General features: G+C 54.0%; 53 protein-coding genes, 4 tRNA genes and 1 other annotated feature (1 of these 58 only partly in view). Of the genes, 14 read left to right on the forward strand and 43 right to left on the reverse strand.

Features of this window, described 5'->3' with window-relative positions; genetic code table 11:
- Positions 1–266 precede the first annotated feature (266 nt).
- The 3 genes from clpB to rluD all read right to left on the reverse strand — a co-directional run bounded on the left by clpB (position 267) and on the right by rluD (position 4,674).
- The gene (gene clpB / locus ACETPC_RS18075; RefSeq protein WP_380183760.1) at positions 267–2,843 is read right to left on the reverse strand and encodes an ATP-dependent chaperone ClpB; all 2,577 of its coding nucleotides are present in this window, start codon (positions 2,841–2,843) and stop codon (positions 267–269) included.
- Positions 2,844–2,968: 125 nt separating this feature from the next.
- Positions 2,969–3,697 carry a purine nucleoside phosphorylase YfiH gene (yfiH, locus tag ACETPC_RS18080; protein WP_380183762.1) on the reverse strand — a complete coding sequence of 243 codons (729 nt, stop codon included), beginning with the start codon at positions 3,695–3,697 and terminating at the stop codon, positions 2,969–2,971.
- On the reverse strand, positions 3,697–4,674 hold the full coding sequence (rluD, locus tag ACETPC_RS18085; RefSeq protein ID WP_380183764.1) for a 23S rRNA pseudouridine(1911/1915/1917) synthase RluD: 978 nt from the start codon (positions 4,672–4,674) through the stop codon (positions 3,697–3,699). The genes yfiH and rluD overlap by 1 nt, the downstream gene beginning before the upstream one ends.
- Before the next feature lie 130 nt (positions 4,675–4,804).
- Here rluD and bamD point away from each other — a divergent pair, with 130 nt between their 5' ends.
- On the forward strand, positions 4,805–5,536 hold the full coding sequence (gene bamD / locus ACETPC_RS18090; RefSeq protein ID WP_380183766.1) for an outer membrane protein assembly factor BamD: 732 nt from the start codon (positions 4,805–4,807) through the stop codon (positions 5,534–5,536).
- 249 nt (positions 5,537–5,785) lie between these two features.
- Positions 5,786–6,118 carry a ribosome-associated translation inhibitor RaiA gene (raiA, locus tag ACETPC_RS18095; RefSeq protein ID WP_380183768.1) on the forward strand — a complete coding sequence of 111 codons (333 nt, stop codon included), beginning with the start codon at positions 5,786–5,788 and terminating at the stop codon, positions 6,116–6,118.
- 56 nt (positions 6,119–6,174) lie between these two features.
- Here raiA and ACETPC_RS18100 read toward each other — a convergent pair whose 3' ends face one another.
- Together ACETPC_RS18100 and ACETPC_RS18105 are read right to left on the reverse strand one after the other, a co-directional pair.
- Positions 6,175–6,330 carry a hypothetical protein gene (locus tag ACETPC_RS18100; RefSeq protein WP_380183769.1) on the reverse strand — a complete coding sequence of 52 codons (156 nt, stop codon included), beginning with the start codon at positions 6,328–6,330 and terminating at the stop codon, positions 6,175–6,177.
- The gene (locus tag ACETPC_RS18105) at positions 6,327–7,367 is read right to left on the reverse strand and encodes a glycosyltransferase family 9 protein (RefSeq protein WP_380183771.1); all 1,041 of its coding nucleotides are present in this window, start codon (positions 7,365–7,367) and stop codon (positions 6,327–6,329) included. The genes ACETPC_RS18100 and ACETPC_RS18105 overlap by 4 nt, the downstream gene beginning before the upstream one ends.
- Positions 7,368–7,810: 443 nt before the next feature.
- Positions 7,811–7,935, forward strand: a sequence feature (Phe leader region).
- Between ACETPC_RS18105 and pheL the strand changes: the two genes are divergently transcribed.
- The 4 genes from pheL (at position 7,812) to ACETPC_RS18125 (ending at position 10,999) form a co-directional block, all read left to right on the forward strand.
- Positions 7,812–7,859, forward strand: a complete 48-nt coding sequence (pheL, locus tag ACETPC_RS18110; RefSeq protein ID WP_125294913.1) for a pheA operon leader peptide PheL — start codon at positions 7,812–7,814, stop codon at positions 7,857–7,859. It overlaps the preceding feature by 48 nt.
- Positions 7,936–7,958: 23 nt before the next feature.
- On the forward strand, positions 7,959–9,119 hold the full coding sequence (pheA, locus tag ACETPC_RS18115; protein ID WP_380183772.1) for a bifunctional chorismate mutase/prephenate dehydratase: 1,161 nt from the start codon (positions 7,959–7,961) through the stop codon (positions 9,117–9,119).
- 132 nt (positions 9,120–9,251) lie between these two features.
- A complete protein-coding gene (locus ACETPC_RS18120; RefSeq protein ID WP_380183774.1) occupies positions 9,252–10,298 on the forward strand; it encodes an ABC transporter substrate-binding protein in 1,047 nt (348 codons plus the stop codon).
- Positions 10,298–10,999 carry a substrate-binding domain-containing protein gene (locus ACETPC_RS18125; protein ID WP_380183776.1) on the forward strand — a complete coding sequence of 234 codons (702 nt, stop codon included), beginning with the start codon at positions 10,298–10,300 and terminating at the stop codon, positions 10,997–10,999. The genes ACETPC_RS18120 and ACETPC_RS18125 overlap by 1 nt, the downstream gene beginning before the upstream one ends.
- A 45-nt stretch (positions 11,000–11,044) precedes the next feature.
- Here ACETPC_RS18125 and tyrA read toward each other — a convergent pair whose 3' ends face one another.
- Positions 11,045–12,166 carry a bifunctional chorismate mutase/prephenate dehydrogenase gene (gene tyrA / locus ACETPC_RS18130; RefSeq protein WP_380183778.1) on the reverse strand — a complete coding sequence of 374 codons (1,122 nt, stop codon included), beginning with the start codon at positions 12,164–12,166 and terminating at the stop codon, positions 11,045–11,047.
- An 11-nt stretch (positions 12,167–12,177) separates the two neighbouring features.
- Positions 12,178–13,248, reverse strand: coding sequence for a 3-deoxy-7-phosphoheptulonate synthase (locus ACETPC_RS18135; RefSeq protein ID WP_380183780.1), 1,071 nt, complete (start codon positions 13,246–13,248; stop codon positions 12,178–12,180).
- 510 nt (positions 13,249–13,758) lie between these two features.
- On the opposite strand from ACETPC_RS18135, the gene ACETPC_RS18140 reads away from it, so the two are divergent.
- From ACETPC_RS18140 to ACETPC_RS18150, 3 genes are all read left to right on the forward strand, one after another.
- Complete coding sequence (locus tag ACETPC_RS18140; protein ID WP_380183782.1) at positions 13,759–14,271, forward strand: GNAT family N-acetyltransferase; 513 nt, start codon at positions 13,759–13,761, stop codon at positions 14,269–14,271.
- 406 nt (positions 14,272–14,677) lie between these two features.
- On the forward strand, positions 14,678–18,037 hold the full coding sequence (locus ACETPC_RS18145) for a M66 family metalloprotease (protein WP_380183784.1): 3,360 nt from the start codon (positions 14,678–14,680) through the stop codon (positions 18,035–18,037).
- 187 nt (positions 18,038–18,224) lie between these two features.
- Positions 18,225–18,821 (forward strand): glutathione S-transferase family protein, encoded by a 597-nt coding sequence (locus ACETPC_RS18150; protein ID WP_380183786.1) that lies wholly within the window; start codon positions 18,225–18,227, stop codon positions 18,819–18,821.
- A 58-nt stretch (positions 18,822–18,879) separates the two neighbouring features.
- On the opposite strand, the gene rplS is transcribed toward ACETPC_RS18150, so the two are convergent.
- The 5 genes from rplS to ffh all read right to left on the reverse strand — a co-directional run bounded on the left by rplS (position 18,880) and on the right by ffh (position 22,407).
- The gene (rplS, locus tag ACETPC_RS18155; RefSeq protein WP_024965502.1) at positions 18,880–19,242 is read right to left on the reverse strand and encodes a 50S ribosomal protein L19; all 363 of its coding nucleotides are present in this window, start codon (positions 19,240–19,242) and stop codon (positions 18,880–18,882) included.
- 45 nt (positions 19,243–19,287) lie between these two features.
- On the reverse strand, positions 19,288–20,097 hold the full coding sequence (gene trmD / locus ACETPC_RS18160) for a tRNA (guanosine(37)-N1)-methyltransferase TrmD (protein WP_380183788.1): 810 nt from the start codon (positions 20,095–20,097) through the stop codon (positions 19,288–19,290).
- The gene (gene rimM, locus ACETPC_RS18165; RefSeq protein WP_380183789.1) at positions 20,094–20,642 is read right to left on the reverse strand and encodes a ribosome maturation factor RimM; all 549 of its coding nucleotides are present in this window, start codon (positions 20,640–20,642) and stop codon (positions 20,094–20,096) included. Before rimM ends, trmD begins: the two co-directional genes overlap by 4 nt.
- Positions 20,643–20,660: 18 nt before the next feature.
- Positions 20,661–20,909, reverse strand: coding sequence for a 30S ribosomal protein S16 (gene rpsP / locus ACETPC_RS18170; RefSeq protein WP_380183791.1), 249 nt, complete (start codon positions 20,907–20,909; stop codon positions 20,661–20,663).
- A gap of 136 nt (positions 20,910–21,045) precedes the next feature.
- Positions 21,046–22,407: a signal recognition particle protein gene (ffh, locus tag ACETPC_RS18175; protein ID WP_380183793.1), complete on the reverse strand. Its 1,362-nt coding sequence runs from the start codon at positions 22,405–22,407 to the stop codon at positions 21,046–21,048.
- 164 nt (positions 22,408–22,571) lie between these two features.
- Here ffh and ACETPC_RS18180 point away from each other — a divergent pair, with 164 nt between their 5' ends.
- Both ACETPC_RS18180 and ACETPC_RS18185 read left to right on the forward strand, forming a co-directional pair.
- Positions 22,572–23,360, forward strand: a complete 789-nt coding sequence (locus tag ACETPC_RS18180) for an inner membrane protein YpjD (RefSeq protein WP_380183795.1) — start codon at positions 22,572–22,574, stop codon at positions 23,358–23,360.
- A 25-nt stretch (positions 23,361–23,385) separates the two neighbouring features.
- A complete protein-coding gene (locus ACETPC_RS18185) occupies positions 23,386–24,672 on the forward strand; it encodes an HlyC/CorC family transporter (protein ID WP_380183797.1) in 1,287 nt (428 codons plus the stop codon).
- Between the two features lie 41 nt (positions 24,673–24,713).
- Here the strand turns inward: ACETPC_RS18185 and luxS are convergent, their stop codons facing one another.
- The 14 genes from luxS to mltB all read right to left on the reverse strand — a co-directional run bounded on the left by luxS (position 24,714) and on the right by mltB (position 36,256).
- The gene (gene luxS / locus ACETPC_RS18190) at positions 24,714–25,229 is read right to left on the reverse strand and encodes an S-ribosylhomocysteine lyase (RefSeq protein WP_380183799.1); all 516 of its coding nucleotides are present in this window, start codon (positions 25,227–25,229) and stop codon (positions 24,714–24,716) included.
- Positions 25,230–25,383: 154 nt separating this feature from the next.
- Positions 25,384–26,985, reverse strand: coding sequence for a glutamate--cysteine ligase (gene gshA, locus ACETPC_RS18195; protein WP_380183801.1), 1,602 nt, complete (start codon positions 26,983–26,985; stop codon positions 25,384–25,386).
- 31 nt (positions 26,986–27,016) lie between these two features.
- A complete protein-coding gene (locus ACETPC_RS18200; protein WP_380183803.1) occupies positions 27,017–27,442 on the reverse strand; it encodes a YqaA family protein in 426 nt (141 codons plus the stop codon).
- Entirely contained in the window at positions 27,439–28,005 is a 567-nt protein-coding gene (gene yqaB, locus ACETPC_RS18205; protein WP_380183805.1) for a fructose-1-phosphate/6-phosphogluconate phosphatase, read from the reverse strand. Before yqaB ends, ACETPC_RS18200 begins: the two co-directional genes overlap by 4 nt.
- A 436-nt stretch (positions 28,006–28,441) precedes the next feature.
- Positions 28,442–28,518, reverse strand: a tRNA-Arg gene (locus tag ACETPC_RS18210).
- A 172-nt stretch (positions 28,519–28,690) separates the two neighbouring features.
- Positions 28,691–28,767: transfer RNA gene (locus ACETPC_RS18215), tRNA-Arg, on the reverse strand.
- A 113-nt stretch (positions 28,768–28,880) separates the two neighbouring features.
- A tRNA-Arg gene (locus ACETPC_RS18220) sits at positions 28,881–28,957 on the reverse strand.
- 3 nt (positions 28,958–28,960) lie between these two features.
- Positions 28,961–29,053, reverse strand: a tRNA-Ser gene (locus ACETPC_RS18225).
- Between the two features lie 306 nt (positions 29,054–29,359).
- The gene (gene csrA, locus ACETPC_RS18230) at positions 29,360–29,545 is read right to left on the reverse strand and encodes a carbon storage regulator CsrA (protein WP_004155916.1); all 186 of its coding nucleotides are present in this window, start codon (positions 29,543–29,545) and stop codon (positions 29,360–29,362) included.
- A 248-nt stretch (positions 29,546–29,793) separates the two neighbouring features.
- Positions 29,794–32,421, reverse strand: a complete 2,628-nt coding sequence (alaS, locus tag ACETPC_RS18235; protein WP_380183807.1) for an alanine--tRNA ligase — start codon at positions 32,419–32,421, stop codon at positions 29,794–29,796.
- Between the two features lie 128 nt (positions 32,422–32,549).
- Positions 32,550–33,065, reverse strand: a complete 516-nt coding sequence (locus ACETPC_RS18240; RefSeq protein ID WP_380183809.1) for a regulatory protein RecX — start codon at positions 33,063–33,065, stop codon at positions 32,550–32,552.
- Between the two features lie 290 nt (positions 33,066–33,355).
- On the reverse strand, positions 33,356–34,423 hold the full coding sequence (gene recA, locus ACETPC_RS18245) for a recombinase RecA (RefSeq protein WP_380183811.1): 1,068 nt from the start codon (positions 34,421–34,423) through the stop codon (positions 33,356–33,358).
- A 98-nt stretch (positions 34,424–34,521) separates the two neighbouring features.
- Positions 34,522–35,016, reverse strand: coding sequence for a nicotinamide-nucleotide amidase (pncC, locus tag ACETPC_RS18250; RefSeq protein WP_380183813.1), 495 nt, complete (start codon positions 35,014–35,016; stop codon positions 34,522–34,524).
- A gap of 163 nt (positions 35,017–35,179) precedes the next feature.
- Positions 35,180–36,256: a lytic murein transglycosylase B gene (gene mltB / locus ACETPC_RS18255; RefSeq protein WP_380183815.1), complete on the reverse strand. Its 1,077-nt coding sequence runs from the start codon at positions 36,254–36,256 to the stop codon at positions 35,180–35,182.
- 202 nt (positions 36,257–36,458) lie between these two features.
- On the opposite strand from mltB, the gene ACETPC_RS18260 reads away from it, so the two are divergent.
- Positions 36,459–37,046 carry a DJ-1/PfpI family protein gene (locus ACETPC_RS18260; RefSeq protein WP_380183817.1) on the forward strand — a complete coding sequence of 196 codons (588 nt, stop codon included), beginning with the start codon at positions 36,459–36,461 and terminating at the stop codon, positions 37,044–37,046.
- Positions 37,047–37,084: 38 nt separating this feature from the next.
- Here ACETPC_RS18260 and lldD read toward each other — a convergent pair whose 3' ends face one another.
- The 6 genes from lldD to ACETPC_RS18290 all read right to left on the reverse strand — a co-directional run bounded on the left by lldD (position 37,085) and on the right by ACETPC_RS18290 (position 46,530).
- Complete coding sequence (gene lldD, locus ACETPC_RS18265) at positions 37,085–38,218, reverse strand: FMN-dependent L-lactate dehydrogenase LldD (RefSeq protein ID WP_380183819.1); 1,134 nt, start codon at positions 38,216–38,218, stop codon at positions 37,085–37,087.
- Between the two features lie 173 nt (positions 38,219–38,391).
- Complete coding sequence (gene narI / locus ACETPC_RS18270; RefSeq protein ID WP_380183821.1) at positions 38,392–39,069, reverse strand: respiratory nitrate reductase subunit gamma; 678 nt, start codon at positions 39,067–39,069, stop codon at positions 38,392–38,394.
- The gene (gene narJ / locus ACETPC_RS18275; protein ID WP_380183822.1) at positions 39,066–39,791 is read right to left on the reverse strand and encodes a nitrate reductase molybdenum cofactor assembly chaperone; all 726 of its coding nucleotides are present in this window, start codon (positions 39,789–39,791) and stop codon (positions 39,066–39,068) included. Before narJ ends, narI begins: the two co-directional genes overlap by 4 nt.
- Positions 39,788–41,326: a nitrate reductase subunit beta gene (gene narH, locus ACETPC_RS18280; RefSeq protein ID WP_380183823.1), complete on the reverse strand. Its 1,539-nt coding sequence runs from the start codon at positions 41,324–41,326 to the stop codon at positions 39,788–39,790. Before narH ends, narJ begins: the two co-directional genes overlap by 4 nt.
- The gene (locus ACETPC_RS18285; RefSeq protein WP_380183824.1) at positions 41,323–45,072 is read right to left on the reverse strand and encodes a nitrate reductase subunit alpha; all 3,750 of its coding nucleotides are present in this window, start codon (positions 45,070–45,072) and stop codon (positions 41,323–41,325) included. Before ACETPC_RS18285 ends, narH begins: the two co-directional genes overlap by 4 nt.
- Positions 45,073–45,135: 63 nt before the next feature.
- Positions 45,136–46,530: a NarK family nitrate/nitrite MFS transporter gene (locus ACETPC_RS18290; protein ID WP_380183826.1), complete on the reverse strand. Its 1,395-nt coding sequence runs from the start codon at positions 46,528–46,530 to the stop codon at positions 45,136–45,138.
- 311 nt (positions 46,531–46,841) lie between these two features.
- Here ACETPC_RS18290 and narL point away from each other — a divergent pair, with 311 nt between their 5' ends.
- Together narL and gspS are read left to right on the forward strand one after the other, a co-directional pair.
- Entirely contained in the window at positions 46,842–47,489 is a 648-nt protein-coding gene (narL, locus tag ACETPC_RS18295) for a two-component system response regulator NarL (RefSeq protein WP_380183828.1), read from the forward strand.
- Between the two features lie 292 nt (positions 47,490–47,781).
- The gene (gspS, locus tag ACETPC_RS18300) at positions 47,782–48,159 is read left to right on the forward strand and encodes a type II secretion system pilot lipoprotein GspS (RefSeq protein WP_380183830.1); all 378 of its coding nucleotides are present in this window, start codon (positions 47,782–47,784) and stop codon (positions 48,157–48,159) included.
- A 9-nt stretch (positions 48,160–48,168) separates the two neighbouring features.
- On the opposite strand, the gene ACETPC_RS18305 is transcribed toward gspS, so the two are convergent.
- The 11 genes in view from ACETPC_RS18305 to gspD are tightly spaced (at most 13 nt apart) and all read right to left on the reverse strand, a layout consistent with a single transcriptional unit that may run on beyond the window.
- On the reverse strand, positions 48,169–48,987 hold the full coding sequence (locus ACETPC_RS18305) for a prepilin peptidase (RefSeq protein WP_380183832.1): 819 nt from the start codon (positions 48,985–48,987) through the stop codon (positions 48,169–48,171).
- Complete coding sequence (gspM, locus tag ACETPC_RS18310; protein WP_380183834.1) at positions 48,980–49,447, reverse strand: type II secretion system protein GspM; 468 nt, start codon at positions 49,445–49,447, stop codon at positions 48,980–48,982. The genes ACETPC_RS18305 and gspM overlap by 8 nt, the downstream gene beginning before the upstream one ends.
- On the reverse strand, positions 49,434–50,597 hold the full coding sequence (gene gspL / locus ACETPC_RS18315; protein WP_380183836.1) for a type II secretion system protein GspL: 1,164 nt from the start codon (positions 50,595–50,597) through the stop codon (positions 49,434–49,436). Before gspL ends, gspM begins: the two co-directional genes overlap by 14 nt.
- A gap of 13 nt (positions 50,598–50,610) precedes the next feature.
- The gene (gene gspK / locus ACETPC_RS18320) at positions 50,611–51,567 is read right to left on the reverse strand and encodes a type II secretion system minor pseudopilin GspK (RefSeq protein WP_380183838.1); all 957 of its coding nucleotides are present in this window, start codon (positions 51,565–51,567) and stop codon (positions 50,611–50,613) included.
- Entirely contained in the window at positions 51,564–52,160 is a 597-nt protein-coding gene (gene gspJ, locus ACETPC_RS18325; RefSeq protein WP_380183840.1) for a type II secretion system minor pseudopilin GspJ, read from the reverse strand. Before gspJ ends, gspK begins: the two co-directional genes overlap by 4 nt.
- On the reverse strand, positions 52,157–52,519 hold the full coding sequence (gspI, locus tag ACETPC_RS18330; RefSeq protein ID WP_380183842.1) for a type II secretion system minor pseudopilin GspI: 363 nt from the start codon (positions 52,517–52,519) through the stop codon (positions 52,157–52,159). The genes gspJ and gspI overlap by 4 nt, the downstream gene beginning before the upstream one ends.
- The gene (locus tag ACETPC_RS18335) at positions 52,509–53,042 is read right to left on the reverse strand and encodes a type II secretion system protein (RefSeq protein ID WP_380183844.1); all 534 of its coding nucleotides are present in this window, start codon (positions 53,040–53,042) and stop codon (positions 52,509–52,511) included. Before ACETPC_RS18335 ends, gspI begins: the two co-directional genes overlap by 11 nt.
- Positions 53,035–53,460 carry a type II secretion system major pseudopilin GspG gene (gspG, locus tag ACETPC_RS18340; protein WP_380183846.1) on the reverse strand — a complete coding sequence of 142 codons (426 nt, stop codon included), beginning with the start codon at positions 53,458–53,460 and terminating at the stop codon, positions 53,035–53,037. The genes ACETPC_RS18335 and gspG overlap by 8 nt, the downstream gene beginning before the upstream one ends.
- A 12-nt stretch (positions 53,461–53,472) precedes the next feature.
- Positions 53,473–54,678: a type II secretion system inner membrane protein GspF gene (gene gspF, locus ACETPC_RS18345; protein WP_380183848.1), complete on the reverse strand. Its 1,206-nt coding sequence runs from the start codon at positions 54,676–54,678 to the stop codon at positions 53,473–53,475.
- 2 nt (positions 54,679–54,680) lie between these two features.
- The gene (gene gspE / locus ACETPC_RS18350; RefSeq protein WP_380183850.1) at positions 54,681–56,138 is read right to left on the reverse strand and encodes a type II secretion system ATPase GspE; all 1,458 of its coding nucleotides are present in this window, start codon (positions 56,136–56,138) and stop codon (positions 54,681–54,683) included.
- On the reverse strand, positions 56,135–56,814 hold the final stretch of the coding sequence (gene gspD / locus ACETPC_RS18355; RefSeq protein WP_380183852.1) for a type II secretion system secretin GspD. The gene runs 1,267 nt beyond the window's last position; only the last 680 of its 1,947 coding nucleotides appear in the window; its start codon lies off the right edge, out of view; its stop codon occupies positions 56,135–56,137. Before gspD ends, gspE begins: the two co-directional genes overlap by 4 nt.

Raw genomic sequence — 56,814 nt, forward strand, 5'->3', positions numbered from 1 at the left:
AATACGCTTTCCTCCTTCAGAGTCAACTTCTTTTTCAGAAGTTTTTCTCCGGCGGTTCAGCTTCCTGAACCTCCTGAGCCGCTGGCCGTAAGCCGTTGTGCCGTCTCAGTGGTTGCGCATTATAGGGAGTTCTCGCGCCCTGACAACCCCTAATTGCAAAAAAAGGTTCGACCGTTCAAAAAACCACCCCAAACGGTTAAAAAGCACTATTAACGTTTAGTAAATAAGCAAAAACGGGCGCGAAGGCCCGTTTTTATTCATAACTACTATTGCTGGCTGGCCACGATAGCGCCGTCCTGCACATCCATTTCTATTTTTTTCCCTGGAACCAGCTGACCGGAAAGTATCTGCTGCGCCAGCGGGTTTTCGATTTGCTGCTGAATAGCGCGTTTTAACGGTCTTGCGCCATAGACAGGATCGTAACCGTTCTCGCCCAGCAGCTGTAGAGCTGCATCAGAGATATGCAGTTCATAGCCGCGATCGGTCAGACGATCGTACAGGCGTTGCAGCTGAATCTTCGCAATTGAAGCGATATGTTTTTCGCCCAGCGGATGGAAGACCACCAGCTCATCGATACGGTTAATGAATTCCGGACGGAAATGCTGGCCGACCACCGTCATTACTACGTCTTTCATTTCCCCATAGCTCAACGCACCGAAGCGTTCCTGAATTAGATCGGAACCCAGGTTAGAGGTCATGATGACGACCGTATTGCGGAAGTCTACTGTTCTGCCCTGCCCGTCCGTCAAACGGCCATCGTCCAGCACCTGCAATAAGATGTTGAAAACGTCAGGATGCGCTTTTTCAATTTCATCCAGCAGGATAACCGAGTAAGGGCGACGCCGTACTGCTTCAGTTAAATAGCCGCCTTCTTCATAGCCGACATACCCCGGAGGCGCGCCCACCAGCCGCGATACCGCATGCTTTTCCATAAACTCCGACATATCCAGACGCACCATCGCATCGTCGCTGTCGAACATAAAGTTGGCCAGCGCTTTGCAAAGCTCGGTTTTACCTACGCCAGTTGGGCCCAGGAACAGGAATGAGCCGATCGGACGGTTTGGATCCGCCAGGCCTGCCCGGCTACGGCGAATAGCGTTGGAAACCGCTTCGACCGCTTCGTTCTGGCCAATCACCCGCTGATGCAGCTCCTGCTCCATACGCAGCAGCTTGTCGCGCTCGCCTTCCATCATGCGATCCACTGGAATACCCGTCCAGCGAGCCAGCACGTCCGCAATCTCTACGTCGGTAACGCGGTTACGCAGCAGCCGCATGGTTTTGCCTTCTGCCTGCGTGGCGGCTGCCAGCTGTTTTTCCAGCTCCGGAATTCTTCCGTACTGCAGCTCAGACATCTGCGCCAGATCGCCAGTACGGCGTGCCTGCTCCAACGACAGTTTGGCCTGCTCAAGCTCCGCTTTAATAGTCTGGGTGCCCGAGAGCGAGGCTTTCTCCGCTTTCCACTCTTCTTCCAGTTCTGAATAGTCGCGTTCTTTCTGGCTCAGCTCCTCTTCAAGCATATCCAGACGTTTGATGCTGGCATCGTCTGATTCTTTTTTCAGCGCCTGCTGCTCCAGCTTGAGCTGGATAATACGGCGCTCCAGGCGATCCAGCGCTTCTGGCTTGGAATCAATCTGCATACGAATGCTGGAGGCCGCTTCGTCTATCAAGTCGATAGCTTTATCCGGCAGCTGACGATCCGCAATATAACGATGCGATAGCGTAGCCGCAGCCACAATAGCCGGATCGGTGATTTGCACATGGTGATGCAGCTCATAGCGCTCTTTCAGTCCGCGCAGAATAGCGATGGTGTCTTCCACGCTCGGTTCCGCTACGAAGACTTTCTGGAAACGACGCTCAAGCGCCGCATCCTTCTCTATATATTGACGATACTCATCCAGGGTAGTAGCCCCAACGCAGTGCAGTTCGCCACGAGCCAGCGCAGGCTTCAGCATATTGCCGGCATCCATCGCGCCATCGGCTTTCCCGGCGCCAACCATGGTATGCAGTTCGTCGATAAAGAGGATAACGTTGCCTTCCTGTTTGGACAGGTCGTTCAGCACGCCTTTCAAACGCTCTTCAAACTCACCGCGATATTTCGCCCCCGCCACCAGCGCGCCCATATCCAGCGCCAGTACCCGACGGCCTTTTAAGCCTTCCGGTACTTCGCCATTAATGATGCGCTGCGCCAGCCCTTCCACGATAGCGGTTTTACCTACGCCAGGTTCGCCGATCAGCACCGGGTTGTTTTTAGTACGGCGCTGCAAAACCTGAATGGTGCGGCGGATTTCTTCATCACGGCCAATAACCGGATCCAGTTTGCCTTTTTCCGCACGTTCGGTCAGGTCTATGGTGTATTTGTTAAGGGCCTGGCGCTGGTCTTCAGCTCCCTGGTCGTTCACGGTTTCGCCTCCACGCAGCTGGTCAATGGCGCGCTGAAGTTTTTCGCTGGTTGCGCCGGCGGATTTTAGTAAATCGGCCAGCGATCCCCGCGAATCAAGCGCGGCAAGCACAAAGAGTTCAGATGAGATAAAGTTGTCGGCGCGTTTTTGCGCCAGTTTGTCACAGAGGTTCAGCACGCGAACCAGGTCAGCGGAAGGCTGGACATCGCCATCGGCGCCTTCGACCTGCGGCAAACGGCTGATAGCCTGCTCGACGCCGCTGCGTAACGCGGCGACATCCACGCCGGCGGAAGTCAGTAAAGGTGAAACGGAGCCGCCTTCCTGCTTGAGCAGAGCGCTCATCAGATGCAGCGGTTCGATAAATTGATTGTCGCGCCCTAGCGCTAAAGACTGGGCGTCAGCGAGAGCAAGCTGGAATTTATTAGTAAGACGATCCAGACGCATAATTCCCCCATTCAGGTCAAATTGCTACTGGAGATTAAATGAGGTCTTCCCTCAAATTTTCAAGTTAAGTGACCGGAATATTTTGGTGAAAAATAACACAGTCCGGATCGTCTTATGGCGACAGGTTAGCTCAGCCAGATCAAACTTGCCATACGGCCGGTGACGCCGTCGCGTCGGAAGGAGAAAAATTGTTCAGGCTGCGAAAGGGTACAAAGGCCGCCACCTGAGACGGAGCGCACTCCACAGCGCGCCAGGCGCAGACGAGCAAGCTGCCAGATATCGGCAAAATATTTTTCGCCCGCTGGTCTGAAAGCGACAGCATCTTCCGGATTTAACGCTAAAAAGGCCGCTTTTACTTCCGCGCCGACTTCAAAAGCCTGCGGCCCAATCGCCGGGCCAAGCCAGGCGATAATCTCCTGCGGCGGCGAAAGAAAAGCGGCCAGCGTCGCTTCCAGCACGCCTGAACAAAGCCCGCGCCAGCCAGCATGCGCGGCAGCTACCTCTTTACCATCCAGCGAGCTGAACAGTACCGGCAGGCAATCTGCCGTCATCGCCGCGCATACCACGCCGCGCTGGCGTGTATAGGCCGCATCGGCCCGCAGCGAAGCGGACTGTTCGCCAGTGAGATTAAGCACCTCAACGCCGTGCACCTGCTCAAGCCAGACAGGGCTGGAAGGCATAGCCGCAAGCGAAACAAGCTGCTCGCGGTTGCGGTTTACCGTTGCAGCATCGTCGCCAACATGCGCGCCTAAGTTCAGCGAGTGCCAAGGAGCCTGGCTAAAACCGCCCGCGCGCGTTGTGCTACAGGCCCGCACGTTAGCGGGCGCAGGCCATTCCGGCGTAAGCAGGCTCATTACCAGTCCAGCTGCTCTTTAAATTCTTCGGTATCGGCCTTCAGCGCTTCAATCAGCTCGACCATATCCTGCGGCAGCGGCGCATGCCACTCCATCTCAATGCCGGTTACCGGGTGATAGAGACGCAGCATGGTTGCATGCAGTGCCTGGCGATCGAATTTACGCAGCGTGCCGATAAAAGCTTCTGAAGCGCCTTTTGGCGGACGTGGACGACCACCGTACAGCGGATCGCCCACCAGCGGATGGCTGATATGGGACATATGCACGCGGATCTGGTGCGTACGGCCCGTTTCAAGGCGCAGACGCAGGCGCGTATGGGCGCGGAAGTGCTCCATAATGCGATAGTGCGTAGTAGCCGGTTTGCCCATTGGATGTACAGCCATATGGGTACGCTTAGTGGAGTGACGGCTGATAGGTTCGTCAACCGTGCCACCCGCCGTCATTTTGCCAATGGCCACCGCTTCGTATTCGCGCGTGATTTCACGCAGCTGAAGAGATTCCACAAGATGCGTTTGCGCCGGTACTGTTTTAGCGACCACCATCAAACCGGTAGTGTCTTTATCCAGACGATGGACGATGCCCGCACGTGGCACATCAGCAATAGCAGGATAATGGTAAAGCAGCGCGTTCAGCACCGTACCGTCGGGGTTGCCCGCGCCAGGATGTACTACCAGGTCGCGCGGTTTGTTGATCACCAGGATATCGTCATCTTCATAGACGATGTCGAGAGGAATGTTTTGCGCTTCCCAGCGCGCCTCTTCTTCGATTTCCGCGTCTATAGCGATTTGTTCGCCGCCGAGCAGTTTCTCGCGCGGTTTGTCGATGATTACGCCGTTGACGCTGATGCGACGGTCGAGAATCCACTCTTTTATACGAGATCTTGAATAATCAGGGAACAATTCGGCCAAAGCCTGATCTAAGCGTTGTCCGAGTTGCGATTCGGAGACCGTTGCGTTGAGTTTTACTTGTTGTGCCATAAACAGCTTCTTCGTTAACGTTGGGTTTTCACGGCGATGCCGTTTAATATAATGTGCTATTGTACCTGGTCACTATCGGGAGCTACATGGACAGCTTCCTGAATAACACACTGAGGATAATCAAATCGTCATGACGCGTATGAAATATCTGGTGGCTGCAGCCACGTTGAGCCTGGCATTAGCGGGTTGTTCCGGCTCGAAGGATACGGTGCCCGATAGCCCGCCTTCCGAGATTTATGCCACTGCCCAGCAAAAACTGCAGGACGGTAACTTTAAAGGAGCAATAACGCAACTGGAAGCGCTTGATAACCGCTATCCGTTCGGGCCTTACTCCCAGCAAGTACAGTTAGACCTGATCTACGCTTACTATAAAAATGCCGATTTACCGCTGGCGCAGGCCGCTATCGATCGCTTTATGCGCCTGAATCCTACGCATCCGAACATTGATTACGTAATTTATATGCGCGGACTGACGGATATGGCGCTTGATGACAGCGCGCTGCAGGGCTTTTTCGGCATCGATCGTTCCGACCGCGATCCTTCTCACGCCCGCGACGCCTTCCACGACTTCTCTCAGCTGCTGCGTGGCTATCCAAACAGCCAGTATGCGACGGACGCCAGAAAGCGTCTTATCTATCTGAAAGACCGTCTGGCGAAGTATGAGCTTTCCGTGGCGCAATTCTACACTAAGCGCGAAGCTTATGTTGCAGTAGTTAACCGCGTTGAGCAAATGATGAAGGATTATCCGGATACGCAGGCGACGCGTCAGGCGCTGCCGCTGATGGAAAACGCCTACCGTAAGCTGCAGCTGACGGCGGAAGCGGACAAAGTTGCGAAACTGATCGCGGCTAATCAGGCTTAATACGAAAAATGGCAGCCTCGGGCTGCCATTTTTTCCTGGCGGCTACGCTGTTTTGCCGCAGGTTAACTTACCCATCATGCCTGTGAAAAAATCTCCCTACAAGTCTCTTTAACCTGTTTACCAGCCCGCCTCACAGAATCGTCATTCTTGACAAAAAGTGACAAAATAAGGTGATGCAAATCACGCAATAACCCTTTTTCCAGGGTATGCTTACCTTACATTCGACGGAAATGATTAGAGGTAAGCACTATGGTTCTGAACATTACCAGCAAGCAAATGGAAATCACTCCGGCTATCCGCCAGCATGTCGAAGAGCGTCTTGCCAAACTGGAAAAATGGCAAACCCACCTGATTAACCCGCACATCGTCCTTTCCAAAGAGCCAAAGGACTATGTTGCCGATGCCACTATCAATACGCCGAACGGCCCGCTGATCGCCAGCGCCAAACACGATGATATGTATGCGGCCATCAACGAGCTGATTAACAAGCTGGAACGCCAGCTGAACAAGGCTCAGCACAAGGGCGAGGCGAAACGCGCCCAGGCCAGCGTCAAAGACCTCAGCATTATCGATGAGGAATAGGTAAAAAAGATAACGCGCCTCCGGGCGCGTTTTTTTGCCAGCAGTCAATTTCTGCGTCAGCGATCTTCTGCCCTGCCCCGCCTGTCACGTACCGATTCGATCAACTCCAGGTAACAGTCGTCACAAAGCTCGCTGTCAAAAGCAAACAGGCGCTCGATGAAACGGCGTTTGGCCCCGCATTCTGTACAGTACTTCAGTGCGATAATTTTCATTGGTAAGCAAGGCTCCTTTCAACAGAAAATGGTTGAAGTTCGCTTGTCTTGTCTTCGGACAGCAGCTTATTCACGGCGGTAACAACAGACGTAACGGAAATATCACTGACCTGCTTACCTTCATACAGCAATATCGCTCTGACACCCAAAGGATGCCAGCGCCGATATTTTTCAAGGCGGGATTCGAACAGCGCAACTAACGGAATTTGTAATGCAGATGCCAGATGAACAGGCGCGCTATCAGCTGAGATCACTAGATCTAATTGCGTCATCGCCGCAATCAGATCGGGAACAGTTGGGGTAAATATTTCGCGCGTCTCTTTTTCTTCCCGCCATACAGCAGAAGAATTTTCCTGAGGTGAGTGAAAAACGACTATTTCATAACCGTCGCCGAGTGCGTCGCTTAGCGTCAGCCATTTCTCTGTTGGCCATTGCCGCTGCACGCTGTTATTAGAGACAAAAAAACCTACCCTGAGCTTCTTTTTTGCGCCTAACTTTTTTTGCCAGAAATCAACTTTTTCCGGACAGGGGAAAATATGCAGTTTTAACTGTTCAATATCCGGCATACCCAATTCGGGGACAAGCATAAAACCGGCAAGCGCCTCATGGATTAAGGGCCTGGTCGCTACGTGAGCCTTTACGCGATCGTCAAATTCGGTAGCAGCATTATGCCAACGGCAGTCAGGAACCTTTAGCTGTCTGGCAAAGCTAATTGCGTTTTTACACATGCCGCCATTTGGAATAATAAGTAAATCAAATTTCAATTTGCGAAGAGATAAAATAAGACTCAATCTTTCTTTAATATAGTTAAAAAAACCTGGCCTGATATTTTTATGCCTGTTCTTAGAATAGACATAGTAATGGACTTTACTAACAGCGGGATTATTATCCAGTATAGGTGCATTGTATTTATTGGCGATAACGTGGATCTCCGACTGCGGCCAACTTGTCTTAAGCGCATGCAGCAGTGGCGTAGTGCAGACCATATCCCCAAGAAAATCGATACGAATAATAAGAATCCTTTTTTTGGCATCCATCTTATCTCCTTTTTATTACTGAATCTTCCATGAATAAACGACTATTTTATTAGCCTCCCGTTACTCAGGCGTGCTAAAAAGCCGAGGGAAAAGAATATCAGACAATCTACTGATGATAAATAAAAAACAGAACTCCCGATAAAACCAACATATTCATCATTAATAATTACATATTAAAAACACACTCCTTACAAACCATTTAATTCAGATCGTGATTTTTAAAAGATAACATCACTTTTATCTCTTACGGATTTCCCTGTTTTTACAGAATAATGAATGCTCTTATCTTCGACAAAAACGTGGCGGTTCGACATTCACAGCAGTAATCGCTGTTTTCTTCGGCTGCCCAGAATGGGTAGCCGATCGGGCGTACAGAACATGTTTTTATTGACAGCAATAAATTGCTGTGGTTACTTTAACCCTCCGACATTCGTGGATACTTTGATGAAACAGCTGCCGTTCTTCTTCGCCTTCTTTTTTACCTTCCCCTGACCGGGAGGCAATTCGTCGTGTAAGAAAGAAAGCGAAGACGAACAACAAGGCCTCCCAAACGGGAGGCTTTTTTTTTATGAACATCTGACAGGTAGCCCTATGACCACTGATAATCCCCTGCTGGCCCTGCGCGAAAAAATCAGCGCGCTGGATGAAGAATTACTGAGTCTGCTGGCAAAACGCCGGGCGCTGGCGGTTGAAGTTGCGACGGCGAAGATGGCCACCCATCGCCCGGTGCGCGATATCGACCGCGAGCGCGACCTGCTTGAGCATCTGGTCACGCTGGGGAAAACGCATCAGCTGGATGCGCACTACATTACCCGCCTTTTCCAATTGATTATTGAAGATTCCGTGCTGACACAGCAGGCTTTGCTGCAACAACATCTCAACCAGACTAATGCGCAATCGGCCAGAATCGCCTTCCTCGGTCCAAAAGGCTCCTACTCGCATCTGGCTTCACGTAATTATGCCGCTCGCCATTTTGATAACTTTATCGAATGCGGCTGCCTGAGCTTCCGCGATATTTTTAGTCAGGTAGAAACGGGCCAGGCCGACTATGCGGTGTTACCGATAGAGAACACCAGCTCCGGCTCGATCAATGAAGTTTATGATTTACTGCAGCAAACCAGCCTGTCGCTGGTTGGCGAGATGACGATTCCTATCGATCACTGCGTGCTGGTTGCCGGCAGCACCGATCTGCAGCAGATAGAAACCGTTTATAGCCATCCTCAGCCTTTCCAGCAGTGCAGCGAATTTATTCACCGCTATCCGCACTGGAAAATTGAGTATACGGAAAGTACTGCCGCCGCCATGGAAAAGGTTGCCGCCCTGAATTCGCCTAAAGTCGCCGCGCTGGGTAGCCAGGCTGGCGGCGAGCTTTACGGCCTACAGGTGCTTGAGCGTAATCTGGCTAACCAGCAGCAAAATATTACCCGCTTCGTGATCCTGGCACGTAAGCCGGTAGAGGTTACGCCGCAGGTTCCAGCCAAAACTACGTTGGTTATGGCTACCGGGCAGCAGGCTGGCGCGCTGGTAGAGGCACTGCTGGTGCTGCGTCAGCATAATCTGGTCATGAGCAAGCTGGAGTCGCGTCCGATTAAAGGCAATCCCTGGGAAGAGATGTTTTATATCGATTTTCAGGGTAATTTGCGTTCAGAAGAAGTACAGCAGGCGTTGCGCGAGCTTGCGCCTATCACTCGCTCGCTGAAAGTGCTGGGCTGCTATCCGAGCGAGAACGTTATCCCGGTCGAACCACAGTGATTAACGCAGCGTTGCGTCACTGAAACCACCTGACCGCCGCCGTAAAGAGCGGCGGTTATTTGCTTAGGGTCATTTACCCGCCTCGCTTTATCGCTATATTATCTCCTACATAACGAATGTCGGGAATAATCAATGCGCCCTCTTTTACGCTCTATGCTGCTGCTTTCCGCGAGCCTGCTCGCTTTCTCCTGCTATGCCAGTCGCCAGGTTATCGATCAGCTTGGCCGTGATGTTACTATTCCCGATCGTGTCGATCGCGTAGTGGTATTGCAGCATCAGACACTTAACCTGTTAGTCCAGCTGGATGCTACCAAAACTATGGTCGGTATTCTTAGTAACTGGAAGCAGCAGCTGGGCGAAAACTATCAACGGCTGGTGCCGGAATTGACCAGCCTGCCGACGCTGGGCGATCTGACGCATGTGGATGTAGAGAAGCTGGTGGCGCTAAGGCCGCAGGTAGTGTTCGTCACCAACTATGCGCCGCAGGAGATGATTGACCAGATCCAAAAGCTCGGCATTGCCGTTATTGCTATCTCGCTGCGCGCTGACGACAAGCAGCAGCATCGTCTTAATCCGCAACTGGACAATGAGGAGCAGGCCTATAACGAGGGACTGAAACAGGGCATTCGCCTGATTGGCGAGGTCGTTAACCACCAGCGACAGGCTGAAGAACTGATTGAAGCGACCTTTAGCCAGCGCCAGCAAACCGCCGAACGTCTGAAGGCGATCCCCACCTCGCAGCGTATCCGGGTTTATATGGCGAATCCTGACCTCACTACCTACGGTTCCGGCAAATACACGGGTTTAATGATGGCGCACGCTGGCGCATCAAATGTCGCCGCCGCTACGGTAAAGGGTTATAAGCAGGTCTCTATGGAGCAAATCCTCGCCTGGGATCCTCAGGCGATCTTTGTGCAGGATCGCTATCCTCAGGTGATCAACGAGATCAATGAACAAACCGCCTGGCAAGCATTGGATGCCGTTAAGCATCATCGCGTTTACCTGATGCCGGAGTACGCAAAAGCCTGGGGCTATCCGATGCCGGAAGCGTTAGCGCTGGGCGAGCTATGGATGGCGAAAAAGCTTTATCCGGAGAAATTCCGCGATATTGATATGCAGAAAAAAGCGGATGAATGGTATCAGCGGTTTTACCGCACGCACTACACGGGTAGTAACTGATGACGCTGTCCGTACTGGCTGCCGGTAGCTTACGCGCAGTCTGGCCGAAAATTGCGGCAGCATACGGCCAGGCCGTTACCGTAAAATTTGGCCCTGCCGGGCTTCTTTACGAGCGCATCAGACAAGGCGAGCACTGCGATCTCTTTTTGTCGGCAAATATAGCCCATCCGCAAGCGTTGCTGTTGGCTGGCTATGCCTTTGAAAGCGGCATCTTTACCCATAACGAGTTATGCCTGAGCATCAGAGAACGGCTGGCAACGCCGGAACGAAGCTGGCTGGATCTCCTTAGCGATGCAGCGTTGCGTATCGCCACTTCTACACCGATAAGCGATCCCTCAGGCGATTACACCTGGCAGCTTTTTGAACGTATTGAGCAACAGCATCCGGGTTTTGGGGAGTCGCTAAAGCAGCGAGCGCTACAGCTGGTTGGCGGGCCGAACAGTCCAACGGTTCCGACCGGACAATCCGCAGCAAGCTGGCTGCTAAATGGCGATCGGGCTGATATTTTTATCGGCTATCAAAGCTACGCCGCGCAGCCCGGCATCGCCGTTCTTGCCATTCCGACGCCTTTTCAAATTCGCGCCGACTACGCTTTTGCCGTTTGCAACGCCAATGCGCGGCCGCTGGCGGCATTTTTATTAAGCGCTCAGGCTCAGACAATTTTGCAAAAAGGTGGGTTTCTGCCACTTGCGCCCAGCTAAGGGCATAACATAGCAGGTAAAAAGGCCGTTTCCGGCCTTTCTGCTTTACTGGCGGCTGTCGTTGGCCTGGCGCAGCAGCGAACGGCTTTCCAGCATAAAGCGCTGGGCGTAGTCGCCAAACCAGTGCTCGACGCGGCGGAAGCTGTCAACAAACGCCTGTTTATCGCCCTGCTCCAGCAGCTGGATGGCTTCGCCGAAGCGCTGATAGTAGCGTTTGATCAGCGCCAGATTATTTTCCGACGACATAATAATGTCTGCATAAAGCTGCGGATCCTGGGCAAACAGTCTGCCAACCATCGCCAGCTCCAGCCGATAAATTGGCGAAGAGAGCGCTAATAGCTGTTCAAGCTGCACGTTTTCTTCCGCCAGATGCAGGCCATAGGCGAAGGTAGCAAAGTGACGCAGCGCCTGGATAAAGGCCATATTCTGATCGTGCTCGACCGCGCTGATGCGGTGCAGCCGCGCGCCCCAGACCTGAATCTGTTCTAAAAACCACTGGTAGGCTTCTGGCTGGCGGCCATCGCACCAGACCACCACCTGTTTTGCCAGGCTGCCGCTGTCCGGGCCGAACATAGGATGTAGTCCCAGCACCGGGCCGCTGTGCGCGGCCAGCATTGCCTGCAGCGGGCCGTTTTTTACCGAGGCCAGGTCGACCAGGATGCAGTCCTCCGGCAGCGGCGGCAGCTCCGCTATCACTTTTTCAGTCAGGTGGATCGGCACGCTGATAATTACCATGCCCGCATCCGCCAGCAGGCTGCCCGCCTGCGGCCACTCTTCTTTATCCAGCGTCCTCACCTGATAGCCGGAAAGCGTCAGCATTTTTTCAAACAGGCGTCCCATCTTGCCTTTGCCGCCAACGATAACCACCGGGCGAAGCTCCGGATGCAGAGTTTTAAAGCCTTTATCATTTTCGCTGGCATAGGACTCGCGCATAACGCGGCGCAGCACGTCTTCAATCAAATCCGGCGGCACGCCAAGCAGTTCTGCTTCTTTACGACGCGAGGCCAGCATAGAGGCTTCGCGCTCCGGGACATATATTGGCAGTCCGTAACGGCTTTTTACCTCGCCTACTTCTGCGACAAGGCTCAGCCTTTTGGCCAGCAGATCGAGTAGCGCTTTATCAACTTCATCGATTTGATCGCGTAGCGCGGTCAGTTCAGCCACCATAATTACCTCTCTTACGACAGACGTGCCGCCAGCACGCCATCCAGCTCCCGGTGAATAGTGCGTAGCAGCTTATCGGTGGTTTCCCAGTTGATGCAGGCATCGGTGACGGAAACGCCGTAGCGCATGGCGCTCTTCGGCTGCTCGGAAGACTGGTTGCCCTCATGCAGATGGCTTTCCAGCATCAGGCCGATCACGGAGCGGTTGCCGTCCCTGATCTGCGCCACGACGGATTCAGCCACGCCGGTCTGGCGGCGGAAGTCTTTATTAGAATTACCGTGGCTGCAATCTATCATCAGCGCAGGCCGGAGTCCCGCCTTGCTCATCTCTTTTTCGCATTGCGCCACATCTTCCGGGCCGTAGTTAGGCTGCTTGCCGCCGCGTAAAATCACGTGGCCGTCCGGGTTGCCCTGGGTTTGCAGCAGACAAACCTGACCGCTCTGGTTGATGCCCACAAAGCGATGCGGCATGGCGGCAGCGCGCATCGCGTTGATTGCGGTGCCCAGGCTGCCGTCGGTGCCATTCTTAAAGCCAACCGGCATGGAAAGGCCGGAAGCCATTTCACGATGCGTCTGCGACTCTGTGGTGCGCGCGCCGATAGCCGACCAGCTAAACAGATCGCCAAGGTATTGCGGACTGTTAGGATCCAGCGCTTCCGTCGCCAGCGGCAGTCCCATTTCTACCAGTTCTACCAGCAGGCGGCGCGCGATATGCAGGCCCGCCTCCATATCGAACGAGTTATCCATGTAAGGGTCGTTGATCAGCCCTTTCCAGCCCACAGTGGTTCGCGGCTTTTCAAAGTAGACGCGCATAACGATATAGAGCTGATCCTTGAGATCTTCAGAGAGCGCTTTTAAATGACGCGCATAGTCCAACGCTGCTTCCGTATCGTGGATTGAACAAGGGCCGCATACCACCAGCAAACGGTGATCTTTACCGCTGATAATGTCAGAAATGGTCTGACGGGAAGCGGCGATTTGCGCCTGCTGCGCGTCGGTCAGCGGGAACTTGTTTTTCAGTTCCTGCGGCGTAATCAAAATTTGTTCGTCGGCGATATGAACGTTATTCAGCGCGTCTTTTTGCATGGCCTGCTCTCTCGTTATGCCCGTAGGTGCGGATAATTAGGTGAGGACACTGTATCAGAAAGGGTACATTTTACAATCCGAAGATGTACACTTTTATTACCATGAAAGATAAACGGAATACACATTAGATAAAAATCCAATAATATCAATTACATAAATATAGATTTTCTTTTTGCTTCGGCATGTCTAATGTAAATTTAACTTTACACGCATCTCCTTGTCGGCTGAAATGGTTTTGTCGAGTATTGCCGAAGCGTAGCTACAAACATTATCAGGTACTCCCTGGGCTCCAGAGCGGCTCTGGCCTTATCACTATATAAGCTATGCTGAAAGCTATATTTCAAATGCAGAGCCGCTTCACATTTTTTACCCTTGTCCGGCCCGATAAAAAAACAACTTTCCTGTGCCGGTAAAAATGCCAGCCAGACAGGTGAATAGCCGCTTTCTTTCTGGCTGGCTTTATGGCAATAAATTAATCCTCAATTTAGGGTTAAACTTAAAGGAGATAATATGCATATAGTCTATCGACCCTATCGCAACGAGGATGCCGAAGCATTCGCCAGCGCGGTAAACGCCTCGCTCGATACGCTGCGGCCCTGGCTGCTCTGGGCGCATGAAGATTTTACGGAACAGGAAGCGCTCCGCTGGTTTACCGCCACAAATACGCTGCGCGCAAAAGGCGAAGCCAATGAAATGGGGCTGTTTGCTGAAGATGGCCGACTGCTTGGCGGAGCCGGCTTGCGGTATTCACAAGAGCAACCGCACCACTGCTCTATCGGCTATTGGGTACGCAGCAGTGAGCAACGTCAGGGCGTAGCCAGCCAGGCCGTGCGGTATCTGGTGGATCTGGCGTGGCAAAGCCCGGAAAGAGATACGGTTGAGATCCTGGCGGTAGCGGAAAATGTCGCCAGCCGCGGGGTAGCAGAAAAATGCGGCGCGGAATTTAAAGGCATTAAATATGGCCTGATCGTACTGGAGAATGGCCCGGTCGATACTGCTGTTTATCAATTTTATCGTGCCTGAAACTGACGCCCGGTACCGCTTTTGCTTGCCGGGCGATTTAGATAGCAGTCAGTCGGCTGACATTGTGCATTTAAACGGGTTCCATGTTAGCAAGAGCCCTTATTTATCACCAAATTATATTCTTTAACTTACACTATTCATTAATAATTAATACATACTATCTTTACTCTAAATTTTTACAGCGCTAAATGAATTTCTGAATTGTCCTCTGTTTTACTTCCCGCCTTTTAATATTCAAGGGATTACTATTTTTTACTGGGCCTGGATAAATAATTGCGTTTGCGTGTTGTGCCCCATACGACAAAAATCGCGAAAATTCAATCAGCCTCTTGCAGCCTGGCATAAGTGAGAAAGCCATTTTCTTTAACTTTTTACGCAGGAGGAAATAATATCCAGAGGAACAATTATGTTATCCGACGAAAAAATACTAAAGAAGATCCTGGCCATTCACAATGAGGAGCTGGTCTTTAACACCAGCGATTACTCTAACGATCTGCAAGGTTCACTGGCTGCCAATGTGAAGTTTGCGCAGAGTCAGATCCTCCCGGCAAAGCCAAAATCGGGTGATAAACAACCTCGCCTTATCGCTAACCGTAAAACATTGCTGCTGGTCAAGCCGCTGGAAGAAGTTGCATCGCTACAGGTAACGGTGATCAACAAAGAAGGCCGGGAAATTGGCACATATAAACTTAACAAGCCTGAACTGCTGCCGTCAACGGCCTATCATATTGACGGTTTGCCAAACAATATAGATTTCACGCCATTACCGGGTTCAAAATCCGTTATTGATACCGCTGCCGTAATAAACCAGCTTAGCGATCCTACTGGCAGCTTGCTGCTAAAAGAATTGCAAACCCACGCTGAGGTTGAAATCCGTACTGCCGATGGCCGCTGGACAGGAAACATTTATCTTCCTCAAGGTCCGGATATTGAAAATAAAGTTATCCGTTTCCAATCGAAGGCTGGTTATAATTCTACCATCCATTATTCCGGCCGCTCTACCACTATCTCCACCAACAATATATTCTTTTTCAAATACCTGTCCGGCCAATGGGTCTGGGAAGGTGATTTAACTAATCAGGGTATTATCTATGCGCTGAATACATGGAGCATCGATCTGCCGGCCCGCTGCATCCAGCCTGGTTTCGCCATGCATTTCAACAGCGGCGAACGAAGTGGAAGGCTGGAAAATATTCCGGTTGGCGCGCCGACGGAGCTGCTTATTCATACTATAGACGTGGGAATGCTGACCACGCCTCGTGATGAGTTTGTGTTTGCAAAAGATACTGAAGCGCACCGGGAATACTTTCAGACCGCGCCAATATCAAAATTAATCGTAGGGCAGTATCAGTCACTTCACCTCACTGAAGTTATGCTGCCCAATGGCCAACTGCTGACCGATTTCGATCCCAGCCAGGGCGGCGTTTATGACGGCACCATGCGAGCCAGAATCGGTAAAGAGCTTATCTCGCTGGGCATTAATCACGCCAATTATGGTATCAATTGCTCTGAAGGTGAAGGCGAATGGACGCCTTATCTGGTCGCGCAGCTTACCGCGCATAATAGCCGGGGAAAATATGCTAACGGCATCATTATTCATGGACTCTCCGGCGGAGCGGGCATGGTGACGCTTGAAGATTCACTGGGCAATGAATTTAGCCATGAGGTTGGCCACTGTTACGATCTGATTCATTATCCCGGCGAGTTTGACGGCTCGGTTCATCAGTCCGCCAATTCCATTAACTCTACCTGGGGCTGGGATAGCGATCGGATGAAATTCCTGCCGAATTTTAAACCGATAATGAGTGATAAGCCTTCCTGCTACCAGGATACTTGCCAGGCAACATTTCATGGTCGCTCGTTTGGCTTTGATCCCATGGCCGGTGGCGAACCAATGGCACCGATTAACCGTTTCACGCTTTATACGCCTTATACCGCGACTCAAATTCAGGATTTTATGGAGAAAAAAGTGGTTTTTGCTGCTGATTCAGCAACAGGCTTTAAAAAATGGAATGCAGAGACCCAGCGAATGGAACCTTTTTTCCATCACGTAGATACTCTTCGCCCGCTTATTGCTGCCAATAAAGACTTAAGCGCGAATACGCTTGCTGCCTTGTTTGCCAAAAATAAAATGGTTGGCGTCACCATGGCTGACGGAAACTGGGCTCAGGCTGTCTATTTACCGACGGCTTCGCAAAGTAATCAGGGCGCGCTTTTCTCTTTCAATCATAACGCCACTTACGGCAGCCAGCTGCATATCAATGGCCAAACCACTAATGTGACCAGAGGCTTTAATAAGAGCTATAGATCTGACGGAACCTCATGGAAAGAGTGTGTGATCCTGACAGCCGAAACAACACGCGCTTTAGCCCGTAACGACGAATTAAACCACTATTCTCTGACCCGGCTTTTGGCCTCTGCTCAGCTGGTGAATATTGTAATTTCGGCTAGCGATTGGGTGCCGGAGGTTTCTGTACCGCCAGCGGAAAAAGAGAATAAGCAGCGTATCTTAAATATTGAGAATAGATCTGTTCTTGACGTAAAAATGGCTATTAATGGGTTAAGCATTACTCTTCCCGCAGGGGAAAAAACGGTTTATCACTCTAATGGCGACAGATGGTTGCCAAATGATGAAATCGTTGATATTAGCCGCCAGGTTAAACCTGAGCAGTCTGGCGTCCCGGTCACTACGCTAGTGGGTTATTACGATCCGCAAGGCATTCTTCCTGGTTATATTTATCCTGCGTTACATGGCGCTTATGGTTTTGTATATAAAGACGACGCCGCTCAGTTAACTGAACAGGATTGCCAGTTACTGGTTGAATCGGATCTGGGCGTGCAGCGTTTTAAACTTGATAATAACCGGCTCAGAAGCAACGTTATGAATAAATTCCATATTAATATTGCTGAGTCCGCACAGCCACGCACGGCTAAATTAATTTGTCAGGATAAAGTCATCTGTCAGTACGACATTCAGCCAGCGGCGGTAAATCTGACCTATACCATTAATGGCGAAAGCGGCAATACCGGCAACGATCTTACTATAGCGCCATCGGGCCTTCACGTTATCAATGCCACTACTGACAAAATCTCTTTGATTTGGGATGCCATGTTGGTTCCGGTTAAAACGTACAGGGTTTATCGCAATGGCCAACCAACAGGCGAGGCTTCTCTGCCTGGCTTTACCGATACTGGCCTGGAGGAAGGAACGCAATATACCTATGCCGTGAGCGCCGTTTACGAAAACTCAGAGGAGTCGGTATTAAGCAAAACGATCTCCGTAACTACGCCACTGTCGCCTGTAGTACCGGATGTAGCCCCAGCCGCGCCGGGCAATCTGCGCAGTACCGACGTCACCACCAGCAGCATCGCGCTCGCCTGGGATGCCGCCGTTGCCGGTTCGCACGCGCTGGGATCCTACAGCATTTTCCGCAGCGAAAACGGCGGCATCACCAGCGTGATCGCCAGCGTTCCTGGCTCGCAGCTGAGCTGGAGCGATACCGCGCTGAAAGCCGATACTCGCTACAGCTATTTTGTGATTGCTTACGATGTCAGCGGCAAAATGTCCACACGCAGTAATACGCTTCAGGTCACCACCGATACACCGAATACTTTGCGTAGCTGGGCATTGAATGAAACTTTCCAGACGGGAGAAAAGGTTAGTTATCAGAATCGAATCTGGGTTTGCATACAGGGCCATACTGCCTGGGTTATGGACTGGGCGCCCGGCGGGGCGGATTCTGCAACCCTGTGGCGACTTGCCTGATTAAGCTGTAGCTTAAAAGAGCCAGACGGATCCGGCTCTGCCTGATAACCACTGGGCGGCAAAAGGTTTTCCTTACTTTTGCCGCCCATGTTTTTCGTCCGGCGTACTTTTTATCATCACGTCGTTCCGCTACGCTGTGAATGAAATTTTGTTGCTGATGACAATCTCGCTTACGGAAGGAGCAAAAATGAAAGTTTATACTTTCCCTAAAAGTCGTTCTTTGCGAGTCCTGTGGACGCTGGAAGAGCTGAAGCTGGATTATGAAACCTGTCCTGTAGATTTATTTTCCCCCGAGCCAGCCGTTTCCTCTCCGCACCCTTTGCGCAAAGTGCCGGTACTGGAAGACAAAGGGCATCTTATCTTTGAAACCGCAGCTATCTGCCAGTATCTTTGCGAAAAGCAGGAAGCAGGCGTCTTTTATCCGCGCGAGCCTTTAGCCAGAGCAAAAGTTAACGAGTGGCTGAGTTTTTCCCTTACGGATTTAGAGTCACCGGTCTGGACTCTACTTAAGCACAAGTTTTTGCTGCCGGAGGCGTTGCGATCGCCAGCCGTTGTCGAAACAGCTTTTGCCGATGCCGCCAAAGCACTGAATGCGGTGAGGCTGGGGTCGCCATGGATCGCTGGCGAACATTTTACGCTGGCGGATATTTTTCTGGCGCATACGCTGATGTGGGCACAGCTCTGCGGTCTGGTTTTAAACGAAGCGCTGAGTGGTTATGTGGCAAGCTGCCAGCAGCGTAGCCCTTATGCCGCGGCGCTGGAGAGAAATAATAAGTCGGCGTAGCAGGATTGCAGACAAAAAAAGGGCCGGTCTCGCGACCGGCCCTTTATTTCGTATTAACTTAGGATGCTGCTTTAGCGCCCAGACGTTCTTTGATACGTGCAGACTTACCGGTACGCTCACGCAGGTAGTACAGTTTGGCCTTACGTACGGCACCACGGCGTTTAACAGCGATGCTGTCGATTACAGGTGAGTGAGTCTGGAAGACACGCTCAACACCTTCGCCGTTAGAAATTTTACGAACGGTGAATGCAGAGTGCAGACCGCGGTTACGAATAGCGATAACCACGCCCTCGAATGCCTGCAGACGCTTCTTGGAGCCTTCAACAACCCATACTTTCACTTCCACGGAGTCGCCCGGACGGAATGAAGGTACGTCCTGTTTCATCTGCTCTTGTTCGATTTGCTTGATAATGTTGCTCATAATTAAATCTCTTATCCTGGGTAAACTGATATTCAGGCGCCGCGGCTACAGCCCGGACTGCCCATCATCGTTATGCTGCTGTCTGAATTCCTGTTGGAACGCCTTCAGCAACTTTGCTTGCTCTTCAGTCAGAGCCAGGTTTTCCAGAAGTTCAGGTCTTCTCAGCCAGGTACGGCCCAGCGACTGTTTCAGACGCCAGCGGCGAATCTCGGCATGGTTGCCCGACAGCAGAACTGGCGGAACCTCCATCCCTTCTAACACTTCAGGTCGGGTATAGTGCGGGCAGTCCAGCAGGCCTTCGGAAAACGAATCTTCCTCGGCTGACGCCTGCTTGCCCAGTACGCCAGGGATAAACCGGGCGACCGAATCAATCAGCGTCATTGCCGGCAGTTCCCCGCCGCTGAGTACGTAATCCCCGATCGACCATTCTTCATCGATTTCGGTTTGGATGACGCGCTCGTCTATCCCTTCATAGCGACCACAGACCAGAATTAACTTCTCGCTGGTCGCCAGCTCGCAAACCCCATTTTGATCGAGTTTGCGCCCCTGAGGTGAAAGATAAATCACCTTAGCGCCTTCTCCTGCCGCCGCTTTTGCTGCGTGGATGGCGTCCCGTAAGGGCTGAACCATCATTAGCATTCCCGGTCCGCCGCCGTAAGGACGATCGTCCACGGTACGGTGCCGGTCATGAGTGAAGTCGCGAGGACTCCAGCTCTGAATGCTGAGCAGGCCATTTTTTACTGCCCGGCCAGTTACTCCGTAGTCGGTAATTGCGCTAAACATCTCAGGGAACAGGCTGATTATGCCAATCCACATCGACTGCGCCGGAGCGTTACCGCTTTGTTCGGAGCTCAAAAACCAGGATCCCAATCTACTTCGATGGTGCCGGTAGTGAGATCGACATTCTTGATAACCTGTCCATCAAGGAACGGAATCAGCCGCTCCTTCGCACCAAACGCATCCTTCAGGTTTGCCTTCACGACGAGCACGTCGTTGGAACCGGTTTCCATCATATCGATGACTTTGCCCAGCTCGTATCCTTCGGTGGTGACTACCTGGCAGCCCATCAGGTCTTTCCAGTAATAGTCGCCGCTTTCCAGAGGAGGCAGCTGCGCCGCGTCTACCACAATTTCGCAATTGGTCAGTAGCGTGGCGGCATCACGATCGTCAACGCCTTTGACTTTGATGATCATGTCCTGATTGTGGCGCTTCCAGCCTTCCAGCTCGATAAGCCGCCATTGACCCGCCCGCTGGATAAACCAGGGTTGGTAGTCAAAAATGCTTTCGGCATCTTCAGTGGAGGAAAACACTTTGAGCCAACCACGGATGCCGTAAGCCGATCCCATTTTCCCTAACACTAGCGGATTAGCGGGCGGCTGGGCGGCGAGTTGCTTGCTCATGTTGACCACCGTGACAGATTAAGCTGCTTTCTTAGCTTCTTTGATCAGCGCGGAAACGCGATCAGAGAGAGTAGCGCCCTGGCCAACCCAGTGCTCAATGCGGTCCAGATCCAGACGCAGTGGTTCAGCCTGACCAGAAGCGATCGGGTTGAAGAAACCAACGCGCTCAATGAAGCGACCGTTGCGAGCATTGCGGCTGTCAGTAACGACTACCTGATAGAACGGACGCTTTTTAGCGCCGTGACGTGCCAAACGAATTGTTACCATAACATCCTCTTTAGTTAATAAAACAACCGGGCCCCATTGAGGGAACGGGGCCCGGGTGCAATATAAAAAGCCCGAAAATTTTACTCATTTTGGCGCAAAAAGCAATCTAATTCGCCTGAGCACTTTTCCGGCTTGCTTAACGACCCGGGAAGCCCGGCGGCATCATACCTTTCATGCCGCGCATCATCTTCGCCATGCCGCCCTTCTTCATCTTTTTCATCATGCGCTGCATATCGTCAAACTGCTTTAACAGCCGGTTGACGTCCTGCACCTGCATGCCGGAACCCGTAGCGATACGACGCTTGCGGGAGCCTTTGATAATTTCTGGTTTTTCGCGCTCTTTGCGCGTCATGGAGTTAATCATCGCCTCCATGCGCACCAGCACTTTATCGTCCATCTGCGATTTGACGTTATCCGGCAGCTGGCCCATGCCCGGCAGTTTGCCCATCAGGCTGGCCATGCCGCCCATGTTGCGCATCTGCTTAAGCTGCTCCAGGAAGTCGTTGAGATCGAAGCCGTCGCCTTTTTTCAGCTTGCTGGCGAGTTTTTCCGCCTGAGCGCGGTCAACCTTGCTTTCGATATCTTCGATCAGCGACAGCACGTCGCCCATGCCCAGGATACGGGAAGCGATACGATCCGGATAAAACGGCTCCAGCGCCTCGGTTTTTTCGCCGACGCCCATAAACTTGATGGGCTTGCCGGTGATATGGCGAATAGAGAGCGCCGCGCCGCCGCGCGCATCGCCATCGACCTTGGTCAGGATCACGCCGGTCAGCGGCAGCGCCTCGTTAAAGGCTTTCGCCGTGTTCGCCGCATCCTGACCTGTCATGGCATCGACCACAAACAGCGTTTCGACAGGATTGATCGCGGCGTGAACCAGCTTGATCTCGTCCATCATCGCTTCATCGACGTGCAGACGGCCAGCGGTATCCACCAGCAGCACATCGTAGAATTTCAGCTTCGCCTGCTGCAGCGCATTTTTAACGATATCGACCGGCTTCTGGCTGAGATCGGACGGGCAGAAATCGACGCCAACCTGCTCTGCCAGCGTTTCCAGCTGTTTGATCGCCGCCGGACGGTAGACGTCGGCAGAAACGACCAGCACTTTTTTCTTGTGCTTTTCGCGCAGGAATTTACCCAGTTTACCGACGCTGGTAGTTTTACCCGCGCCTTGCAGACCCGCCATCAATACTACAGCCGGCGGCTGGGCGGCCAGATTGAGCGTGTTGTTCTCGGCGCCCATCGCGGCAACCAGCTCATTCTGAACGATTTTCACGAACTCCTGACCTGGCGTCAGGCTCTTGTTGACGTCATGACCTACGGCGCGCTCTTTTACGCGGCCGATAAAGTCACGCACTACCGGCAGCGCAACGTCCGCCTCAAGCAGCGCCATGCGCACTTCGCGCAGAGTGTCCTTAATGTTGTCTTCTGTCAGCCGTCCACGGCCGCTGATATTGCGCAGGGTTTGCGACAATCTGTCGGTTAAATTATCAAACATCGTCTCTCGCTCAACGTAATGAGAGGTCGCCAGGCGACACAATGGCGCAGATTATAACATGAAGCCGCTGCGATCTCAGCCATCTGCGATGAGATCGTTTGGAGCCAGCGGCGGCTGGCGCTATACTGCCTTTTTTCATAGCCTTGCCGGTGCTGACAACCCTTATGTCCGTTTTTGCGATTCTGGCGCTGCTCGCCTACTCATTCAGTCTTGCCTTGATTATCCCCAGCCTGCTGCGCAAGCAGAGCGCGTGGCGTCGTCTGGCCGTGATTTCCGCCACGCTGGCGCTGGTGTGTCATGCCGTGACGCTACAGCAGCGTATTTTTCTGGACGGCGGGCAAAACCTTAGCCTGCTCAATATCGGCTCGCTGGTCAGCCTGCTGATCTGCGCCATTATGACCATTGTGGCTTCACGCAATCGTGGCTGGATCCTGCTGCCCGTGGTTTATAGCTTTGCGCTAATCAATCTGGCCTTCGCTACTTTTGTGCCCAACGCTTTTATCACGCATCTGGAAACCACGCCCGGCATGATGGTGCATATCGGCCTGGCGCTGTTCGCCTATGCTACGCTGATTATTGCGGCGCTGTATGCGCTACAGCTGGCCTGGATAGACTGGCTGCTGAAAAATAAAAAGCTGGCATTCAGCAACGATATTCCGCCGCTGATGACGATTGAACGTAAAATGTTCCATATCACTCAGGTTGGCGTAGTGTTGCTGACGCTGGTGCTCTGTACCGGCCTGTTTTATATGCAGGATTTATTCAGCCGCGAGAATATAGACAAAGCCGTGCTGTCAATTCTTGCCTGGTTTGTTTATATCGTGCTGCTCTGGGGTCACTATCATGAAGGCTGGCGTGGACGCCGCGTGGCCTGGTTCAATTTCGGCGGCGCTTTTCTGCTGACCATGGCCTATTTCGGCAGTCGTATGCTGCAGCATTTTTTGACCTCCTGATCCTCCACTACAAGGAATTCCCTCGTTGGAACAAGTTTCAACCACCACGCTGATAATTATTCTGGTCGTTATGGTGCTGGTGTCGGCGTGGTTCGCCGGCTCCGAAACCGGCATGATGACGCTCAACCGCTATAAGCTTCGCCATCAGGCGAAGAACGGCGATCGCGCCGCCCGCCGCGTTGAAAAGCTGCTGCGCCGTCCCGATCGTCTGCTCAGCCTGGTGCTGATCGGCAATAATCTGGTGAATATTTTGGCTTCCGCGCTGGCGACTATCGTCGGGATGCGCCTGCACGGTGATGAAGGCGTGGCTATCGCTACCGGTATTCTGACTTTCGTGGTGCTGGTGTTTGCTGAGGTTCTGCCGAAAACCGTAGCCGCGCTTTATCCTGAAAGAGTCGCCTTTCCCAGTAGCTGGCTGCTTGGCCCTTTACAGATTGTGATGCTGCCGCTGGTATGGCTGCTCAATACCATTACCCGCATTATGATGCGTATGGTCGGCATGAAGACCGACAGCGCTGCCAATTCTGCGTTAAGCAAAGAAGAGCTACGCACCATTGTTTATGAATCGCGTACCCTGATGTCGCATCGCAACCAGGATATGCTGCTTTCGGTGCTGGATCTGGAAAAAGTGAACGTCGACGACATCATGGTGCCGCGCAACGAAATCGTCGGCATTAATATCAACGACGACTGGAAATCCATCGTGCGCCAGCTTACCCACTCTCCGCACGGCCGCATCGTGCTCTACCGGGATTCTCTGGACGATACCATCAGCATGCTGCGCGTGCGCGAAGCCTATCGCCTGATGACCGAGAAAAAAGAGTTTACCAAAGAGGTGATGCTGCGCGCGGCGGATGAGATTTACTATGTGCCGGAAGGCACGCCGCTTAACGTTCAACTGGTTAAGTTTCAGCGCAACAAAAAGAAAGTTGGTCTGGTGGTGGATGAATACGGCGATATCAAAGGCCTAATCACCATTGAAGATATCCTGGAAGAGATTGTCGGCGACTTTACCACCTCGATGTCGCCAACGCTGGCGGAAGAAGTGATGCCGCAAAACGACGGCTCGGTGCTGATTGAAGGCAGCGCCAACGTGCGCGAGCTGAACAAAGCTTTTAACTGGAAGCTGCCGGAAGAGGAAGCAAGAACGGTTAACGGTATGATTCTGGAAGTCCTGCAAGATATTCCGCTGCCGGATACGACCGTGCATATCGGCCATTATGCGATTGATATTCTTGATGTGCAGGAGAATATGATTAAGCAGGTTCGCGTTACGCCGCAAAAGTCGTTGAAGGAATCGGTAGGATCCTGATAAGACAGCCGGGCTTCCGCAAGGGAAGCCCGGTTCACTAACTAGATATGCAGTTCCTGCAGTTTCTCTTTCGGCAGCGCCAGCTCGTCGTTGTGGTTCACGCCGATGTCGTGCTCGATGATGTGACGCGCAATATCCTGCGCCTCGTCCAGCGAGTGCATTTCATAGGTACCGCACTGGAATTCGTTCAGCTCAGGGATTTTGCGCTGGTCGGTGACTTTCAGCACATCCTGCATTGCTGCTTTCCAGGCTTTGGCTACGCGCTGCTCGTCCGGCGTGCCAATCAGGCTCATGTAGAAGCCGGTGCGGCAGCCCATGGGCGAGATATCGATGATTTCAACGCCGTCACCGTTCAGGTGGTTACGCATAAAGCCGGCAAAAAGGTGCTCCAGCGTGTGGATGCCGCGCTCGGGCATGACTTCTTTGTTTGGGCGGCAGAAGCGCAGATCGAAAACGGTAATGGTATCGCCGTGCGGCGTGTTCATGGTTTTCGCTACGCGAACCGCAGGTGCCGCCATGATGGTGTGATCGACGGTAAAGCTATCCAGCAATGGCATATGGTTACCTCAACTAAAATTATTTTTGCAGTGATGAAACTTTCTCTGTCGTCCCGTGGTCTGAATCTATGAAAGACGCGCATTTTGTTATCATCATCCCTGACAACACAGAGATGTTAATTTGGCCACATTGATGTGGCCTTTTTCTTTTGCGCTAGCTTCGGCTTTTCAGAAACTCTTCAAAGCCAAGCGTATCACTTTCTTCGATTTGCTGCTGGCTATCCTTTGAACGGATAGCTTCCTGCGTAAAATCACTCTCCGTCAGGATCTCCAGCTGCTCACTGGCCAGCTGCGCATGATACTGCTCTGCCAGCGCCAGACCCGTGCCCGTTAGGCCGTTTTCTTTCAGCGCCGTCAGGAAACGCGCGGAATAGGTTAAATCCGGGTCTTCGAACGAGGCGGCCAGCCGATCGCAGACGGCCTGGTACTGATTATCGCCCTGCTGACGATCCAGGGTTTCGGCAACGCGTTGCAGATCCCGGAACAGCGTTTTACCTACTTCCGCCAGCGGGAACTGCGCTTCTTCGCAGCCAATGCCCAGCATCAGACCAGGCTTACGCCCTTCCAGAATAACCCGGTTCCAGTTGGCACGCGTGCACAGCAGCTCTTCGCTGCTCATTTCCGGCGCGTCAGCCAGCGTACACCAGATCAGGAACAGATCCAGGAAGCGAACCTGGTTTTCATCCACGCCTGTCGGCGAGAAGGGATTGATATCCAGCGAGCGCACTTCAATGTATTCAATGCCGCCGCGCAGCAGCGCATCGGAAGGGTTTTCACCGGAGCGCGTAACCCGCTTAGGGCGAATCGGCGCGTAGAGCTCATTTTCAATCTGCAGCACGTTGGTATTGAGCTGCAGCCAGTTGCCCTGCTCATCCTTCACGCCCATGCGCGCATATTCTTCTGAAGGCGTTTTGATGGCCGCCTTCAACGCTTTGACATAGTCGGGAAGGTTATTGAAAGTAATGCCCAAACCGCTTTGCGATTTGTTGGTATAACCCAGGTCGCTCAGGCGCAGCGAAGTGGCATAAGGCAGATAAAGCAGCCCGCTGTCGGCACGTTCAAAGGGTAACGCCGTCTCTTTGCCCTGCAGGAAAGAGGGACAAACGGCTGGTGAGGCGCCAAACAGGTAAGGAATAATCCAGCCAAAGCGATAGTAGTTGCGGATCAGGCGCAAATAGCCTTCTGAAATCGCCTCTTTGCCGCTCTGCTCGTCTTTGACATCCGCCCAGGCCTGCCAGAAAGAGAGCGGCAGCGAAAAGTTGTAGTGCACGCCGGAGATAACCTGCATCAGCGCACCGTAGCGGTTCTTTAACCCCTGGCGATAGAGCGTTTTCATCTGCCCAATATTGGAGTTTCCGTACTGCGCCAGCTCGATTTTATCGCTGTCGTCGATCAGGCACGGCATGCTCATTGGCCACATGCGTTCCGCGCCGAGATCGCGTGAGACGTGACGATGGATATCGCGCAGAAAAGCCAGCAGGCGATCGATGTCGTGCTCTACTGGCGTAATAAACTCCAGCAGCGTTTCGGCAAAATCGGTGGTAATCCACTTATGGGTCAAGGCTGATCCCAGGGATTCAGGGTGTCCGCTGGCAGCCAGATGACCATCAGGTTTAACACGCAGCGTTTCGCGTTCAATACCGCGACCAATACCTTTCATTGCCTCAGGGTGAGCTTCCAGCCAGGAAAGCGCCTGTGATACGTCCGGGATCAAATTGACCTCCCGCTTGGGGAAAAATTTATTATTGTTCAGCATAATATTAATCATGATAGCGACGCTTAACGAATCACTGCCACCATTCCATGCCCTGTAATGTTGCGAAAGCCAGCACGCCATAGCGCAGCGTCTTGCCCACGGCGAGCCAGAACGCGACCGGAAGCCAGGCGAAGCGAAGCCAACCCGCGAGAACGCAAAGCAGATCGCCGATAACCGGCAGCCAGCTCAGAAGTAACGCGGCAGGCCCCCACCGATGCAGCCACGCCGTTGCTGTGTTGTGCCATCGCCCCTGCTGTTTTAGCGGCAGACAGCGTCCGATAATAACATTGGTCAGTCCACCAAGCGTGTTGCCGGCAGCAGCGAGTACCGTGATGCCGGGCGCAGAAACTTTCCCCGACAGCAGCAGCGTGACCAGCAGCACTTCTGAGTTGCCAGGCAATAGCGTGGCGCTCAGAAAGCTGCTGACGAACATTGAGCCGTAGAGCCAGTCGCTCACAGCCGCCTGACGTCGACAAATGCCATGCCCGCCGCCTGTGCCGCCTGAATGCCGAAATCGGCGTCTTCAAACACCACACAACGTGCGGGCGCAACGCCGATTAATTCGGCGCAGCGTAAAAAAGTTTCAGGTTCCGGCTTATGGCGCGTGACATCGTCTGCGCCCACCACGGCATCGAAGCAGTCACGAATGCCCAAATGCTGTAGCAACGCCTCGGCCAGCGCATGTTCGCTGCCGGTACCGACCGCCATGGGCCGCCGTCCCCGATAAGCCTTAACGACCTTAATCAGCGGCAGAGGCTGTACGGTATCGAAAAGGATCTCTTTCAGCGCCGCCGTTTTTTCTGCGGCCAGCTGATGAGGATCCAGGCTGCTTTGATGGCTGTTGATAATAGCTTCCGCTATGCGCCAGGTTGGCGAACCGTTCAGCCCAATCAATGCAAGCTCATCGAACTGCATACCATAGCGCGCCAGCACGCTGTGCCAGGCTCTGCGGTGCGTAGGCTCCGTGTCCAGAATTGTGCCGTCCATATCAAATATCAAGCCGTCATAACTGTCGTACACGCAAGCCTCCGTCCCTGAATCAACGAACGTTTACTTTAGCGCAAAGCACCGTACTTGTCGCTGTCGGCATGGATCCGCAAATGCCTTGAAACATATATGGTTTTTTATTATCAGATTATATCCTTGCCGGGAAAAGCGGATAAACAAGGCAAAAAAGCACAAAATTGCAGCAATTTCGCTTCACGCTTTCAGAAAACTTATTAACGGTTTAAGGGAGAGTATGCGGCCAAAACAGAGTAAACAGAGAGCGCTGGCGGGAACGGTTTTGTTTTATCAGGGGCTTTGAGAAAGTAATTTTGGAAAGCGTTATTCAGGTAGCGAGATTTGCATTCGGAAGAAGATAGGGCATTCGGGAGAAGATAGGGCATTCGGGATAAGATAGGGCATTCGGGATAAGATAGGGCATTCGGGATAAGATAGGGCATTCGGGAGAAAATGGTGCATCCGGGAGGATTCGAACCTCCGACCGCTCGGTTCGTAGCCGAGTACTCTATCCAGCTGAGCTACGGATGCATCGGGGAAATGCTTAGGTATGACACTTACTAAATATGGTGCATCCGGGAGGATGATTCGGCCTGCGCCTCACCCTTCGGGCCATCGCTAAAGCGATGTTATCCTCCCTGGCGCAGGCTATAAGCTTGCTATAATCTGCCAGTTCAGAAATTGCTGCTGCGTTTGCGTAATATGGTGCATCCGGGAGGATTCGAACCTCCGACCGCTCGGTTCGTAGCCGAGTACTCTATCCAGCTGAGCTACGGATGCATATCAAAATCTGGTACAACACAGGGGTGCTAACGACTCACCTTGATACGGGCTGCTAACGCCGTATCGGTACTGCTATAAAAAGTGCCGTAATAAAACCACACTTGATAATATGGTGCATCCGGGAGGATTCGAACCTCCGACCGCTCGGTTCGTAGCCGAGTACTCTATCCAGCTGAGCTACGGATGCAAATGGCGGTGAGGCGGGGATTCGAACCCCGGATGCAGCTTTTGACCGCATACTCCCTTAGCAGGGGAGCGCCTTCAGCCTCTCGGCCACCTCACCATACGCGCTCTTATCGAGCTGTGCTTCTGAACTTGTTTCTGCTCATCGGCACTGCGTGGCGCACATATTACTTTCTGGGCCTTATAAGTCAAACATATTTTTTCACTCTCGCGTTTGATTGCGCATTTAGCCGCCAAAGTGGGTGTTTGAAAAGCAAAAAGAGTGATTTATCAACAATAATCGGCCTTTATACAGAAAGGAAATCTGTACAGGCCCGAAAAGAAACAGCGAAAGGAAAAGAGAGAAAAGCAGAAAAAGAAGTGAAAACCGGTAGCGCCTCGCCAGGATAGCGAGGCGCTGGATCCGTTAGTAACTCGTTTGCTGAGTTTTTTCGGCCTGTATACGCTGATAGATCTCTTCGCGATGAACCGAAACTTCTTTAGGGGCATTCACACCGATGCGAACCTGATTCCCTTTTACTCCCAGCACCGTTACAGTCACCTCATCACCGATCATGAGGGTTTCACCAACTCGACGAGTTAGAATAAGCATTCTTTGCTCCTTGAAAGATTAAAAGAGTCGGGTTAACTGTCGCCCGGCATTATCCATCATATGACGCTAAATATAGACTATGACAACTGTACGACAAGCGCACTATCATAGTAATACATTCTGCTGATAGTTAGTTTAGCCGAAATACGCACCATCAACCTGACTTTGTGTTTTTTGCCATCGCACCTGATGAAAAAACGCCGTGAAGCACCGCTCCACCGCGCTTTTCAGGATGCCTTTTTATAGTGTTACAGTTTTGCTGCCACCCAGCTTTCAACACCAGCCAGAGCCCCTGGTAGTGCTCCGGCATCGGTGCCGCCGGCCTGAGCCATATCCGGGCGGCCACCGCCCTTGCCGCCTACCTGCTGGGCCAGTTCGCCCACCAGTTCACCAGCCTTAACGCGATCGGTTACATCTTTGGTAACGCCAGCGATCAGCGAGACCTTTCCTTCGGCAACGGTAGCCAGCACAATAACCGCTGACTTCAGCTGATTCTTCAAATCGTCAACCATAGTCCGCAGCATTTTCGGCTCAACGTTGGTCAGTTCGCTGACCAGCAGCTTCACGCCCTTGACCTCAACAGCTTTGCTGCTGAGAGAAGCGCTTTCCTGCGCCGCCTGCTGATCTTTGAGCTGCTGCAGCTCTTTTTCCAGCGCGCGCACGTTATCCATCAGGCCACGTACTTTTTCATTCAGGTTGCTGCTATTGGCTTTCACCAGCTGAGCAATTTCCTGTAGCTGCTCGCTCTGCGCATAGACCTGCTTCAGGGCGCCCTCGCCTGTCACCGCTTCTATACGGCGTACGCCTGCTGCCGTGCCGGATTCAGAAATAATGCGGAACAGACCGATATCGCCAGTACGCACAGCGTGCGTGCCGCCGCAAAGTTCGGTAGAGAAATCGCCCATCGTCAGTACGCGGACGCGATCCTCATATTTTTCGCCAAACAGCGCCATCGCGCCCAGCGCTTTAGCCGCATCCAGATCCATCACGTTAGTGTCAACCGCCAGGTTGCGGCGGATCTGCGCGTTGACGATCTCCTCTACCTGACGAATTTCCTGCGGCTTCATCGCCTCGGCGTGCGAAAAGTCGAAACGCAGGTATTTATCGTTGACCAGCGAGCCCTTCTGCGCCACATGATGGCCCAAAACCTGGCGTAAAGCAGCATGCAAAAGGTGCGTTGCAGAGTGATTCAGACGAATACGAGCGCGGCGCGCCTCGTCAACATGAGCGGCCAGGCGATCGCCCACTTTCAGCTGGCCGGAGGCCAGCTTGCCGGTATGGCCAATTGCCTGCGCATATTTTTGTGTATCGGTCACGGTAAAGACGGCGCTATCGTTGCGCAGTTCGCCGGTATCGCCTACCTGGCCGCCGGATTCGCCATAGAATGGCGTTTCATCCAGCACAATAACCCCTTCCTGACCGGCAACGATCTCATTCGCCGGCTGGCCATCGACAAAAATAGCCGTTACCGCAGCCTTGAGTTCCAGCTGGTCATAGCCTTTAAAGGTAGAGGCTTCATCAATACGGATGACGTTACTGTAATCGGTACCGAAGGCGCTGGCTTCACGAGCGCGCTGGCGCTGCTGCTCCATCGCCTGCTCAAAGCCCGCTTCGTCAATTTTCAGGTTGCGCTCGCGGCAAACATCGGCGGTCAGGTCGACAGGGAAGCCAAAGGTATCGTACAGGCGGAAGACGGTTTCGCCGTCCAGGGTATCGCCCTGCAGCTTGTTCAGCTCTTCGTCCAGCAGCGCCAGCCCGCGCTCCAGCGTTTTTGCGAACTGCTCTTCTTCTGTTTTCAGCACTTGCTCAACCTGAGCCTGCTGCTTCGCCAGCTCTTCGCCCGCTGCACCCATGACTTCAATCAGCGGCGCAACCAGTTTCCAGAAGAAAGTGCCCTGCGCGCCCAGCATGTTGCCGTGGCGGATAGCGCGACGGATGATGCGGCGCAGCACGTAGCCACGGTTTTCGTTGGACGGAATAACGCCGTCGCAAACCAGGAAGGCGCATGAACGAATGTGGTCGGCAATAACCCGCAGGGATTTGCTGGCCAGGTCGGTTGCGCCGGTCACTTCTGCTACGGCCTTGATCAGCTTCTGGAAAAGATCGATTTCGTAGTTGGAGTTAACGTGCTGCAGCACGGCGGAAATACGCTCCAGGCCCATGCCGGTATCAACCGAAGGCTTAGGCAGCGGCAGCATGGTGCCGTCCGGCTGACGGTTAAACTGCATAAAGACGATGTTCCAGATTTCGATAAAACGGTCGCCGTCTTCTTCCGGGCTGCCTGGCGGGCCGCCCCAGATATGATCGCCGTGGTCAAAGAAAATTTCGCTGCACGGACCGCAAGGGCCGGTATCGCCCATCTGCCAGAAGTTATCGGAGGCAAAGGCGCCGCCTTTGTTATCACCGATACGGATGATCCGCTCGCGCGGCACGCCAATTTCGTCTGCCCAGATGTTGAACGCTTCATCATCGGTCTCGTAGACGGTGACCCACAGCTTCTCTTTCGGCAGCTTAAACCACTGCTCGCCGGTCAACAGTTCCCAGGCGAAACCGATAGCTTCACGCTTGAAGTAGTCGCCAAAGCTAAAGTTACCCAGCATTTCAAAAAAGGTGTGGTGACGAGCGGTATAGCCAACGTTTTCCAGGTCATTATGTTTTCCGCCCGCGCGCACACAGCGCTGTGAGGTAGTCGCGCGCGAGTAGTTACGCTTGTCCTGGCCCAGGAAAACATCTTTAAACTGGTTCATACCGGCGTTGGTAAACAGCAACGTCGGATCATTAGTCGGGACGAGGGAGCTACTGGCTACAACCTGATGTCCCTTGCTATGGAAAAAGTCGAGAAACGCCTGGCGAATCTCCGCAGTGCTCTTGCTCATAATTGTCCTGGAATCACGCTAACGAAGGTTTCGTGGGTTTAGCTATGCCGCCGGGCTAAGCAACGCACGAACAAAAAGTGGTGAATAAGATAAATTTTCTTCGGTACGAAGTAAAATCCCATTGTCCTTCAATCATCAAAATTTGAAAAAACCATGCGAATATCTTCGGAAAAGAAGCCTTTGGTCATCAGATAGCGCTGCACTTTCGCTTTATCTTTCCATTCAGTGGGCAGCGGCAAACCAAACTTGCGCTCCGCCGCGTCAAAAGCCATTTTTTGCCAGTCGATTTCCGTGTTAGCCAGAGTTTCCTCTATTAGCGGCTTCGCCACGCCCTTCTGTCCAAGCTCCATGCGGATGCGCTGTGGGCCATAGCCCTTGCGGCTGCGGCTGGCGACAAAGCGTTCCGCAAAGCGGGCATCGTCCAGATAGTGGCTTTCATAGCACCAGGCCACTACACGGTCGATCTGCTCTGGCGTAATGGTTTCAGGCTCCTGCGACTTGTTTTTAGCATACATAGCGGCCCGCTCTGCCGAAAGCGAGAGCTTGCGGCGAAACTCTGCTTCGCTGTGGTCGCGCATAGCCAGGATGCGCATGGCTCTGTCCAGCAGGCGAGTAAACTGGCTTCGTTCAGTAGCGTCAGACATTCTGCTCCAGGTATTCGTCAGGTTTATTCAGGATAAGGGTAGCGAGGAAGCGCCAAAGAAACAAAAAGCTTTGCGGAAAAGAGAGGAAACAGCAGACGCCGTAGCAGCCAGAAGCCTTAAAAAGCATAGCGGCCAGCTGTACAACGAATACTTTTACCGATGGCGAAGCGGATGGCTTCCGCTCTGGTCTTATCGCAGCAGCGGACGGCTGCAGGTAAAAGCAAAAAGGAGCGGCACCGGGCCACTCCTTTTCTTTACTTCTTCGATTTGCTGCCCGAGCGGGCCGCTAATCAGAAGTTTTCGTTGGTTTCGCTGGCCTCGTCGGCGTCGTCTTTATCCGCAACGAAATCTGGCGTGCTGTCCGGGTTGTTCATCAGCGTAGCGCGCAGTTTGGTTTCGATCTCGGTAGCTACCGCCGGGTTCTCTTTCAGGAAGTTGCTGGCGTTCGCCTTGCCCTGACCGATTTTGTCGCCGTTGTAGCTGTACCAGGCACCCGCTTTTTCGATCAGCTTGTGCTTGACGCCCAGATCCACCAGTTCACCGAAGACGTTGATGCCTTCGCCATACATGATCTGGAACTCCGCCTGCTTGAACGGCGCAGCGATTTTGTTCTTCACTACCTTAACGCGGGTTTCGCTACCTACTACCTCATCGCCCTCTTTGATAGCGCCGATACGGCGAATATCCAGACGTACAGAGGCGTAGAACTTCAGCGCGTTACCGCCGGTCGTGGTTTCCGGGTTACCGAACATCACGCCGATCTTCATACGGATCTGGTTGATAAAGATCAGCAGCGTGTTGGACTGCTTCAGGTTACCGGCCAGCTTACGCATCGCCTGGCTCATCATACGCGCCGCCAGGCCCATATGAGAGTCGCCGATTTCGCCTTCGATTTCCGCTTTTGGCGTCAGCGCCGCTACGGAGTCGACGATGATTACGTCAACCGCGCCGGAACGCGCCAGGGCATCACAGATTTCCAGCGCCTGCTCGCCGGTATCCGGCTGGGAGCAAAGCAGGTTGTCGATATCCACGCCCAGTTTCTTGGCGTAGACCGGATCCAGCGCGTGCTCGGCATCAATAAAGGCACAAGTTTTGCCTTTGCGCTGGGCGGCGGCGATAACCTGCAGCGTCAGCGTAGTTTTACCGGAAGATTCCGGCCCGTAAATTTCGACGATACGGCCCATTGGCAGACCGCCCGCGCCAAGCGCGATATCCAGCGAAAGCGAACCGGTAGAGATGGTTTCCACATCCATAGTGCGGTCTTCACCCAGGCGCATGATGGAGCCTTTACCAAATTGCTTTTCAATCTGGCCCAGCGCTGCTGCCAGTGCTTTTTGCTTGTTTTCGTCAATAGCCATTTCCACTCCTAATCACGCGGGGGTAAAGCACGCTAACGCGGCTTCGTGTCTCAATCAGTATGGGTGCAATTATACTGTATAATCATACAGTATCAAGCTTAATTTTTAAGAAAATGGTCACGTAGCGTCAACAGCGCATGGGCCGTGGCCTGGCGTCGCACAGACTGCCGATCGCCGGTAAAAATTTTGCGCTGCGCCAGAGAGTTAGCGCCTTCTGCCGCAAAGCCGAACCAGACCGTACCCACCGGTTTTTCCGGGGTTCCGCCATCCGGGCCGGCAATGCCGCTAACGGCTACGGCATACTGTGCATGGGCCTGTTTAAGCGCCCCTTCCGCCATCTCTGTCACCACCTGCTCGCTGACCGCGCCAAAGCTTTGTAGGGAGCTTTCGCTGACGCCGACCAGCTGCTGTTTGGCCTCATTGCTATAGGTCACAAAACCTCTTTCGAACCACTGCGAGCTTCCGGCGACATCGGTAATAACTTTAGCGATCCAGCCGCCCGTACAGGATTCCGCAGCGGTCACCGTGGCCTTTAAACGCTGAAGATGCTGGCCGATTTCCTGGCTTAGCTGAAGCAATTCGCTGTCCGTCATTTTCATTCCCTGCTTACCCGTGATGAGAAAGAAGAGTAGCACTTTTTAGCTTAAGGCGGAGAGGGAAAGAGGCGTTTTGCGAGACGGCTTCCTGAAAAAACGCAGGGAAAGTTATTGGGAAACAGTGAATTGCCCGACAGCGCGCTGTCGGGCGGCAGGAAAGCTATAAACCCTGGCGGGCATCGCGTACGGCCTGGCCCAGTTGCCAAACAGCCATCGCATAGTGGTTGCTGTGGTTATAGCGAGTAATAACGTAGAAGTTAGGCAAGCCATACCAGTATTGATAATAGGTGCCCATATCAAAGCGCAGCAGGCTGACCTGCTGGTCGTTTTGCAGCGGCACCTGCGGAGATAGTCCGGCAGCGGAAAGCTGAGCAGTGGTGTAGCGGGTTTTAAACCCGTTTTCCAGCTGTGGCGCCTGGCCGTTAGCCGGTACGGCGACGGTACCGCCTTTTACCCAGCCGTGCGCGTTGAAATAGTGTGCCACGCTGCCTATTGCATCCACCGGATCCCAAAGGTTGATATGCCCGTCGCCGTTGAAATCGACGGCATATTGCTTAAAGGCGGAAGGCATAAATTGGCCATAGCCCATTGCACCAGCAAAAGAGCCTCGCAAATCTAAAGGATCGTCGTTTTCTTCTTTTGCCATTAGCAGGAAGGTTTCCAGCTCACCGCTGAAATAGTCGGCGCGGCGTGGATAGGCAAAAGCCAGCGTCGCCAGCGCATCAATGATGCGGGTTTTACCCATCACGCGTCCCCAGCGGGTTTCGACGCCGATAATGCCAACGATAATCTCCGGCGGTACGCCGTAAACCTGCCAGGCGCGATCGAGCGCCTCCTGATACTGGTTCCAGAACTGCACGCCGTTTTGCACGTTATCCGGCACGATAAATTTTTTGCGGTAGCGGATCCAGGCGCCGTTCGGCCCTGATGGCACCTGGTAAGAAGGCGCCTGGCGATCCATCAGCCGCAGCACCCAGTCCAGGCGCTTTGTCTGCGCCAGGATATTGTGGAGCTGTTGGCGATTGAAGCCATGTTCGCGCACCATTTTATCAATAAAGGCTTCAGCCGTTGGGCTGTTGGCAAAATCGCCATCCAGCGGCGCTACGTTATGTTCGGGATCCAGTAAAAAGCTGTTGTTGCCCCGAAAAGGATTGCCGTGAGGTTCAGGCGCGGGCGCCTTGCTGCTGCAGGCGGAAAGCAGCAGCAGCGCGGGAAAAATTGTGGCCAGATAACGCATTGAATATCCAGAGAGCAAAGCGGAAAAGTTGCTTTCATGTTAGAACATCGCCAGCCATCCTGAAAACAGATGTTATGTAAATTCCAAAGCTTTTATTTTTTTCCCTCCTCAGTTCAGGCTGCGGCGTAAACTCGTTGACACTATAAAAATAAAACGTTATTTCAATTATTGAAAAATTGCATTTTATTCATCAGGAGGAAAGATGAGCAAGCAGGCTGCGGTGCTGTTAGCGCCAGGATTTGAAGAGGCAGAAGCCTTCATTATTATCGATATATTAAACCGCCTGCACGTTAAGGTGACTACGGTCGCCTGCCATGATGTGCGTGAGGTACCGAGTTATCATGCCGTGCCCGTAGTGGCCGACGTACTGCTGGCAGATCTGGATCACGAATTCGACGCCGTAGTCATTCCCGGCGGCCCGGAAGGGACTGTTAATCTGGCCGCTAATCCGCTGGTCACGGAATTTATCCGCCGTCATGACGAGGCGGGAAAATGGATTGCGCCGATTTGCTCTGCCGCCGCCCGCGTGCTGGGTGGCAACCATCTGCTGAAAGGCCGCCGCTATACCTGTTCGGGCGATCTTTATAAAGCAGTGACCGACGGCGTCTACAGTTCGGAAGATGTGGTGGAAGACGGCAATCTGATTAGCGGCAAGGGATTGGGCAAAAGCTTTGAGTTCGCCTTCCAGCTGGCGTGGCGTTTAACCGACGATACCGAAACGGCCGACTTTCAGGCAGAACATATCTACTTTGACCACTGGCGCTCTTACAGCGGCAGCAATACCCGCTAGTGTTATTGTCGGCAGGCGCCCTCGCCTGCCGACAGAATTTACAGCGCCAGCGAGGCCCGGCTTATATCCGCCACCGATTTTGCACCGGTTAACGTCATCGCCACACGCATCTCTTTTTCCATCAGCGATAGCAGATTTTCGACACCCGCCTGCCCCGCCGCCGCCAGCGCATAAACAAACGCCCTGCCCAGTAGCACGCCGTCTGCACCCAGCGCCAGCATACGCACCACGTCCAGACCCGTTCGGATGCCAGAATCCGCCAGGATTTTAATCTCTCCTTTTACCGCATCAGCGATGGCGGGTAGCGCACGCGCCGTAGAGAGCACGCCGTCCAGCTGGCGGCCACCATGGTTGGATACCACAATGCCGTCGGCGCCAAAGCTGACGGCATCTTTGGCATCTTGCGGATCGAGAATGCCTTTGATGATCATCGGGCCTTGCCAGAATTCGCGGATCCACTCCAAATCTTTCCATGAAATCGAAGGATCGAAGTTAGCCCCCAGCCAGCCGATGTAGTCTTCCAGCGTGGTGGGATGGCCGCGATAAGCGGAAACATTACCCAGATCGTGCGGCTTGCCGTGCAGGCCGACGTCCCACGCCCACTGCGGGTGCAGCACCGATTGTAAAATACGGCGCGCGGCCGCATTTGGCCCGCTCATGCCGGAATGCGCGTCGCGGTAGCGTGCGCCGGGCACCGGCATATCAACCGTAAACACCAGCGTGGTCACGCCTGCCGCTTTGGCGCGCTCCAGCGCGTTACGCATAAAGCCACGATCTTTCAGCACGTAGAGCTGGAACCACATCGGTCGCTGGATGGCGGGCGCGACTTCTTCAATGGGGCAAACGGAAACGGTGGAAAGCGTAAAGGGAATGCCTTTACTCGCCGCCGCGCGCGCTGCCTGTACTTCGCCACGCCGCGCATACATGCCCGTTAATCCCACCGGCGCGAGAATAACCGGCATCGCCAGCTTCTCGTCGAACAGCGTGGTTTCCAGGCTCAGCTCGGCCATATTTTTCAGCACTCGCTGACGCAGCGCAATATCGGCCAGATCGGCGGTATTGCGCCTGAGCGTATGCTCGCTGTAGGCTCCGCCGTCGATATAGTGAAACAGAAAAGGCGGCAGCCTGCGCCGTGCCGCTGCCCGGTAATCCGTTGATGCGGAAATGATCATCTGGTTTCCTGCCTTGTTAAACGCTCGGCTTCATCGCGAAGCAAAGTAAACGGGCCGCGACGGCGGCCCGAAAGAACAGGCAGTGTAGTAGAGAAGGAAAGCGGATACGCTGAGCCGCCTCTCAACATTTTTGCAACAAACAGGACAATCGCCCTTTTTGCACAAAGTGACGGCTAGCGACGATTGCGCACCAGCTGGTAGCGCCGCGTCAGGTATTCCACCGGCACGCTCCAGATATGCACCAGGCGGCAGAAAGGAAACAGCAGGAACAGCGTCATACCCAACACCATATGCACGCGATAAATCAGCGCCACGCCTTCCAGATGCTGCGATGCGCCCGCGTGGAAAGTGACGATAGCCTGCGCCCAGGCCACCAGCTTCATCATCTCGCTGCCGTCCATATGCTGGGCGGAAAAAGGGATTGTCAGCACGCCCAGCGCGGCCTGGGTTACTAACAGTGTCAGGATCAGAATATCGCCCGCGCTGCTGGTGGCACGGATACGCGGATTAAACAGACGGCGTTTAAGCAGCAATGCTCCGCCGACCAGGGTCAGCAAGCCGCAAACGCCACCGGCTGCCATCGCCAGCTTCTGTTTGGCGGCGATCGGCAGAAAAGATTCATACATCCAGTGCGGCGTCAGCAGCCCGACAAAATGCCCGAAGAAAATGCCGAGAATGCCGATATGAAACAGGTTAGAGGCAAGCCGCATGCCTTTTTTATCCAGCATCTGGCTGGAACCCGCGCGCCAGCTGTATTGCCCGTAATCGTAGCGCAGCCAGCTACCGATTAAAAAAACGCTGCCCGCGATATAGGGATAGATATCGAAGAAAAGAGTTGAGAGAAAGTTCATGATAAACGTCCCGTGGATGTGGTCATCTCCGCCACGTTGAGATACTGCGGTACGACAGCATCGGCAAAGCGGCGCTGATGCGCAGCCTGCTGTGCGGATGCGCAACCCTGCTCGCCGAGGAATTTGATCTGCTCTTCTTCCCAGACCGCGTCCAGCGCCGCAGGCGTATCGTCGCGAGACTCTTTATTGATTTGCGGACTCAGATCATCAGCCGCCAGCCCAACGCCGGACAGCGCCAGCAGCAGATCGAATAGCTGCGCGTAGCGGCTTTGCCGCTGATGCAGCCTGGCTGCCAGCAGTGCCAGAATCGGCGCTACATCGGTCAGCCCGCTACAAGCTCGGGCCGAATCAAGGCTGGCCAGATACTCCAGATAGAGCGGCAGAAAATCGGGCAGCTCTTTCGCGTTCAGTTCCAGTCCGTCGGCGCGATACTGCTCCAGCAGATCGACCATAGCCTGCCCGCGATCGCGCGATTCGCCGTGGACATGCTCGAATAGCAGCAGCGAGGTAGCACGGCCGCGATCGAAGAGTTCGCAGTAATCCGCCTGTACATCCAGCAAAGGCCGCGCGCAAAACTCAGCGATAAATCCGGCCAGCCGCTCGCGCTGTGAAGCATTAAGCTCGCTGGCCGCTTCCAGCGCCTCGACCATTTCCCTATGGTGCGTGAATAACGTCTCATCCGGGTAATCCAGCAGGCGGGCAATAACGCGTAGCGCGATCATGGCTGCTCCTCCTGCGTTTTTTTGCCGATATCGATAGCGTCGATGCGGCGGCTGTTGAACAGGTTGAATTTGCCGTCGCTGCCGCGGCAGCCATCGCCGAAGCTGAAGCCGCAGCCTTTGCTTTCAGGGAAGGCTTCCCGCGCCAGTTCACGGTGGCTGGAAGGCACCACAAAACGATCTTCGTAGTTGGCGATTGCCAGATAGCGGTACATCTCCTGCGCCTGCGCCTCGCTCAGGCCTACCTGTTCCAGCGCGCGGGTATCGACTTTGCCTTCTACGGTTTCCGCACGCTTGTAGTGACGCATTGCCAGCATGCGCTTCAGCGCCAACAGTACAGGCGCTGTATCGCCCGCCGTCAGCAGATTCGCCAGATACTGCACGGGAATACGCAGACTTTCTACATCTGGCAACACGCCGCTGTGGGCCAGTTCGCCAGCGTCCGCCGCGCTTTGAATCGGTGATAGCGGCGGCACGTACCAGACCATCGGCAGCGTGCGGTATTCCGGATGCAGCGGCAGCGCCAGCTGCCATTCCATCGCCATTTTATAGACCGGCGAACGCTGGGCAGCATCGATTACACTTTGTGGGATCCCGGCTTTCAGCGCCTCTTCGATCACCGCAGGATCGTGCGGATCGAGGAAAATTTCTTTCTGGCTTTGATAAAGATCCTGCTCGTGTTCGGTCGAAGCGGCCTGCCAGATACGATCCGCGTCATAAAGCATCACGCCCAGATAGCGAATGCGCCCAACGCAGGTTTCTGAACAGACTGTCGGCTGGCCTGCTTCAATACGCGGGTAGCAGAAAATGCATTTCTCTGACTTGCCGCTCTTCCAGTTAAAGTAGATTTTTTTGTAGGGGCAGCCGGTCAGGCACATCCGCCAGCCGCGGCATTTATCCTGGTCAATCAGCACAATGCCGTCTTCGCCGCGCTTGTAAATCGCGCCGCTTGGGCAGGTCGCCACGCAGGCCGGGTTCAGGCAGTGCTCGCACAGGCGCGGCAAATAAGCCATAAAGGTGTGCTCGAACTGGCCGTACATCTCTTTTTGCATGCTGTCGAAGTTTTTATCCTGCGACCGTTTGGAAAATTCGCCGCCGAGGATCTCTTCCCAGTTCGGGCCGTTTTCGATTTTTTTCATGCGCTGACCGGTGATTAACGAGCGTGGCCTCGCTATTGGCTGATGCTTGCCTGCAGGCGCGTTGTGCAAATGCTGATAGTCGTAATCGAACGGCTCATAGTAGTCATCCAGCGCGGGCACGTCCGGGTTGGCGAAGATTTTCGCCAGCAGGCCGACACGGTTGCCCATGCGCGGCTCCAGCCTGCCGTTGATTTTACGGATCCAGCCGCCTTTCCATTTCTCCTGATCTTCCCAGGCCTGCGGATAGCCGACGCCGGGCTTGCTTTCTACATTGTTGAACCAGGCATATTCCATGCCTTCGCGGCTGGTCCAGACGTTTTTACAGGTCACAGAGCAGGTATGACAGCCGATGCATTTATCCAGATTCAGCACCATGCCGACCTGCGAGCGAATTTTCATGGTTTGACCTCCTGCCGCTCATCGTTGTTCTCGCCGTCCAGCCAGTCGACGCGGTTCATTTTGCGTACCACCACGAATTCATCGCGGTTGGATCCGACGGTGCCGTAGTAGTTAAAGCCGTAGGAGAGCTGCGCGTAGCCGCCGATCATATGGGTTGGTTTCGGGCAGGCGCGAGTCACCGAGTTGTGGATGCCGCCGCGCTGGCCGGTAATCTCCGAACCGGGAATGTTTACGATGCGTTCCTGTGCGTGGTACATCATGGTCATGCCAGCAGGAATGCGCTGACTGACCACGGCGCGGGCGGTTAACGAGCCGTTGGCGTTAAAGGCTTCGATCCAGTCATTGTCGGCAATGCCCAGCTCGCGGGCATCCTCCTCGCTCATCCAGACTATCGGCCCGCCGCGCGACAGCGTCAGCATCAACAAGTTGTCGCTGTAGGTCGAGTGAACGCCCCATTTCTGGTGCGGCGTCAGGAAATTCAGCGCCTTTTCCGGATTACCGTTAGGTTTGCTGTTCAGCAAGGGTTTGGCCGCGCGCGTATCAATCGGCGGACGATAGACCAGCAGGCTTTCGCCAAAGGCGCGCATCCATTCATGATCCTGATAAAGCTGCTGGCGGCCGCTGAGCGTGCGCCAGGGGATCAGCTCGTGAACGTTGGTATAACAGGCGTTATAGGAGACGTGCTCGTCTTCCAGGCCAGACCAGGTCGGGCTGGAGATAATTTTGCGCGGCTGTGCCTGGATGTCGCGGAAGCGGATTTTTTCATCTTCTTTATTCAGCGCCAGATGAGTATGGTCGCGGCCGGTAATGTCGCTTAACGCCTGCCAGGCTTTTACCGCCACCTGGCCGTTGGTTTCCGGCGCCAGCGACAGGATCACTTCCGCCGCGTCGATGGCGCTGTCGATATTAGGGCGTCCCGCCGCCGGGCCTTCCGCCTTGACGTAGTTCAGCTCTTTCAGGAAATCGACCTCTTTCTGCGTGTTCCAGCTGATACCCTTGCCGCCGTTGCCAAGCTTGTCCATCAGCGGCCCAAGCGAGGTAAAGCGCTCCCAGGTTGCCGGATAGTCGCGCTGCACCGCAATGATATGCGGCGCGGTTTTGCCGGGAACCAGCTCGCACTCGCCTTTTTTCCAGTCGCTGACACCCAGCGGCTGCGCCAGTTCGGCGGCGGAGTCGTGCTGGATCGGCAGCGTCACCACGTCGGTCTCTACGCCCAGATGGCCCGGACAGAGTTCGGAGAAGCGTTTGGCGATGCCTTTATAAATTTCCCAGTCGCTTTTGGCTTCCCAGGCGGGATCGACGGCGGCAGAAAGCGGATGAATAAACGGATGCATATCTGAAGTGTTCATATCGTCTTTTTCGTACCAGGTGGCGGTCGGCAGCACGATATCGGAGTAAAGGCAGGTGCTGGAAAGGCGGAAGTCCAGCGTGACCACCAGATCCAGCTTGCCTTCGCCACCTTGATCCTGCCACTCAACTTCTTCCGGTTTGACGCCGCCCTGCACGCCGAGATCTTTGCCCTGGATGCCGTTTTCCGTGCCCAGCAAATATTTGAGCATGTACTCATGGCCTTTACCGGAGGAACCAAGCAGGTTGGAGCGCCAGACAAAGAGGTTGCGCGGGAAGTTTTGCGGATTGTCCGGCTGCTCGGCAGCAAAGCGCAGCTTGCCCTCTTTCAGGTTCTGCACGGTGAAATCCACCGGCGAAAGCCCGGCAGCTTCGGCCTGTGCGGCGATGCCAAGCGGATTAACGTTAAGCTGCGGCGCGGAAGGCAGCCAGCCCATGCGCTCGGAGCGCACGTTGAAATCGATCAGGCTGCCGCCGTAGCGGGATTTATCGGCCAGCGGTGAAAGCAGCTCGCTGGTTTGCACGGTTTCGTAGCGCCACTGGCTGGAATGGTTATAGAAAAACGAGGTGCTGTTCATATGGCGTGGCGGACGGTTCCAGTCCAGCGCGAAGGCTAGCGGCGTCCAGCCGGTTTGCGGCCGCAGCTTTTCCTGGCCGACGTAATGCGCCCAGCCGCCGCCGCTCTGCCCCACACAGCCGCAGAAGATCAGCATATTGATCAGGCCGCGATAGTTCATATCCATGTGATACCAGTGGTTCATCCCGGCACCCACGATAATCATTGAGCGACCGCGCGTTTTCTCCGCGTTTTCGGCAAATTCACGAGCCAGACGAATAATGTTCTGACGCGACACGCCAGTAATCTGCTCGGCCCACGCCGGGCTATAGGCTTTTACCTCATCGTAATCGCGCGCGCAGTTGTCATCTTCCAGACCGCGATCCAGACCGTAGTTCGCCAGCGTCAAATCATAGACGCTGGTTACCAGCGCCTCGCTGCCGTCAGCCAGACGTAGCCGCTTGACTGGCAGCTTGTGCAACAGGATTTCCTGGAGCGCCACGCTGCTGAAGTTGTCGCTTTCAAGGCCGCCGAAATAGGGGAAGCCCACCTCGGCCACTTCATCGTGGCTGCCCAGCAGGCTGAGTTGCAGAGTGATTTCCCGCTGAGATCCACCCTCGCGCTGTTCCAGATTCCATTTGCCTTTCTCGCCCCAGCGATAGCCGATGGATCCCTGCGGAGCCACCAGCTCGCCGCTGTTTTCATCAATGGCAATGGTTTTCCACTGCGGATTATTTTCCTGTCCCAGATTGTCGATTAGGTCACTGGCGCGTAGCTGGCGTCCTGCGGCATAGTAACCGCCTTCGCGCGGCTCCAGCAGCACCAGCATTGGCATATCGGTGTAGCTACGTACGTAGTCGCGGAAATAAGGCACTTCGCGCTCAAGGTGAAACTCTTTCAGCATCACGTGCCCTAATGCCAGCGCCAGCGCGCTGTCGGTGCCCTGTTTTGGATTCAGCCACTGGTCGCAGAGCTTAGCTACTTCGGCATAGTCAGGCGTGATCGCTACGGTTTTGGTGCCTTTGTAGCGTACTTCGGTAAAGAAATGCGCATCCGGCGTACGCGTCTGCGGCACGTTGGAGCCCCAGGCGATGATGTAAGAAGAGTTATACCAGTCAGCGGATTCCGGTACGTCGGTCTGTTCGCCCCATGTCATTGGCGAAGCGGGCGGCAGATCGCAGTACCAGTCGTAGAAGCTCAAGCAGACGCCGCCAATTAGCGACAGATAGCGCGCGCCTGCGGCATAGGAAACCATCGACATTGCCGGGATCGGCGAAAAACCGACGATGCGATCCGGGCCGAAAGTTTTTGCCGTATAAACGTTAGAAGCCGCAATAAGCTCATTAACCTCTTGCCAGCTGGAGCGTACAAAGCCGCCGCGACCGCGCGCGATCTTATAGCTTTTCGCTTTCTCAGGATCGCTAACGATCGATCCCCAGGCCGCCACCGGATCCTGATGTTCCGCTTTCGCTTCACGCCATAGCTTCAGCAACTTTTTGCGCATCAGCGGATATTTGAGGCGGTTGGCGCTATAGAGATACCAGGAGTAGCTGGCGCCGCGCGGGCAGCCGCGTGGTTCGTGATTTGGCAGATCCGGGCGCGTGCGCGGATAGTCGGTTTGCTGCGTTTCCCAGGTGACCAGGCCGTTTTTAACGTAAATCTTCCAGCTACAGGAGCCGGTGCAGTTTACGCCGTGGGTGGAACGCACGATTTTATCGTGCTGCCAGCGGCTGCGATAACCCTCTTCCCAGTCACGGTTGGTGTTGAGTGTCTGACCGTGTTGGTCAGCAAAGGGTTCCGCCAGCTGTTTAAAGTAGCGGAACCTGTCGAGAAATTTGCTCATCCGGAAGACTCCTGAGGCGACATTGCTTAAGCGGCGGGAAGTCATCGCCTCCCGCACCTTTTATCAGATTCGGTTTTTACGGCCGTAAACCAGCCAGGTAACGCCTACGCATATCAGGTAGAAAGCGAGAAAGATTTTCATTGCGCCTGTAGGCGTACCGAGAAGAGCGAGCGAGAGGCCGAAAGTTTGCGGAATAAAAAAGCCGCCTAAAGCGCCGATAGCGGAGATAAATCCCAGCGCGGCGGAAGTTTCGGTGACCGCTTCCCGCTGCGCCGTTTCCGGGCTTTTACCTTCCGTGCTCGCTTTCTCAAGAGTAAGCTTGCGGAAGATCACGGCGATCATTTGATAGGTCGAGCCGCTGCCCAGGCCCGCCGTAAAAAACAGCCCCATAAACACGGCAAAAAATGCGCCGAAGTAACCGCTATGGCCTTCGCCCGGCAGCGTCAGGAACAGCAGCGCGGCAAACAATGCCATCAGCACAAAGTTAGCCAGAGTTACGCGGACGCCCCCTAAACGATCGGAGATCATACCGCCCGCCGAGCGCGCCAGCGCGCCGACCAGAGGGCCGAAAAAGGCGTAGTGCAGAATGCTCACTTCAGGAAATTGGGTTTTAGCGAGCATGGCGAAACCAGCCGAAAAGCCAATAAAGGAGCCGAAGGTCGCCAGGTAAAGTAACGCCATCACCCATAGATGGCCTCGCTTCAGCACTGGTAGCTGCTCACGCAGGGAAGATTTCGCCGCTGCCAGATCGTTCATGCCGAACCAGGCTGCCAGCGTGGCGACGGTCAGGAACGGCACCCAGAGCCACGCGGCGTTTTGCAGCCAAAGCGTTTCGCCGCCGCTGGTCTGCTGGGCGCCGCCGCCGAAAGCGCCAAAAATCGCGAAAGATACGGCCAGCGGCGCGGCGAACTGCATCACGCTGACGCCAAGGTTGCCCAGGCCGCCGTTAATGCCCAGCGCGCCGCCCTGCTGCGCTTTAGGAAAGAAGAAGCTGATATTGCCCATGCTGGAGGCGAAGTTGGCGCCCGCAAAACCGCACAGCAGCGCTATTAGCATAAAAGTGTGGAAAGAGGTGTTGACGTCCTGCACTGCAAACCCCAGCCACAGGCAGGGAAGCAGCAGAATACCGGTGCTGAAAGCTGTCCAGCGCCGCCCACCGAATAGCGGGATCACGAAGGAGTAAGGAATGCGCAGCAGCGCACCGGAAATCGACGGCAGCGCCGTCAGCAGGAAAAGCTGTTCGGTAGTAAAAGCGAAGCCGACTTTGTTAAGGTTGACCGCTACGGCGCTGAAAAGCATCCAGACACAAAATGCGAGCAGCAGACAAAAAACGGAAATCCACAGGTTACGGCGAGCAATATGCCGGCCGCGCTGCTGCCAGAACAGGCTGTTTTCCGGTTGCCAGTCCTGAATGACTGCGTCTTTCTGTTCGGGTTGAGGCGGGGCAAGTTGCGTCATAATATTCTCCGGGTTAATCGTGCGCATTCTGCGCAAGCGCTTAACGGTCGGGATTGACGCAAATCAACGTGGTTGCAGGTGCATACCGGGTCCAGCTTTCTCCCTGCACCGGGATAGGTAGTTGCTGAAGCCGATATAAATCTATATAAATTATAAAGTTGAGTTAGACCTTTATTGCTTATCCTGATGAAAACCTTCCCTCTGGAAATTAAGTATTACTCCCTTAGTGGTATAGGGTTAGCATAGTTAATCGGTAAAAATGTGGCGCTATCAGGAATACACGTCGCCACTCTGACTTTGGGAATACAAACGTGAAAGATGAAGCCGCCACTATCCTGCTGATTGATGACCATCCTCTGTTGCGCAATGGCGTTAAACAACTGATAGAGCTGGAAGAGAGTTTGCAGGTTATCGGCGAAGCCAGCAACGGCGCGCGGGGCGTTGAGCTGGCGGAACTGCACGATCCTGACCTGATCCTGCTGGATCTTAATATGCCGGGGATGAACGGCCTGGATACGCTGGTGCAACTGCGTACTATCGCGCTTTCCGGGCGTGTAGTGGTGTTTAGCGTTTCCGATCATGAAGATGATGTCGTTAATGCGCTGAAGCGCGGCGCGGATGGTTACTTACTGAAGGATATGGAGCCGGAGGCGTTGCTGAAAGCCTTGCATCAGGCTGCCGCAGGCCAGATGGTGCTGAGCGAGAAGCTGACTAACGTGCTGGTCGCGAGCCTGCGGGAAACCCATCCGGCGGAAGCGCGCGATGTGGAACAGCTAACCCGTCGCGAACGCGATATTCTTAAGCTAATTACGCTGGGTATGACCAATAAAGCCATCGCCCGCAAGCTGTCGATTACTGAAAGCACGGTCAAGGTACACGTAAAGCATCTGCTAAAAAAAATGAAGCTGAATTCACGCGTGGAAGCGGCCGTCTGGGCGCTGCAAAATGGTTATGGCTGAAGCCACGACATTTCTTCGGACTGTCCGATGCGATCTTTTACGCCAGCAAAAGGTAGCGCATCGGTTTTTTATTTTAAACATAAAAATATAATATTTATCGAAACCTATATTTACTTACCTTTTAAATAGATAAAATAATTAATATTCGCGCTATATATTTAAAGAATCCCATTTTTATTCCCTATTGAAAAAAGCAGAAAAAACATTATGATCCCTTTTATCTTTAAAAAATCCCGTACTATATAAAGCACCGGCTTTTATTGCAGGGAAATTCAAATAAAAGGGATAAACAATGACTTTTTTTCGGGCGGGGACGCTGATTATATCTGTTTGCTTTACTCTTTCGGGCTGTCAGCACGCCGGACGCGCTGTTCCGGAGCCAGCCCGTCAGGTTGAGCAGCTCTCTGCGCTAATTGCGGGCGGGAACTATCTGCGGGAGCAGTGCGCGCAAACAAATTTGCCGGATGCTAATACGCTAACGACCCGCGCGCTGGCGCTGGCGGAACAAAGAGGGTGGGATCGCCACGCGGCGGACTACCACAGGCTGGTGCCGCTTAGCGCGGAGAAAGAGCGGCTGATTGCCAAAGATCCGCTAAACGAAAAGGATAAGTGCCAAAAACTGCAGGATTCGCTCGCCCTGTTTATCGCGCCAGCCGCACCGTCGTCCTGAGGCGGCGTTTTAGTTCAGGAAGCCAAAAAGCGGCGCGGCGCTGACAGCAGGGAAAAAATAACACAGCGCGCCAGCAGCGGTCAGGAAAGGCCCAAAGGGTATCTCACCCGATAAGGATTTTTTTCGGTACAGCCGGGCGGCCAGCACCGCAAGGATCCCCAGGCTGGCCGCAAGCAGTAAAACCGCGGGCAGCATCGCCCAGCCAAGCCACGCGCCCAGCGCGGCAAGCAGCTTGAAGTCACCGTAGCCCAGCCCTTCCCGCCGCGTGAAAAAGTAAAACAGCCAGTAGAGCGACCAGAGGGCCACATAGCCTGCAACGGCGCCGTAGATGGCATCAGCCAGCGCGGACGTCACCGCAAGCGCATGATACAACAGCCCGGCCCAGAGAAAAGGCAGCGTCAGCATATCGGGCAACAGTCCATGACGCAGGTCGATCAAGGCGAGCGGAACCAGAAAGCCGACAAACAGCAGCGCAAAAAGAGACGCTGCCACCGTCTGCTCTACACAGGAGAGCAGCAGCGCGAACAGAGTAAAAAACAGCTCCACCAGCGGATAGATGCCAGCTATTTTATCGCCGCAGTAAGCGCATTTTCCTCTTAAAAACAGCCAGCTCGCTAGGGGAAGGGTATGCTGCCAACGCAGTGTTAGACCACAATGCGGACAGTGCGAGCGGGGTAAAAAAAGATTGAAGCTAAGGTTATTTTTCTGCGCCGTCATCAGCGGAATACGATGGATAACGACATTAATAAAACTGCCGACAACGGCGCCGGTCAGCGCAAAAAATAGCGGCCACAGCCCGGGTGGCGCTTCATATCCCCAGTCAGTCACTGTAACCCTCCTGGAGCATCACCTGTGCGCCTTCCTGTTGCGTAAAGGAAAATTGATTTACCAGAACGTCTTCACGAGTTTCCAGCGTCACAAGCCATTCTATTAATGGATAAAGCTCTGCCCTGCGCAGCAACAGAATAAGTTGACCATCGTCGTTTTCCTGCCATTCCTGTATGACGATCTGTTCAGGCAGAGAGCGCTTTACGCGTTGCGGCAGCGGTGCCTTGCGTTCTTTCGTCTGGTTTAAGACCACCATCGAAGAGGTTTGTTGCTGCAACCAGAGATAGTGCCGCTGGGCGGCCGTCAGCCTCTGCTGGCTGGCTAGTTGCCAGGCCTGGAAGCTATCGATAACCAGCGCCCTGGCACCAGCCAGCAGCAGAATAACCGCCAGCGTTGCCATCAGAATTTTTTCACGCGGGTTCCGGCTATGCCAGGCCTGGAATATTTTATCTGCGCTCATCGCTTTTCCTTGAGATTATCAGCTGCACGCGGTCTCTTCTTTGCGGCACCACTTGCGCCTGGATGGGCCCGGTTGAAAAAGCCTCTGCCAGAGTGGCTAAATTTTGAGGAGCCTCGACCAGCGTCAGCTCCAGGATTTGCCGCTCGCCGTCCCACGCCATTTTTTCAGTTCGGCCGTGTTCGATCTGCGCCAGTAACGCATAGCTCTCTTTCAGCATGGCGCCTGGTCCACGGGTAGCCTGCGGCGCAGAGAGGCGATCGAGTTTCTGCTCCAGCCAGGGGCGCCACGGCGTCGAGTCAGGCAGCTGTGGAAAATAGCTTTTTACCAGCTGGCGCGCCTCGCTCTCCAGCTCTCTGGCCTGCCGTTCAATGCTCCAGACCGACAGAAACGGCAGCGCCGCCAGCAGCAGACCGCAGCAAACCGAAACGCCAATCAAGGTGCGAAAACTGGCCAGCTGAGTAAAAGCGATTCGGGGCTGAAACGCTCTGGTCAGAAAGGAGTAGCGTGTTGGAATATCGCTGGTAAACAGCATTGAAAACGTCTGGTCAGGCGCCTTTTCCCAACCTTCTCTAACCGATGGCGGCGTGCTGTAACAGCGGATTGACGTGCCCTCTTCTACTCTTTCCCACAGCGGAGCAAGCTGGCTCTCGCTGGCGCAAAGACCTTTGGTCGGCCCATATCTGATTAGCCAATCCTCGCCCAGCTTTACCGCCGTGTTGCAAGGCAGCGCCAATATGTCCGGATAAACCGCATCGGGGGTTATTCCCTGTTGGCGAAGGCGTTCAAGCCACTCTGCAAACAGCTTTTTATCTACGACTGCCACACGGTGACGATGGCTGTCGCTCTCCAGCACAACGCCGTGCAGCGTTTCGGCTTCGCACAAAAGCTCATCTTCAATCTGCCAGAGCAACGAGGCCAACGAAGGATTTTTAACCTGCTCGCCCAGGGTAATATCGTAAAAAAACAGGCGGCTGGTGGGCATCAGGAAAGTGACTCTGCTATCGCGGAGTCGCTTTTTCGGAAGAAGGGTCGCGTCGAGGCTACCCTCATAACAGCGGCCTTCCGGCGTGCGATAAAACCACAGAAAAGCATCGCTGTCCTGATGGCCCGCGCGAATAACAATATCGCCCTTTGCGGCTTTTTTTCTCATATGCCTCGGTTCCTTATTCACTCAGGCCGTACTGACGTCTTATCACGGTAAAACCGTGGCCTGTGCGGCTCAGCCAGCTGCGCAGCGGCCAGGATTGCGCCCTGCGCTGTTCAAGCCGTAGCTCGAAGTAATCGCTGCCGAAAGTCAGATGCTCTTTGATTTTTTCGAATGCCTCGGCGCTGCCTTCGGGCAGCCCGGCCGTTTTGAGCGCTTTCAGTGATGACCAGCCCTGCTGCGGTCGCGCAGCAATCCACTTGTTGAAGGTTTCCTGGCTAAGAGGGATAGCCAGCAGCGCGGAGATCAGCGGAAAATGTTCCTCCTGCAATCCGTTGACACTGACCTTCAGACGGCTGTCGGGCAAGACGCAAAGCATTTTCGCAAGGTTGCGCCACTGGTGGCGGCTAATGGTTTTCGCCAGGCGCAGTTCGCTGATATCGGCAAATTTTCTGCCGCTTAGTTTGCTGTTTTCCATAATCGCAGCCAACACGCTTTTCGCCTGCTCTTCTTTGCTTCCGCTGTTGACCAGCAGGCGTATAAATACCTGCTGCGCGTAGTCTTTTTCCGGCTCTTTTGCGGCATCCTCTTGCTGTTCGCTTCCGGCGTTTTCGCCCGTGGAAGCGCTGTTGCGCTTCGCCGTTTTTTTGTCGTTGCCGAAAAGAGCGTTGAGGTTAAAGCAGGCCTGGAGATCGCGCACGGCAACATTAAAAACGAGTCCGTCCAGCTTCAGCCAGGTCATTTTCCCTACGCTTGCCGGGCGCAGAACCGGCGCTAACAGCGCTTGCGCGTAGTGGTGTCGAATCACGGCCTCCGCGCCCAGCACGGCCCATTTTTCCGTCATCCTGTCATGCATAACGCGGCTGCGGCTAAAGCTGTGCAGCCAGTATTCCTGCATAACGGTAGCCAGCGCCGCCATGGTCGCTACTATCATCAACACGATAAGCAGAGCCATGCCCCGCTGTCGGCGATTCATTTAGCCCCCGAAACCAAAAATAGCCGGGTTATCGTGCCAAAATCACGCGTCGTCAGGGTGATTTCCACCGCCTCCGGCAGTGTGGCGGTGGCGTGCCAGCTCTCCATCCAGCCTTGTCTGGCAAACCTCACCCGAAAGGCGCTGACGTTTGCAAGGAGCAGGCTTTCTTTTGTGTTCAGGCCAAATTCACCCTGCTGATAAGGCGCGCTGGCGCGCATCAGCTTGCCGTTGACGCTGCGCCACCTTACCCATTGCAGCGTTGAGCGTGAGAGATAGCCGCCCGGATTGAGTTTGTTGGCGCGTAAAAAGGTTACGCCGCTGTTTGCGCCATCCTGGTTTTCGTAACGCATTTCGGGTAACAGCGTTTTATCGTGCCGGGCTTGCTCTGGTCGGGCAATCGCATAAGCGAAATCGCGTTCCATTAGCAGAAACGTGCGCTGTAAGGCGCCAAAATTTTCGCTTTGCGTTCGGATCCGATCGCTGTTGCGCAGCGTCCCCTGCAGCAGCAGCATGCCAGATAAGCTGACCAGCGCGAAAATCACCAGCGAGACCATGATTTCAAGCAGGGTAAATCCCCGCTGCGCTCTTGTCATTCTTTCACCAGCCAGCTTTTTAATGAAAAAAGGATTTGCTGCGGGTTTTCCTGCGGCGATACATCGATCTGCAACTGATAAATGTTTCGGTAGGTGGTGCTCTGGATTTGCCAGCTACGATAGAAGTTCATGCCGCCGGACTGAAAGCTTTCTCCCTGTACCGATTCGTTGGGCTGGACGCCGTTCAGCCTGATAGCGATCGCCAGATCTTCAGCGCTCCACATTGCCAGCTGCTGCTGTTTTAGTCGGTCAAGGTTACGAAGTTTTTCTGAACCAGCGTTGAGCATCGCCAGGCCAGCCAGCGCCAGGATAGCCATGGCGAACATGACTTCGATTAACGTCATCCCTTTATTTTTCACGGGCATCCCCGGCCGTCGGCGTAAATTCTATCGTCCCGTTCCGGCTAATGATTTCTCCTGCTTTTTCTTCCCGGTAATAAAGCTCAAGCGTGAATTCGCTGGCCTCATCGTCAGGCAAAAAAAGGAGCTGCGGCTCCTGCCGTTCCGCCATCGCCTGTAGCGCAATACTTTTGTTTTCTGCGCTAAGTTTTAAGCGCGTCGCGGCGGACAGGCCCGGCCTTTTTTTTACAGCGCTGGCCTGCTGCCAGGCGAAATCGGGCCAGCTTTCGCTTCTTTGCCCCTGACCGGCATAGGGCTTTAATGTCTGGATGCGCAGGCCATTGGTAAAGACAGCAATGCCATAAATACGATTTTCCAGCTCAGCGCGTTGCGCTATTCCGCGAATAGCCAGAGCCAGCTTTTCGCCTTCACGCTGCGCGCGCTCATCGGGCGGCCGACCGATCGCCAGCATAGCCAGCCCCGCCAGGATCACCATGACCAGCATAATCTCTAATAAAGTAAATCCCCTGCCGCCGTTACTCATCTAACATCCAGTTGCTGACAGGCTCTTTTCCCTCCACGCCTTCAGGCCCAAAGGAATAGATATCGACTGCGCCATGATCGCCAGGGCTTTTTAGCTGGTAAGGATTGCCCCAGGGATCTTTCGGCAGACGACGCACATAGCCGTCGCTACGATAGTTGCGGGGAATCGGGGCAATCGCCGGCTTTTTCTTAAGCGCGCTTAGCCCCTGTTCCGTAGTGGGATAAACGCCGTTATCGAGCTTGTACATTTCCAGCGCGTTTTCCAGGGTAACAATATCGCTGATCGCTTTTTGTCGATCCGCTTTGTCTTTGTTTCCCATCAGGCTGGGCAGCATTAAACTCGCCAGCACGCCGAGTATGACCACGACAATCATGACTTCCAGCAGCGTAAAGCCGCGTTGTTTTTTATTACGCATCATCTGCTCTCCCTGTCAGCCCGCCAGGCTGTTCATCTGCATAATCGGCTGTAAAATAGCCAGTACGATAAAAAAAACCATGCCTGCCATTGCGACGATCAACAGCGGCGTAAACAGGCTCACCATTACGTTGAGCTGGTGCAGAAATGCCTCTTCCTGAATATCGGCGGCGCGTCCAAGCATGCTGTCCAGCTCGCCGCTGCGCTCTCCTGAAGCGACGATATGGCGCATCATTGGCGAAAATAGCCCGCTTTTTGTCAGTGCATGCGACAGCTCGGCGCCTTCGCGTACTCTCTCCTGCGCCTGCGCCAGCTGCCAACGCGCGTAACTGTTATTGACCACAGAAGCGCTGACCTGCATCGCCTCCAGCAAAGGCACGGCGCTGGCACTGAGGATGCTTAACGTTTTTGCATAGTGAGCGGTGTTCAGGTTCAGCGACGCTTTGCCGATAACCGGCAAAATCAATAACAGGCGGTCCCAGCGCCGACGACGCTGCGCATCTTTTAGCAGCCGCTTTGCCAGCACTCCCAGCCCGGCGCATAGCAGCAGCAGGATCGGCCCTGCTGTTTGTACGCCCTCGCTGAGCGTCAGCAGCATTCGCGTGGAGAGAGGCAGCTCCGCTTTCAGATAAAGAAACTGTTCCACGACTTTAGGCACCACCGAAGTGAGCAAAATAGCGATTACCGCAATGGCGATCAGCGTTAGCAGCAGCGGATAAAGCAAAGCCTGGATAAGTTTGCTTTTGATCTTCTGGCTTTGCTCGGTGTGATCCGCCAGGCGCGTCAGCACCAGAGATAATTTTCCGGAGGATTCGCCTGCCGCCACCACTGCGCAAAAGAGTCTGTTAAAGGTTTTTTGGCTGGCCAGCGCTTCGGAAAAAGCGCGCCCTTCCAACACCTGCTGGCGCAGCTGCTGAACAAGCTTTTGCTGCGCCGGTTTTTCACACTGCTGCGATATCGTCAGTAAAGCGTCTTCCAGCGGTAGCGCTGCGCTCAGCAAGGTGGCCAGCTGGCGAGTGAAAATAACTAAATCGCTGCCGCGAAGCGCGACCGGCTTCCGGGAAGAAAAAGCGATAGCAGCGGATTCGGTCGTCGGCTTTAGCGTGATTACCTGCCAGTTATTGCCCGTCAGCTTTTGCCAGGCGAGACGGCGAGAGGGCGCTTCAACCCATCCGCGCTGTTTTTTTCCCTGTCGGTCAACGGCACTGTAGCGAAATTTCATCTTCACTCCTGCCTGGTGACGCGGATGACTTCTTCCGGTGAAGTTAGCCCGGCAAGGACTTTTTGCCAGCCGTTATGCCGGATTGAAGAAGCATTACGGCGGACGATTTCCTCCAGCTCCGCTTCACCGCGCCCCTGAGCAATGGCCTGGCGCAGCGGCGCATCTACCAGAATCAGCTCGTGGATGCCCGTTCGACCGCGATAGCCGCTGTGATTACAGTTATCGCAGCCTGCTGGCTGATAGATGCGCTGCTCAGCGCCTTCCTGCAGGCTAAAGCCGAAGCTGCGTGCCTGCGCGGCAGTCAGCGTCGCAGATTCGCGGCAGCTGGCGCATAGCGTTCTGACCAGGCGCTGGGCGAGCACACCAATCAGTGAACTGCCCAGCAGAAAAGGCTCGACGCCCATATCGCGCAGGCGTCCCACGGCACCGATAGCGGTGTTGGTATGCAAAGTTGAAAGCACCAGATGGCCGGTAAGCGAGGCCTGTACGGCAATTTGCGCCGTTTCCGTGTCGCGGATTTCGCCAATCATGACTACGTCCGGATCCTGACGTAAAATCGCTCTTAACCCTCTGGCGAAGGTCATGTCCACTTTGGGATTCACCTGGGTCTGTCCGATACCTTCCAGCTCATATTCAATCGGATCTTCGACCGTCATGATGTTGCGATGCTGGCGGTCAATCTGACTGAGCGCCGCGTAGAGCGTGGTACTTTTGCCGGACCCCGTCGGCCCGGTGACAAGGATTATGCCGTGGGGTTGGCGCAGCAGCTCCGCCATTTTTTCGCGCTCTGCTTTATCCATGCCAAGCCGACAGAGGTCGAGCTGAACGGCGTTTTTATCCAGAAGCCGCATTACCAGGCGTTCGCCATAGCGCGCCGGCAGCGTGGAAAGGCGGACATCGATAGCGCGGCCGCCGATACGCAATGCGATACGTCCATCCTGCGGCAGACGCTTCTCGGCAATATCCAGCCGGGCCATAACCTTGATCCTGGAAATCAGCACGGCGGCGAGCTGCCGTGGCGGCGACAGTACCGGACGCAGCACGCCGTCCACGCGAAAACGGATCAGCAAATGGTGTTGATAGGGTTCGATATGAATATCAGAAGCGCCCTCTTTTATCGCTTCGGCCAGCATAGCGTTAATAAAACGAATAATCGGCGCGCCGTCGTCGCAGTCGAGCAGGTCCTCATCCTGGGGCAAGGATTCGGCCAGTTCAAAGAGATCGGCCTCGTTGCCCAGGTTTTCGATCATCTGTCGCGCCCGGGAGGCATCCTGCTGATAGGCTTCGATAATGCATTGCGTAAAAGCTTCTTCAGAGAGCAGCTCCAGGTTGCCGTGCGGCTTCTGCCTTAACGCTTCCTGCAAAGCCTGCAAGCTGGCACTTTGCCGATAGAAGAGCTGGCCCTGTTGATAAAACACGCCGTTTTTTTGTACCCAGGCGAAGGGAAACATGTCGCTCATCGCGGCTGCCCGGCATAGAAGGCATTGATATCACCGATAACCTGCTGCACACCACCGCGAGGGTCTGACAGACCGGTCTCGTTATCAAGCGTCTGCCGTAAATCGGCATTAGCGATCTCTTCCAGCTTATATTGATTAAATTTGCCACGTGCCTGCCTGCTGACGCGGGCGAAATCTTCTTCTCCGCGAATAATGGTAGGCCGAATAAACAGCATAAGATTTCTTTTAGCTACTTTACTGGTGGTCGAGCCGAAAAGGTGTTTCAGCCCAGGAATGCTGCCTAACAGCGGCACTTTGCTATCCACGTTGCTGTTGCTGGTATCCAGCAATCCGCCGACCACTGCGGTTTTGCCTGAGCCGATCATAACGGTGTTTTTTACCACGCGGGTATCGAATGTCGGGCCGAGTTCGCTATTGACGCCGGATTCAGAAACGCTGGAAACTTCCTGTTCGATATTCATCATCACCACCTCGCCCTGATTAATCTGCGGCGTAACTTTTAACTTTATGCCGACGCTTTTTCGCTCGACCGAGTTATAGACGTTATCGCCTGAGGTAGTTTGCGATCCGGTCAGGACAGGCACTTCCTGGCCTACCGTGAATTCCGCTTCGACATTATCCAGCGTCACAATACCAGGCGTGGCCAGGATATTATTCATGCTGTTTGATTTAAGCG

The organism is Pantoea sp. sgz302252 (assembly GCF_042610525.1).
Taxonomy (GTDB): Bacteria; Pseudomonadota; Gammaproteobacteria; order Enterobacterales; family Enterobacteriaceae; genus Erwinia.

What these genes read in the sequence shown, in the direction of transcription:
- clpB (WP_380183760.1), bottom strand. Translation starts at nt 2,843, where the DNA reads ATGCGTCTGGATCGTCTTACTAATAAATTCCAGCTTGCTCTCGCTGAC.
- yfiH (WP_380183762.1), bottom strand. Translation starts at nt 3,697, where the DNA reads ATGAGCCTGCTTACGCCGGAATGGCCTGCGCCCGCTAACGTGCGGGCC.
- rluD (WP_380183764.1), bottom strand. Translation starts at nt 4,674, where the DNA reads ATGGCACAACAAGTAAAACTCAACGCAACGGTCTCCGAATCGCAACTC.
- bamD (WP_380183766.1), top strand. Translation starts at nt 4,805, where the DNA reads ATGACGCGTATGAAATATCTGGTGGCTGCAGCCACGTTGAGCCTGGCA.
- raiA (WP_380183768.1), top strand. Translation starts at nt 5,786, where the DNA reads ATGGTTCTGAACATTACCAGCAAGCAAATGGAAATCACTCCGGCTATC.
- ACETPC_RS18100 (WP_380183769.1), bottom strand. Translation starts at nt 6,330, where the DNA reads ATGAAAATTATCGCACTGAAGTACTGTACAGAATGCGGGGCCAAACGC.
- ACETPC_RS18105 (WP_380183771.1), bottom strand. Translation starts at nt 7,367, where the DNA reads ATGGATGCCAAAAAAAGGATTCTTATTATTCGTATCGATTTTCTTGGG.
- pheA (WP_380183772.1), top strand. Translation starts at nt 7,959, where the DNA reads ATGACCACTGATAATCCCCTGCTGGCCCTGCGCGAAAAAATCAGCGCG.
- ACETPC_RS18120 (WP_380183774.1), top strand. Translation starts at nt 9,252, where the DNA reads ATGCGCCCTCTTTTACGCTCTATGCTGCTGCTTTCCGCGAGCCTGCTC.
- ACETPC_RS18125 (WP_380183776.1), top strand. Translation starts at nt 10,298, where the DNA reads ATGACGCTGTCCGTACTGGCTGCCGGTAGCTTACGCGCAGTCTGGCCG.
- tyrA (WP_380183778.1), bottom strand. Translation starts at nt 12,166, where the DNA reads ATGGTGGCTGAACTGACCGCGCTACGCGATCAAATCGATGAAGTTGAT.
- ACETPC_RS18135 (WP_380183780.1), bottom strand. Translation starts at nt 13,248, where the DNA reads ATGCAAAAAGACGCGCTGAATAACGTTCATATCGCCGACGAACAAATT.
- ACETPC_RS18140 (WP_380183782.1), top strand. Translation starts at nt 13,759, where the DNA reads ATGCATATAGTCTATCGACCCTATCGCAACGAGGATGCCGAAGCATTC.
- ACETPC_RS18145 (WP_380183784.1), top strand. Translation starts at nt 14,678, where the DNA reads ATGTTATCCGACGAAAAAATACTAAAGAAGATCCTGGCCATTCACAAT.
- ACETPC_RS18150 (WP_380183786.1), top strand. Translation starts at nt 18,225, where the DNA reads ATGAAAGTTTATACTTTCCCTAAAAGTCGTTCTTTGCGAGTCCTGTGG.
- rplS (WP_024965502.1), bottom strand. Translation starts at nt 19,242, where the DNA reads ATGAGCAACATTATCAAGCAAATCGAACAAGAGCAGATGAAACAGGAC.
- rimM (WP_380183789.1), bottom strand. Translation starts at nt 20,642, where the DNA reads ATGAGCAAGCAACTCGCCGCCCAGCCGCCCGCTAATCCGCTAGTGTTA.
- rpsP (WP_380183791.1), bottom strand. Translation starts at nt 20,909, where the DNA reads ATGGTAACAATTCGTTTGGCACGTCACGGCGCTAAAAAGCGTCCGTTC.
- ffh (WP_380183793.1), bottom strand. Translation starts at nt 22,407, where the DNA reads ATGTTTGATAATTTAACCGACAGATTGTCGCAAACCCTGCGCAATATC.
- ACETPC_RS18180 (WP_380183795.1), top strand. Translation starts at nt 22,572, where the DNA reads ATGTCCGTTTTTGCGATTCTGGCGCTGCTCGCCTACTCATTCAGTCTT.
- luxS (WP_380183799.1), bottom strand. Translation starts at nt 25,229, where the DNA reads ATGCCATTGCTGGATAGCTTTACCGTCGATCACACCATCATGGCGGCA.
- gshA (WP_380183801.1), bottom strand. Translation starts at nt 26,985, where the DNA reads ATGCTGAACAATAATAAATTTTTCCCCAAGCGGGAGGTCAATTTGATC.
- csrA (WP_004155916.1), bottom strand. Translation starts at nt 29,545, where the DNA reads ATGCTTATTCTAACTCGTCGAGTTGGTGAAACCCTCATGATCGGTGAT.
- alaS (WP_380183807.1), bottom strand. Translation starts at nt 32,421, where the DNA reads ATGAGCAAGAGCACTGCGGAGATTCGCCAGGCGTTTCTCGACTTTTTC.
- ACETPC_RS18240 (WP_380183809.1), bottom strand. Translation starts at nt 33,065, where the DNA reads ATGTCTGACGCTACTGAACGAAGCCAGTTTACTCGCCTGCTGGACAGA.
- recA (WP_380183811.1), bottom strand. Translation starts at nt 34,423, where the DNA reads ATGGCTATTGACGAAAACAAGCAAAAAGCACTGGCAGCAGCGCTGGGC.
- pncC (WP_380183813.1), bottom strand. Translation starts at nt 35,016, where the DNA reads ATGACGGACAGCGAATTGCTTCAGCTAAGCCAGGAAATCGGCCAGCAT.
- mltB (WP_380183815.1), bottom strand. Translation starts at nt 36,256, where the DNA reads ATGCGTTATCTGGCCACAATTTTTCCCGCGCTGCTGCTGCTTTCCGCC.
- ACETPC_RS18260 (WP_380183817.1), top strand. Translation starts at nt 36,459, where the DNA reads ATGAGCAAGCAGGCTGCGGTGCTGTTAGCGCCAGGATTTGAAGAGGCA.
- lldD (WP_380183819.1), bottom strand. Translation starts at nt 38,218, where the DNA reads ATGATCATTTCCGCATCAACGGATTACCGGGCAGCGGCACGGCGCAGG.
- narI (WP_380183821.1), bottom strand. Translation starts at nt 39,069, where the DNA reads ATGAACTTTCTCTCAACTCTTTTCTTCGATATCTATCCCTATATCGCG.
- narJ (WP_380183822.1), bottom strand. Translation starts at nt 39,791, where the DNA reads ATGATCGCGCTACGCGTTATTGCCCGCCTGCTGGATTACCCGGATGAG.
- narH (WP_380183823.1), bottom strand. Translation starts at nt 41,326, where the DNA reads ATGAAAATTCGCTCGCAGGTCGGCATGGTGCTGAATCTGGATAAATGC.
- ACETPC_RS18285 (WP_380183824.1), bottom strand. Translation starts at nt 45,072, where the DNA reads ATGAGCAAATTTCTCGACAGGTTCCGCTACTTTAAACAGCTGGCGGAA.
- ACETPC_RS18290 (WP_380183826.1), bottom strand. Translation starts at nt 46,530, where the DNA reads ATGACGCAACTTGCCCCGCCTCAACCCGAACAGAAAGACGCAGTCATT.
- gspS (WP_380183830.1), top strand. Translation starts at nt 47,782, where the DNA reads ATGACTTTTTTTCGGGCGGGGACGCTGATTATATCTGTTTGCTTTACT.
- gspM (WP_380183834.1), bottom strand. Translation starts at nt 49,447, where the DNA reads ATGAGCGCAGATAAAATATTCCAGGCCTGGCATAGCCGGAACCCGCGT.
- gspL (WP_380183836.1), bottom strand. Translation starts at nt 50,597, where the DNA reads ATGAGAAAAAAAGCCGCAAAGGGCGATATTGTTATTCGCGCGGGCCAT.
- gspK (WP_380183838.1), bottom strand. Translation starts at nt 51,567, where the DNA reads ATGAATCGCCGACAGCGGGGCATGGCTCTGCTTATCGTGTTGATGATA.
- gspJ (WP_380183840.1), bottom strand. Translation starts at nt 52,160, where the DNA reads ATGACAAGAGCGCAGCGGGGATTTACCCTGCTTGAAATCATGGTCTCG.
- ACETPC_RS18335 (WP_380183844.1), bottom strand. Translation starts at nt 53,042, where the DNA reads ATGAGTAACGGCGGCAGGGGATTTACTTTATTAGAGATTATGCTGGTC.
- gspG (WP_380183846.1), bottom strand. Translation starts at nt 53,460, where the DNA reads ATGATGCGTAATAAAAAACAACGCGGCTTTACGCTGCTGGAAGTCATG.
- gspF (WP_380183848.1), bottom strand. Translation starts at nt 54,678, where the DNA reads ATGAAATTTCGCTACAGTGCCGTTGACCGACAGGGAAAAAAACAGCGC.
- gspE (WP_380183850.1), bottom strand. Translation starts at nt 56,138, where the DNA reads ATGAGCGACATGTTTCCCTTCGCCTGGGTACAAAAAAACGGCGTGTTT.